Source organism: Clostridium sp. (assembly GCF_032576335.1).
Classification (GTDB): Bacteria; Bacillota; Clostridia; order Oscillospirales; family Acutalibacteraceae; genus Faecalispora.
In genome coordinates this window covers 288,358-346,028 of sequence record NZ_JAWFXC010000001.1, presented here as the reverse complement: position 1 = coordinate 346,028, position 57,671 = coordinate 288,358, and the positions used below count along the sequence as shown (strand labels likewise).

Annotated in this window: 57 protein-coding genes and 1 tRNA gene (1 of these 58 running past the window's edge); 31 read left to right on the top strand and 27 right to left on the bottom strand. The window is 44.4% G+C overall.

Annotated elements, in window-relative coordinates:
* From deoC to E7L17_RS01550, 3 genes are all read left to right on the top strand, one after another.
* Window positions 1-157 carry the final stretch of a deoxyribose-phosphate aldolase gene (gene deoC / locus E7L17_RS01560; protein ID WP_316321500.1) on the top strand. 512 nt of this gene lie to the left of the window's left edge, so only the last 157 of its 669 coding nucleotides appear in the window; the start codon falls outside the window, past its left edge; its stop codon occupies window positions 155-157.
* A complete protein-coding gene (locus E7L17_RS01555; protein WP_316321499.1) occupies window positions 63-656 on the top strand; it encodes a cytidine deaminase in 594 nt (197 codons plus the stop codon). Before deoC ends, E7L17_RS01555 begins: the two co-directional genes overlap by 95 nt.
* Before the next feature lie 117 nt (window positions 657-773).
* Window positions 774-2,096 (top strand): pyrimidine-nucleoside phosphorylase, encoded by a 1,323-nt coding sequence (locus E7L17_RS01550; protein WP_316321498.1) that lies wholly within the window; start codon window positions 774-776, stop codon window positions 2,094-2,096.
* 115 nt (window positions 2,097-2,211) lie between these two features.
* On the opposite strand, the gene E7L17_RS01545 is transcribed toward E7L17_RS01550, so the two are convergent.
* The 7 genes from E7L17_RS01545 to E7L17_RS01515 form a co-directional block, all read right to left on the bottom strand.
* A complete protein-coding gene (locus E7L17_RS01545; RefSeq protein ID WP_316321497.1) occupies window positions 2,212-3,015 on the bottom strand; it encodes an ABC transporter ATP-binding protein in 804 nt (267 codons plus the stop codon).
* Window positions 3,012-4,001: an iron ABC transporter permease gene (locus tag E7L17_RS01540; protein WP_316321496.1), complete on the bottom strand. Its 990-nt coding sequence runs from the start codon at window positions 3,999-4,001 to the stop codon at window positions 3,012-3,014. The genes E7L17_RS01545 and E7L17_RS01540 overlap by 4 nt, the downstream gene beginning before the upstream one ends.
* Window positions 4,002-4,018: 17 nt before the next feature.
* Entirely contained in the window at window positions 4,019-5,179 is a 1,161-nt protein-coding gene (locus E7L17_RS01535; RefSeq protein WP_316321495.1) for an ABC transporter substrate-binding protein, read from the bottom strand.
* Between the two features lie 107 nt (window positions 5,180-5,286).
* On the bottom strand, window positions 5,287-6,459 hold the full coding sequence (locus E7L17_RS01530) for a nitrogenase component 1 (protein WP_316321494.1): 1,173 nt from the start codon (window positions 6,457-6,459) through the stop codon (window positions 5,287-5,289).
* A gap of 5 nt (window positions 6,460-6,464) precedes the next feature.
* Window positions 6,465-7,727 carry a nitrogenase component 1 gene (locus E7L17_RS01525; protein WP_316321493.1) on the bottom strand — a complete coding sequence of 421 codons (1,263 nt, stop codon included), beginning with the start codon at window positions 7,725-7,727 and terminating at the stop codon, window positions 6,465-6,467.
* Window positions 7,720-8,475: a nitrogenase iron protein NifH gene (locus E7L17_RS01520; protein WP_316321604.1), complete on the bottom strand. Its 756-nt coding sequence runs from the start codon at window positions 8,473-8,475 to the stop codon at window positions 7,720-7,722. The genes E7L17_RS01525 and E7L17_RS01520 overlap by 8 nt, the downstream gene beginning before the upstream one ends.
* A 243-nt stretch (window positions 8,476-8,718) precedes the next feature.
* Window positions 8,719-9,339, bottom strand: coding sequence for a TetR/AcrR family transcriptional regulator (locus E7L17_RS01515; protein ID WP_316321492.1), 621 nt, complete (start codon window positions 9,337-9,339; stop codon window positions 8,719-8,721).
* Window positions 9,340-9,486: 147 nt separating this feature from the next.
* On the opposite strand from E7L17_RS01515, the gene E7L17_RS01510 reads away from it, so the two are divergent.
* Window positions 9,487-9,948 (top strand): DUF6790 family protein, encoded by a 462-nt coding sequence (locus E7L17_RS01510; RefSeq protein WP_316321491.1) that lies wholly within the window; start codon window positions 9,487-9,489, stop codon window positions 9,946-9,948.
* 35 nt (window positions 9,949-9,983) lie between these two features.
* Here E7L17_RS01510 and E7L17_RS01505 read toward each other — a convergent pair whose 3' ends face one another.
* Together E7L17_RS01505 and E7L17_RS01500 are read right to left on the bottom strand one after the other, a co-directional pair.
* On the bottom strand, window positions 9,984-10,508 hold the full coding sequence (locus E7L17_RS01505) for a methylated-DNA--[protein]-cysteine S-methyltransferase (protein WP_316321490.1): 525 nt from the start codon (window positions 10,506-10,508) through the stop codon (window positions 9,984-9,986).
* 70 nt (window positions 10,509-10,578) lie between these two features.
* A complete protein-coding gene (locus E7L17_RS01500; RefSeq protein ID WP_316321489.1) occupies window positions 10,579-11,562 on the bottom strand; it encodes a DUF2971 domain-containing protein in 984 nt (327 codons plus the stop codon).
* A gap of 378 nt (window positions 11,563-11,940) precedes the next feature.
* On the opposite strand from E7L17_RS01500, the gene E7L17_RS01495 reads away from it, so the two are divergent.
* The 3 genes from E7L17_RS01495 (at window position 11,941) to E7L17_RS01485 (ending at window position 15,563) form a co-directional block, all read left to right on the top strand.
* The gene (locus E7L17_RS01495) at window positions 11,941-12,495 is read left to right on the top strand and encodes a TetR/AcrR family transcriptional regulator (RefSeq protein WP_316321488.1); all 555 of its coding nucleotides are present in this window, start codon (window positions 11,941-11,943) and stop codon (window positions 12,493-12,495) included.
* Window positions 12,496-12,650: 155 nt separating this feature from the next.
* Window positions 12,651-14,426, top strand: coding sequence for an oleate hydratase (locus E7L17_RS01490; protein WP_316321487.1), 1,776 nt, complete (start codon window positions 12,651-12,653; stop codon window positions 14,424-14,426).
* Between the two features lie 618 nt (window positions 14,427-15,044).
* A complete protein-coding gene (locus E7L17_RS01485; protein WP_316321486.1) occupies window positions 15,045-15,563 on the top strand; it encodes a hypothetical protein in 519 nt (172 codons plus the stop codon).
* 464 nt (window positions 15,564-16,027) lie between these two features.
* Here E7L17_RS01485 and E7L17_RS01480 read toward each other — a convergent pair whose 3' ends face one another.
* The 5 genes from E7L17_RS01480 to E7L17_RS01460 all read right to left on the bottom strand — a co-directional run bounded on the left by E7L17_RS01480 (window position 16,028) and on the right by E7L17_RS01460 (window position 18,871).
* Window positions 16,028-16,315, bottom strand: a complete 288-nt coding sequence (locus E7L17_RS01480; RefSeq protein WP_316321485.1) for a YciI family protein — start codon at window positions 16,313-16,315, stop codon at window positions 16,028-16,030.
* 107 nt (window positions 16,316-16,422) lie between these two features.
* Window positions 16,423-16,863, bottom strand: coding sequence for a GyrI-like domain-containing protein (locus tag E7L17_RS01475; protein WP_316321484.1), 441 nt, complete (start codon window positions 16,861-16,863; stop codon window positions 16,423-16,425).
* Window positions 16,864-17,061: 198 nt separating this feature from the next.
* On the bottom strand, window positions 17,062-17,667 hold the full coding sequence (locus E7L17_RS01470) for a class I SAM-dependent methyltransferase (protein ID WP_316321483.1): 606 nt from the start codon (window positions 17,665-17,667) through the stop codon (window positions 17,062-17,064).
* A 2-nt stretch (window positions 17,668-17,669) separates the two neighbouring features.
* Entirely contained in the window at window positions 17,670-18,221 is a 552-nt protein-coding gene (locus E7L17_RS01465; protein WP_316321482.1) for an RNA 2'-phosphotransferase, read from the bottom strand.
* A gap of 574 nt (window positions 18,222-18,795) precedes the next feature.
* Window positions 18,796-18,871: transfer RNA gene (locus E7L17_RS01460), tRNA-Pro, on the bottom strand.
* 395 nt (window positions 18,872-19,266) lie between these two features.
* Here E7L17_RS01460 and E7L17_RS01455 point away from each other — a divergent pair.
* From E7L17_RS01455 to E7L17_RS01445, 3 genes are all read left to right on the top strand, one after another.
* Complete coding sequence (locus tag E7L17_RS01455) at window positions 19,267-20,535, top strand: HAMP domain-containing methyl-accepting chemotaxis protein (protein WP_316321481.1); 1,269 nt, start codon at window positions 19,267-19,269, stop codon at window positions 20,533-20,535.
* A gap of 282 nt (window positions 20,536-20,817) precedes the next feature.
* On the top strand, window positions 20,818-22,764 hold the full coding sequence (locus tag E7L17_RS01450; protein WP_316321480.1) for a 2-dehydropantoate 2-reductase: 1,947 nt from the start codon (window positions 20,818-20,820) through the stop codon (window positions 22,762-22,764).
* A 25-nt stretch (window positions 22,765-22,789) separates the two neighbouring features.
* Window positions 22,790-24,151 (top strand): MATE family efflux transporter, encoded by a 1,362-nt coding sequence (locus E7L17_RS01445; protein ID WP_316321479.1) that lies wholly within the window; start codon window positions 22,790-22,792, stop codon window positions 24,149-24,151.
* A gap of 103 nt (window positions 24,152-24,254) precedes the next feature.
* On the opposite strand, the gene E7L17_RS01440 is transcribed toward E7L17_RS01445, so the two are convergent.
* Entirely contained in the window at window positions 24,255-25,841 is a 1,587-nt protein-coding gene (locus tag E7L17_RS01440; protein WP_316321478.1) for a peptide chain release factor 3, read from the bottom strand.
* Between the two features lie 230 nt (window positions 25,842-26,071).
* Between E7L17_RS01440 and E7L17_RS01435 the strand changes: the two genes are divergently transcribed.
* From E7L17_RS01435 to E7L17_RS01395, 9 genes are all read left to right on the top strand, one after another.
* Window positions 26,072-26,659, top strand: coding sequence for a nitroreductase family protein (locus tag E7L17_RS01435; protein ID WP_316321477.1), 588 nt, complete (start codon window positions 26,072-26,074; stop codon window positions 26,657-26,659).
* A gap of 190 nt (window positions 26,660-26,849) precedes the next feature.
* Complete coding sequence (locus tag E7L17_RS01430; RefSeq protein ID WP_316321476.1) at window positions 26,850-27,203, top strand: GIY-YIG nuclease family protein; 354 nt, start codon at window positions 26,850-26,852, stop codon at window positions 27,201-27,203.
* The gene (locus tag E7L17_RS01425) at window positions 27,190-27,486 is read left to right on the top strand and encodes a DUF2087 domain-containing protein (RefSeq protein WP_316321475.1); all 297 of its coding nucleotides are present in this window, start codon (window positions 27,190-27,192) and stop codon (window positions 27,484-27,486) included. The genes E7L17_RS01430 and E7L17_RS01425 overlap by 14 nt, the downstream gene beginning before the upstream one ends.
* Before the next feature lie 320 nt (window positions 27,487-27,806).
* Window positions 27,807-28,679 carry a phosphate ABC transporter substrate-binding protein gene (locus tag E7L17_RS01420; protein WP_316321474.1) on the top strand — a complete coding sequence of 291 codons (873 nt, stop codon included), beginning with the start codon at window positions 27,807-27,809 and terminating at the stop codon, window positions 28,677-28,679.
* A 76-nt stretch (window positions 28,680-28,755) separates the two neighbouring features.
* A complete protein-coding gene (gene pstC / locus E7L17_RS01415) occupies window positions 28,756-30,111 on the top strand; it encodes a phosphate ABC transporter permease subunit PstC (protein WP_316321473.1) in 1,356 nt (451 codons plus the stop codon).
* Window positions 30,101-31,033 (top strand): phosphate ABC transporter permease PstA, encoded by a 933-nt coding sequence (gene pstA, locus E7L17_RS01410; protein WP_316321472.1) that lies wholly within the window; start codon window positions 30,101-30,103, stop codon window positions 31,031-31,033. The genes pstC and pstA overlap by 11 nt, the downstream gene beginning before the upstream one ends.
* A 3-nt stretch (window positions 31,034-31,036) precedes the next feature.
* Window positions 31,037-31,792, top strand: coding sequence for a phosphate ABC transporter ATP-binding protein PstB (gene pstB / locus E7L17_RS01405; RefSeq protein ID WP_316321471.1), 756 nt, complete (start codon window positions 31,037-31,039; stop codon window positions 31,790-31,792).
* Window positions 31,793-31,861: 69 nt separating this feature from the next.
* Complete coding sequence (phoU, locus tag E7L17_RS01400; protein ID WP_316321470.1) at window positions 31,862-32,524, top strand: phosphate signaling complex protein PhoU; 663 nt, start codon at window positions 31,862-31,864, stop codon at window positions 32,522-32,524.
* Between the two features lie 101 nt (window positions 32,525-32,625).
* The gene (locus E7L17_RS01395; protein ID WP_316321469.1) at window positions 32,626-33,324 is read left to right on the top strand and encodes a response regulator transcription factor; all 699 of its coding nucleotides are present in this window, start codon (window positions 32,626-32,628) and stop codon (window positions 33,322-33,324) included.
* Window positions 33,325-33,490: 166 nt separating this feature from the next.
* Here the strand turns inward: E7L17_RS01395 and E7L17_RS01390 are convergent, their stop codons facing one another.
* The gene (locus E7L17_RS01390; protein WP_316321468.1) at window positions 33,491-34,084 is read right to left on the bottom strand and encodes a hypothetical protein; all 594 of its coding nucleotides are present in this window, start codon (window positions 34,082-34,084) and stop codon (window positions 33,491-33,493) included.
* A gap of 153 nt (window positions 34,085-34,237) precedes the next feature.
* Window positions 34,238-34,762 (bottom strand): transcription repressor NadR, encoded by a 525-nt coding sequence (locus E7L17_RS01385; RefSeq protein ID WP_316321467.1) that lies wholly within the window; start codon window positions 34,760-34,762, stop codon window positions 34,238-34,240.
* A 164-nt stretch (window positions 34,763-34,926) separates the two neighbouring features.
* Between E7L17_RS01385 and E7L17_RS01380 the strand changes: the two genes are divergently transcribed.
* From E7L17_RS01380 to E7L17_RS01325, 12 genes are all read left to right on the top strand, one after another.
* A complete protein-coding gene (locus E7L17_RS01380; RefSeq protein WP_316321466.1) occupies window positions 34,927-36,732 on the top strand; it encodes an ATP-binding protein in 1,806 nt (601 codons plus the stop codon).
* A gap of 696 nt (window positions 36,733-37,428) precedes the next feature.
* Window positions 37,429-38,811: a 23S rRNA (uracil(1939)-C(5))-methyltransferase RlmD gene (gene rlmD / locus E7L17_RS01375; RefSeq protein ID WP_316321465.1), complete on the top strand. Its 1,383-nt coding sequence runs from the start codon at window positions 37,429-37,431 to the stop codon at window positions 38,809-38,811.
* A gap of 215 nt (window positions 38,812-39,026) precedes the next feature.
* Window positions 39,027-39,434, top strand: coding sequence for a hypothetical protein (locus E7L17_RS01370; RefSeq protein WP_316321464.1), 408 nt, complete (start codon window positions 39,027-39,029; stop codon window positions 39,432-39,434).
* A gap of 330 nt (window positions 39,435-39,764) precedes the next feature.
* Window positions 39,765-40,001: a hypothetical protein gene (locus E7L17_RS01365; RefSeq protein WP_316321463.1), complete on the top strand. Its 237-nt coding sequence runs from the start codon at window positions 39,765-39,767 to the stop codon at window positions 39,999-40,001.
* 160 nt (window positions 40,002-40,161) lie between these two features.
* A complete protein-coding gene (locus E7L17_RS01360) occupies window positions 40,162-41,721 on the top strand; it encodes a class I SAM-dependent DNA methyltransferase (protein ID WP_316321462.1) in 1,560 nt (519 codons plus the stop codon).
* Complete coding sequence (locus E7L17_RS01355; RefSeq protein ID WP_316321461.1) at window positions 41,711-42,898, top strand: restriction endonuclease subunit S; 1,188 nt, start codon at window positions 41,711-41,713, stop codon at window positions 42,896-42,898. Before E7L17_RS01360 ends, E7L17_RS01355 begins: the two co-directional genes overlap by 11 nt.
* A 33-nt stretch (window positions 42,899-42,931) precedes the next feature.
* On the top strand, window positions 42,932-43,975 hold the full coding sequence (locus E7L17_RS01350; RefSeq protein ID WP_316321460.1) for a PIN domain-containing protein: 1,044 nt from the start codon (window positions 42,932-42,934) through the stop codon (window positions 43,973-43,975).
* Between the two features lie 26 nt (window positions 43,976-44,001).
* Entirely contained in the window at window positions 44,002-47,070 is a 3,069-nt protein-coding gene (locus E7L17_RS01345) for a type I restriction endonuclease subunit R (protein ID WP_410470638.1), read from the top strand.
* Between the two features lie 15 nt (window positions 47,071-47,085).
* On the top strand, window positions 47,086-49,149 hold the full coding sequence (locus tag E7L17_RS01340) for a DUF262 and DUF1524 domain-containing protein (protein ID WP_316321459.1): 2,064 nt from the start codon (window positions 47,086-47,088) through the stop codon (window positions 49,147-49,149).
* A 56-nt stretch (window positions 49,150-49,205) separates the two neighbouring features.
* Window positions 49,206-49,631, top strand: coding sequence for an SMI1/KNR4 family protein (locus tag E7L17_RS01335; RefSeq protein WP_316321458.1), 426 nt, complete (start codon window positions 49,206-49,208; stop codon window positions 49,629-49,631).
* 4 nt (window positions 49,632-49,635) lie between these two features.
* Window positions 49,636-50,574: a hypothetical protein gene (locus E7L17_RS01330; RefSeq protein ID WP_316321457.1), complete on the top strand. Its 939-nt coding sequence runs from the start codon at window positions 49,636-49,638 to the stop codon at window positions 50,572-50,574.
* Window positions 50,571-50,705: a hypothetical protein gene (locus E7L17_RS01325; RefSeq protein ID WP_316321456.1), complete on the top strand. Its 135-nt coding sequence runs from the start codon at window positions 50,571-50,573 to the stop codon at window positions 50,703-50,705. The genes E7L17_RS01330 and E7L17_RS01325 overlap by 4 nt, the downstream gene beginning before the upstream one ends.
* A 254-nt stretch (window positions 50,706-50,959) precedes the next feature.
* Here E7L17_RS01325 and E7L17_RS01320 read toward each other — a convergent pair whose 3' ends face one another.
* The 10 genes from E7L17_RS01320 to E7L17_RS01275 form a co-directional block, all read right to left on the bottom strand.
* Window positions 50,960-51,259, bottom strand: coding sequence for a hypothetical protein (locus tag E7L17_RS01320; RefSeq protein WP_316321455.1), 300 nt, complete (start codon window positions 51,257-51,259; stop codon window positions 50,960-50,962).
* Window positions 51,260-51,342: 83 nt separating this feature from the next.
* Complete coding sequence (locus tag E7L17_RS01315; RefSeq protein WP_316321454.1) at window positions 51,343-51,765, bottom strand: MarR family transcriptional regulator; 423 nt, start codon at window positions 51,763-51,765, stop codon at window positions 51,343-51,345.
* A 12-nt stretch (window positions 51,766-51,777) separates the two neighbouring features.
* Window positions 51,778-54,039, bottom strand: coding sequence for an excinuclease ABC subunit UvrA (locus tag E7L17_RS01310; RefSeq protein WP_316321453.1), 2,262 nt, complete (start codon window positions 54,037-54,039; stop codon window positions 51,778-51,780).
* Between the two features lie 134 nt (window positions 54,040-54,173).
* A complete protein-coding gene (locus E7L17_RS01305; RefSeq protein ID WP_316321452.1) occupies window positions 54,174-54,416 on the bottom strand; it encodes a hypothetical protein in 243 nt (80 codons plus the stop codon).
* Window positions 54,413-54,661, bottom strand: a complete 249-nt coding sequence (locus E7L17_RS01300) for a hypothetical protein (RefSeq protein ID WP_316321451.1) — start codon at window positions 54,659-54,661, stop codon at window positions 54,413-54,415. Before E7L17_RS01300 ends, E7L17_RS01305 begins: the two co-directional genes overlap by 4 nt.
* Window positions 54,662-54,682: 21 nt before the next feature.
* Window positions 54,683-54,775 carry a hypothetical protein gene (locus E7L17_RS01295; protein WP_316321450.1) on the bottom strand — a complete coding sequence of 31 codons (93 nt, stop codon included), beginning with the start codon at window positions 54,773-54,775 and terminating at the stop codon, window positions 54,683-54,685.
* Window positions 54,776-54,978: 203 nt separating this feature from the next.
* Window positions 54,979-55,275, bottom strand: a complete 297-nt coding sequence (locus E7L17_RS01290) for a hypothetical protein (protein ID WP_316321449.1) — start codon at window positions 55,273-55,275, stop codon at window positions 54,979-54,981.
* A 6-nt stretch (window positions 55,276-55,281) separates the two neighbouring features.
* The gene (locus E7L17_RS01285; protein WP_316321448.1) at window positions 55,282-56,046 is read right to left on the bottom strand and encodes an ABC transporter permease; all 765 of its coding nucleotides are present in this window, start codon (window positions 56,044-56,046) and stop codon (window positions 55,282-55,284) included.
* A 15-nt stretch (window positions 56,047-56,061) separates the two neighbouring features.
* Complete coding sequence (locus tag E7L17_RS01280) at window positions 56,062-56,787, bottom strand: ABC transporter permease (protein WP_316321447.1); 726 nt, start codon at window positions 56,785-56,787, stop codon at window positions 56,062-56,064.
* Complete coding sequence (locus E7L17_RS01275; RefSeq protein ID WP_316321446.1) at window positions 56,784-57,548, bottom strand: ABC transporter ATP-binding protein; 765 nt, start codon at window positions 57,546-57,548, stop codon at window positions 56,784-56,786. The genes E7L17_RS01280 and E7L17_RS01275 overlap by 4 nt, the downstream gene beginning before the upstream one ends.
* Window positions 57,549-57,671 lie beyond the last annotated feature (123 nt).

Genomic DNA, 57,671 nt, shown 5'->3' with positions numbered 1-57,671 from the left:
TGCAAAGCATGTAGGCCCGAACGTTAAAATTAAGGCGGCGGGTGGAATTGCAAGTATGGAGGATGCAGAGCGGTTTATTTCGCTCGGGGCTTCTAGACTTGGCACAAGCCGTATCATTCAGATTATTAAAAACGAAGCGATTACAGAGACGTATTAATACGGTTCGGTTCGTTTCAACAGGGGAGGGCGGATTCTTGATCCGCCCTTTGCCATCAAAAAATAGAAAGAAGGAGCGAAATATGACCGATAAAGAACTGGTAAAAGCGGCAATTGAAGCGCGTGAAATGGCCTATACTCCCTATTCGGGATTCGCTGTTGGTGCGGCGCTTCTCACTGCCGAAGGCAAACTGTACCAAGGCTGTAATATTGAAAATGCTGCTTACACTCCAAGCAATTGCGCGGAACGTACCGCGTTTTTTAAAGCGGTAAGCGTTGGTGAGCGCAATTTTACTGCCATTGCCATCGTAGGCGGGAAAAAAGGAGAGCCCATTCGTGAGTATTGCGCTCCCTGCGGTGTGTGCCGCCAAGTAATGATGGAATTCGGTGACCCCGAAAGCTTCCGTATTCTTCTGGCGAAAAGCCCGGAGGAATGGCAGACATATACATTAAAAGAGTTGCTTCCGCTTGGGTTTAGCGGTAAGGATTTAGAGCAATAATACATTCAAATTCGGCAGGCAAAGCAATGGCCTGAATAAAGCCGTTGCTTTTACGATAATAAAATATTAGAACGTTTTTTTATAGAAAAATAGTATTTTTAGAAAAGGGTGACCCACATGAGAATGTTCGATATTATTGAGAAAAAAAGAGATGGCGGGGAACTGACGAAGGAAGAAATTGAGTATTTCATCCATGGCTATGTAGCAGGGGATATTCCGGATTACCAGGCTTCTGCGCTGTTGATGGCGATCTATTATAAAGGGATGACCGAGGAAGAAACCGCTACCCTTACCATGAGCATGGCAACTTCAGGGGATACGGTAGACCTATCCTCCATTCCAGGCATTAAGGTAGATAAGCACAGCACTGGCGGTGTTGGCGATAAAACCACTCTCATTATTTCTCCTATTGTGGCTTCTCTTGGCGTACCGGTTGCTAAAATGAGCGGGCGCGGCCTTGGACACACCGGCGGAACCATCGACAAAATGGAGGCCATTCCGGGTATGGAGACTTTCCTAGACCGGGAGCGCTTCTTTGAGATTGTGCGCAAGGTTGGCGTTAGTGTAATCGGGCAGTCCGGCAACCTGGTTCCCGCAGACAAAAAGCTGTATGCTCTGCGCGATGTTACCGCTACGGTGAACAGCATCCCGCTGATTGCTTCGAGCATCATGAGTAAAAAAATTGCGGCTGGCTCGGACTGTATTCTTCTGGATGTAAAAGAGGGCAGCGGTGCTTTTATGAAAACACTAGATGATTCCATCCGTCTTGCCGACGCCATGGTATCGATTGGTGAGCACGTAGGCCGCAGAACGGTGGCTTTAATTACGGATATGAGCCGCCCGCTGGGCAATGCGATTGGCAACTCTTTAGAGATTTGCGAGGTATGCGATACCCTCAAGGGCAACGGCCCTGCGGATTTAACAGCAATTTGCATTGAGCTTGCCGCCAACATGCTGTTCCTTGCAGGCAAGGGCAGTATTGAGGAATGCAAACCCATGGCAGAAAAGCAGCTCCACAATGGCGAAGCGTATGAGCGTTTGAAACAAATGGTTGCCGCACAGGGCGGCGATGTATCTGTTCTGGACGACAATAGCAAATTTGAACAGGCAAAGGTTCAAAAAGAGGTTTACGCCAAGCAGGATGGTTGGTTCTACGCAATGGATACCGCAAAGTGCGGTATGGCTTCCGTTGAGCTTGGAGCAGGGCGTGAAAAGAAAGAAGATTCCATTGATTACAGCGCTGGAATCATCCTCAAAAAGAAAGTCGGCGACCGGGTGAAAAAGGGTGAACCGCTTGCGGTATTCTACACCTCAAAGGAATCGCTTTGTGAACCGGCAGAGCGTTTGTTCCAAAGCTCTGTTACCATAAGTGATGAAGCCCCAAAAGAAATTCCTCTCGTGTATGCGCGTGTTACCGGTGACGGTGTAGAGCGCTATTAATAAATCTTCCATTAAGAAAAAAGGCAGAGAAACGAAGCTTTCGTTTCTCTGCCTTTTCATTATAGTTCATTTTGAATAGAGAAGAAAAATTATCTTTTAATTTAAAAAAAGGGAGTTAATGTACGGCTTGCTTTGAGCCAACGGGAATCACACAGTGAAAGGCTTCATTCTCCACTTCTACACTGCGAATACACACCCTTACCGAAAAAGCACGGTTTAAATTCTCTTCGCTAATCACCTCAGTGCATTTGCCATACATACAAGTTCCGTCGCGGTTGAGAATGAGCGCATCGTCTGCAATCTGTAAAGCGTGGTCGGGGTAATGGGTGTTAATAATGGCGGAAATTCCGCGCTGGCGTGCAAGCTCCTGAATGCAGTTTAGCACAGTAAGCTGATTTTTAAAATCGAGGTTCGATTCCGGTTCATCCAATACCAGCATAGAGGGATTTGAGGTGATGGCACGTGCAATGAGCACCATTTGTAGCTCTCCGCCGCTCATTTCGTTGCACTGCTTATCTTTTAAACCCAGAATTCCAATAGATTCCATGCAGGAGAGTGCCAGCTTTTCATCCTTTGCACTTGGTAATTCAAACATTTTTAGGTGGGAGGAACGCCCCAAAGTGACCATCTCTTTTGCTGTATAAGAAAATACAGAGGATTTTGCCTGCGGTACATAGGCAATTTTCTGCCATAGCTCGCGTTCTTGTATTTGGGCAAGCGGTGTGCCATCCAACAGGCTTTCCCCGCTGTTCCATTTTAGCATTCCCATCATACAGCGTAGTAGAGTGGTTTTGCCCACGCCGTTTGAGCCAAGAACACTCAGCACCTTTCCGCTTTCCACGCGCAGGCACACGTCTTTTAGAATCTGCCGTTCGGTTCCGGGGTAACGGTAACAGCCATTTTTTACTTCAAATGTCATAACTGAGTTCCTCCCGTTTTACGCAAAAGACCAATAAAGAACGGAGCGCCAATTACGGCGGTTAAAATTGAGATAGGTATTTCTGCGCCGGTTGCGCTGCGTGCCAGTGTATCGATAATCAGCAAGAAGATGGCACCAAAGCTGATGCTGACCGGAATCACATTCTTATTGTTGCTTCCATACAGCATTCTTGCCACATGGGGAACCAGCAGCCCCACCCAGCCCACTTGTCCGCACATAGAGACACAGGAGGCAGTGACAAAAGTTGAGGCAAACATAATCATAAGGCGAATTCTCTTTACGTTCACACCAAGGGAGCGGGCTTCGTCATCGCTGAGTGCCATAATGTTGAGGCGCCAGCGCAGGAAGAAGATGATGAGTATTCCGGCGATGATAAAGGGCAAGCCCAGCATCAAACTGGCATAGCTAACACCGGTCAGGCTGCCCATGAGCCAATAGGTAATGCTGGGGAGTACGTCCTGTGGGTCTGCCACGAACTTTACGAGAGACACCATCGCTTGAAACAGAGAAGAAACCACCATGCCGCTTAGAACGACCATAATAATGGTGCTTTTGCCCTTTTGCCGACTGATGATGGTGGTCATGATAATGGCACACATGCCAAATACGAGGGCAGAAAGCTGAACAGCAATTAGGTTCTTAGAAAACATAAGCGCCACCGCCGCACCAAAGGAGGCACCGCTTGCCACACCGAGGGTATCGGGAGTGGCGAGCGGATTTGTAAATAGCCCCTGGAAGGCAGCGCCAGAAACAGCCAGACCGGCTCCGATGCAAATTGCCAAAACAACGCGAGGCAAACGAACACCAAACAAGACGGAAAGCTGGGTGGAATCTACACTTGCTCCGGTAAAGGGTGAGAAAAGAACGTTTATCGTATCCGGAATACTGATAAAGTACCGGCCAATGCCAAGGCACACAATGGCGGCGGCAAAGGGAAGTACCAGTAAGACGACCTTACTTTTCATACTGAGAGATGCCCGGATCATTTCTTTAAACCGGAACCATCACTGGAAGGATTGAAAATCTGCTGAAGCTCTTCTTCCGTAAGGTCGTAGTTGTAAAAGCGCTTGTAATACTCTTTTACTTCTTTATTCATATCAACGTTTTTAAATAGCTCCGGCTGGGTTTTGGACGCTAACCACTTTAAGGAAAGGGGAGTGTCAGATGCAGGGGGGAACCAACGGTACATGCCAAGCGGGAATTTATAGACCTTTTTGTCCTGTACGGCTTTTACCTTGCTCCAGTCAAAGCCTTCAATGGAGTTGCTGTAAAGGTCTTCGGGCTGATAGGGGGTAAAGTTGGTAATAAAAATCATGTCTGGGTTCCACTGGTAAATTTGCTCCATATTAATATCGGCAATGCCTTTTAGGTCTTTGGCAACGTTTTCTGCTCCGGTTGTGTCGAGCCAAAACTGACCAAAGAAGTTACTGCCAGAGGTTTTTATCGCTCCGTTTTCGTAGCGGAAAAGTATGAGCACCCGAGGCTTTTTTATAGAATCGCCTGCCGCTTTGATAGTTGCGGTAACTTCATCTTCTACCTCATAGCCATAGTCCGCAATTTTTTTCGCAGTTTCGGTTTGGCCAAGTACCTCACCGAGCAGGGTAACCCAATTGTCAAAGGTTTTTACCGAATTGAACTCAAACTTGCTGGTACTAAAGCCCACGGCAGGGATTCCCGCTTTGGTGAGCGCCTCATAGTCTGCCTTTTTATCGGCAGAGTAGAACACTACGTCAGGCTTTAGTTTGATTACTTCTTCAATGTTAAGGTTTCCATCCTTTATAAAATCGGTGCTCGCATTCAGAATTTCTGGGTGAACCTTAGGTAGTATGGAGTTTTTTGCCGCCGCCATGGAGGAGGGGTCCATACCTACTACCTTTCCCGATGCACCGTCAAACAGAGCCACGACGGAGGGAAGAGGCAAAATAGAAGAAATCACGATACGATTGATTTGAGTGGGGAGCTCAATGCTATTCCCCGCGTGGTCAACAACGGTGTGCGTACCGCTTGCCGCTTTTGACGCATCGGAAGAAGCGGCTTCCCCGGAAGAGGACTGCCCTGCGGTTCCCGCACAGCCTGCAAGGGCAGAGGTTAGCATCAGTACGCTAACTGCCGCAGAAAGAATTCTTTTTGAAAACTTGAACATGTTCTACCTACTTTCCTGAGTATGTCCTGCCGAAAAACAATGAAATCATTCGGCAGAATAATCTATTTTTATTCTAATAAGCAGCATTACACTGCCATTATTCTGGTTTATTGCTGGTCTGTGTGATGCTCAGCACGTGAATCAAAGAAGGATTGAAACTTTTCTCCAATACAGCTTACCGGAGCCATTCCAGACATTTTACTGGAAATACAGTAAGAGGGCAGGTCAAAATATTCGACCTTTGTTTCCGGTTGCAGCAGCATACGTAGCATGGGGTCACCAATGATTCTGCGATACTTGCGTGAATTGATTGCGGCATCTATTTTCTGTTCGTCGTTCAGGTTTAAAATGTTTTCACCCACAAGCTCACTTTCAATGCCAAATAAACAGCCGCAGTCCGCAGTGATGCCATAGTCTGCTTCGAGCGCAAGCTGTAAGCTGCGGCATAAAATCTCATCGCCTAGTACCAGAGTGTCTGCTTTACCACCTGTTGCAGTTGGAATGACCGTTGTTTGCTCGCGCAGAGAATCACGGATTGCGCTCAGCCAATCCTCTTTTGCCTTATTCCCAATCGGAATCTGCACCAGATACGGAATGCCAAAGCGCTTTTCCATGTAACGTGCGGGTGGTAAGCCAGACTGCGAGACAACAAGGTTCAGCGAAGCCTGAGCAGCATTTTCAATCGCCTGCATCGTTAGACCATCGCAAAAGCTGCAAACCAGCTCGAAGCCATTTTCTTTTATGAGGGCTTTTAAGTCGTTTGTGGCATTACTGGAGAAATCCAGTGGGGTAACGCCCAAAAGGTTGACTCCGTTTGCTATCTTGCGTTCCGCTGTTTTGGTGAAGCGTTGCATCAGTGAAATACAGGTTTGTGCAATACCATCGGAGTAATATTTGGTTCCGGTTGTGTCGAACCCAAGGCAGGGGATACCGGTGCGAGACTCAATGTCTGCCGCTATGCCCACCATGTCGGTTCCGATAACCATTGGCACAGGGCTTCCGATTAAAACAATCAGCTCGGGGTTTAAACTTTCCGCCGCCTTTAATACCTTTTGAATCAGCTTTTCATCATCGCCCAAAATAGCATCAATTTCACGCAGACCGGAGCAGAAAATAGCGGCCTTGGAGCCATACCATCGGGGCTCATCGTAGCCGGTATAGTTGCCGGTACAGCCGGATGCGTCGTGCAATACCGCGACGCAGTTCAGCTCGAAAATAGCCGAGCATACCCCGGAATAATCGGGGGAAAAGGGAGGGAGTTTTACGCAAAGCTTGCCCAAATCAATTACACCACCAATCCATAATCCTCAATTAGCGCTCGCAGGTCAATCACTGTGTCTGCGGCTTTCTCCAGCAGCTCCATAAATCGGCGGATGCCGTAATAGCCGAATAGACCCTCATCGGCAAACAAATCCACCACATGCTCTGAGCCGCAAATATAGGCGGCGTTTACACCAATGGAGAGACTTTTGGGGAAACGCTTATCAAACTTTACAATGTCGTTGTGCTGAGGCTGTATGATTTCTACTGTGGGAAGATTCTGTAAAACCCAATTGTAAGCATCGCGGTCACTTGGAATAACCTCCTGCGCTACAATTTGGTGAACTGCAAAACCGTAGCTGGAAAGTGCCTTGGCTAAGCTGAATGGGCGAACAACAGCAGAAGAATCGAGTATGATTGGTAGCTTGCCAATCTTGTTTACCGCATGCTCAATGGCGGCCTGTGCGGCTAGTTTGTCTGCTGTAAAATCATAAGCCGGCGCTTTGTCTGGGAATAAAAATTCTTGCATTTGCCGGTATTGCTCTGCTACGTCGTCCATATTGTAGCTAACGGGGAAAAAGCGGTAGGGGGTGTTACAGCGTTTTTCCATTTCTTTTGCCGCCTTTACGCCCGGGGGCATAAGCACAAGGTTAAATGAGCTTTTGGCCATCTCCTGCCACTGGTCAAAGCTTTCGTATTGGCTAACATGGCGCAGCGGAGCAAATCCGTTTTGCTCAAGTAGTTTATGTAGTTCGCATTCCGGGTCAATAGAAACTAGATTCCCAATGCTGTTCACACCACCGTCATGCTCAGGTTGCTTTGCGAGCAGGCTGTACACTCGTTTTTGTATCCCAACGGGTGGTGGCTCGTCCGAACCAAGCGTGATGGGATTCATGTGCGCTAAGCGGAACTGTATGTCTGGGTAGCGAAGCTCCAGCTCGGCCTCTACTGCGTCGCAGTCGGTACCAATCAGGTCATCCAGACAGCTGACAAACACAAAAATGGCACGCGGTCGTTTTTTTAATACGTTGAGCAGTTCTTCCGCCGCTTCCAATATCAAATTGTCGTAGCCATTTATAATATCGCTTTGGTCAATGTAGTAGTAAGAAATGCGGTCTTTTAGACCCTGCTTGAGGATGCCGAGCGCACCATGCCTGCCGCAGGCAAAGGGAGAAATGAAAAGCTGGTGGCTTTCTGGCGCGAGCATGCCAATACGAACTACGCCCCAGCCGCCGTGGGCTGGTGTGGCATAGTGAAGTGTGGATTCAAAACACCCGCAGCTATTCATTGCATACCTCCATTACCTTTGAAGCGAGGTCTAAATACTCTTTAGCCATTTCACAATCTGGGAACGCTTCAATTACCGTTTTTCCCTCGTTTTCCGCACGCTGTACATAGGAGCTGCGGGGAACTACCTTTACGATATGTGTTCCAATTTCTTCTGCGGCTTTCTGTACTAGCTCCTGCTCATTTTCAATATTGCGGGAGTTCAGGATAATACCCGAGGATTTTGCGTAGCCGCGGTTTCCAAAGTTTTTAATCGCCTGCGAAATATTGCTTGCCGCATACAGCGACATCATTTCGCCCGAGGTAACAATGAAAACACGGTCAGCATACCCGCCGCGTATGGGCATGGCAAAGCCGCCGCATACCACATCTCCCAGTACATCGTAGAAAACAATGTCGGGCTGAAAAACGTCATAGGCGTGTAATTCCTCCAGCTTGTTAAAGGCGGTAATAATGCCGCGCCCAGCACACCCAATTCCCGGTGTTGGCCCGCCGGATTCCACACAAATTACGTTTGAAAACCCGGTGTATGTAATATCCTCCAGCTTTAAATCATCACCCTTATCCCGAATTTGATCGAGCACGGTTGGGATTTTGCGCCCATTCATCAAATTTTTGGTGGAGTCTGCCTTTGGGTCGCACCCAATTTGCATGACCCGGTACCCTTGCACAGCGAGTGCAGCGGAAAGGTTAGAGGTGGTTGTGGATTTTCCGATTCCGCCTTTCCCGTAAATGGCAATCTTATACAAATGGTTCACTTCCATTCCTGCATGAAGCATGAGTTAGTTAGCTTTAACTAACTGGTTGCCGGAGTTCAAAGCGACGTGTGATTCTACCCATAAGATAATAATTTGCTTTGCTTGGCATCTAGTTAGCTTAATCTAACATTTAGCTTTAGCATAGCAAAGCAATTCCTCAAAGTCAATATATAACAAAAAAGTTCTTATTTCCCTAAGAAATCTCTAAATTATAAAAAGAAGTAAAAAGAAGTTTTAGTTTGTTTGAATAAACAAATATTGGCAAACCGCATCTACGCCGGCATTTAAGATGCGCTCCTCTTCAATGGGACTCTCAAGAAATACAATCTGGTCAACAATAGAGCGTATGAATTGGTCTACCACAATCGCGCAAGCTTCCAGATCCTCCACACGCAGTAGGTGTTTCGACTCAAATAAATCGCGCGTTATTATTTCGCGAATCATATACTGCTGTTTTTTCATAACGGCAGAAACTTCAGGGATCGTAAAGCTCAAAATCTGCAATTCTTTGTTTAAAGAAATGGAAGAACGGTGCAATTCTATGAGTCTTCGAATCAATTGCTCCACCCATGCCCGAGGGGATTCGTGAAGCTCACTTGCTTGGCTGCGTAATTCGAGAACAGCAACCTGAAAAGACTGATTATATCGTTCCAGTATTTCGAAAAAGATGGTGTTTTTATCTTTGTAGTAAGAATATAAGCTCCCAATGGATAAATTGGCAACTTTGGCAATCTCGTTTGTTGTGGTGTTGTAATATCCCTTTTCACAAAAAAGGGCATAGGCAACATCAAGTATTTTTGTTTTTGTTTGAATGCTTCGGGTTTGTTTTGGGATACGAACTTTATCAGCGTTCATTTTGCCTCACCTCTATTTTATTGTAAATCATATTTTAAGGATTTGTCAAAGGAATATGAGCAAAAACTTATATTTAGTTGACGATAGAAAAAGAAAAGAATATAATATGAGCAATTACTCACGTTATATTCTTTTCAGGAGGTTTCTATGATTTTTCTGTATACATGGCTTTTGGGAATTGTGGCAGGATTCATAGCTGTTCTTTGCAGCCCAGAGGGCATAACGATTGCAGCTGCGAGCGAAACACTGCTGTTTTATCAGCTAACGATTACAGTAACCCTGAGTGGGCTCATTGGGTTTATTGGCCATGTGTTTCGCTCGGATATGGTGGCGGAATCCATTGGTTGGGAAAAGGGAAGTCCCTTTCAAAAAGAGCTGGGCTTTGCCGAGCTCGGTTATGCAATCGCTGGCTTTCTGTGCTTGTTTTTTGGCAGAGAATTTTGGTTGGCAGTCATCGTATTAATATCACCGCTCTATTTACTTGCAGCGATGAATCACTTAAAAGAGCTTATTATCTGGAAGAACAAGGCACCCAATAACATATGGGCAATCTTGCCCGATATTTTATTGCCCACCACTTGGTTTCTACTGTTTCTGTTATCAAAATAATGGGTCTTGTCCTATTGAAGTTCAAAGAAAAAGAGCTAGGAACGTGCAGCTGTGTTAGAAAGCTCTGCATGCTCATGTTTTAAAAGCCATAATTTTTTATCGGTACCGCCAGCATAACCGGTTAGCTTACCCTTAGAACCAACAACGCGGTGGCAGGGAATAATAATGGAGATGGGGTTGTGCCCCACGGCTCCGCCAACGGCCTGGGAAGACATATGCGGTAAACTTCTGCGGGCAGCCATTTTTTCGGATATTTGACCATAGGTGATTACTTCGCCATAAGGAATTTCTAAGAGAATTTCCCAAACCTCCTTGCGGAATTCACTGCCGCTTGGCGCAAGGGGAAGCGATGCCGCAGAGGGGCATTCACCTGCAAAATAACGGTTTAACCAGTCTGTTACCGTGTGGAAAACAGCTAAATCCTGATTTTCTTCCATTGGCTGTGTTACCGTGCCGCCAAAGTATTTTTGTCCTTCAAACCATAAGCCTAAGAGATGCGTGCCGTCGCTCGCAAGCGTGATTGCGCCAAGGGGAGAGGGATACTGTGCGGAATAAAACATTTTGGTTCCTCCTAACTCACAAACAGTTCTATCAATTCTTTCGGGCATTTCTGTGTTTTAAAATGAGCGTTTAATAGCGAATTGGGATTTTAGATTCATTGATTTCAATGTGGCTATCGTAACCATTGTCCTGTAAATAGCGTTGCAGGCCAGCCGTTGCAAGAGAATTTTCTACCATTGGGGCTACCGTAATTTTTTTAATCACACCGTTTTTGCGGAAAGGCACGTCGCAATGTGGGGTTACCACTCCTTGCCGAACGGTATAGGCAATTTTAAGCGAACCGCCCGGTATTTCCGTTTGCCGTTCTGGCATTCGTAGAACAAAACGATATTCTTTTTCGCTGGAAAAGGAAGCATCTTTAAAAAACAATCGGAAGTTTTCAAGGTAAGAGACTAACTCTGCGTATTTTTCTTGAATTATCAGTTCCTGTTCCTCTGAATCTGCGATGCTCTCAAGCGCAAGGTGCAGAGATTCATCCGTAACCTGTATGGCTTTTTTCAAAGTGTCAATTTTCTCTTTATTGCTGTAAATTACGGGGCCGTAAAATAGCTTGCTGTTATGTTGGGTCATACTTGAAAGAGAGCCCACGATGTCGTTTACTGATATACCAAGGTTATAGCCTTGGTATTTGTTGCCTTTTACATAATAGTTCCACATGTTGAGCAGGTCTGGGTCGGTGGAAGCACAAAAAACAAAATGTCGCATCGTTAGCAGCTTTGTTCCGCCATGCCCAAGGGATGGGTTCTCGACCACTAATTCTTGGAAATCGTACTTGTCGTTTATAAAGCCCTGAATCAGTTCGCTAAGGCCAGTATGGTAAAGGGATGAGCGAATCTCTTCGAATGCGGCTTCCAATGGAATATGAATGTGGTTGTATTCAGAGCGGTCATTAAGAAACTGGCAATCGGTAAAACGGATACTGGGTGAGGAAAGGATTGCGAGAAGACCTTCTGGGGAAGTATAGTGATAAACCGTTTTATTCCGATTTTTTGTTTCTTTTTCCGCCGTTGGGTGAAAGCAAAAGATTTTCGATGGTAAAATGGTATCTTCCAAAAGAAATCCCTCCTTCCAGAAAAGTCAATCGAGTAGTATTACTTTGATTATAGCAGGAGTGCGAATTTCTGTATACTTCCATTTTGCAAATTTTATAGTGCATTTTAATTGTTCCAAAAGAAGTTAAAACGTTGGAATAGAATGGAGTTTATATATTGTTTTTCTTTATGACATAAAAAGAAACAAGTTTCGCAAACTGTACGAGAGAGAGCGTAAAATTGCAAAGCCTTAGCAGAACGCCATCCACAAGAAGAATAAATCCCAGCATTAAAACAAAACATTGTAATGTTTTTAAATTCCCGTTTAAATGAACACGCAATTGTGATTTAATATCTTTAATCTATATTTCTATTTGAGGTGAAGAAGGGAGGCGCCCGAATGTCCCAAATAACAAAGCGAGCATTGGAGGATTCGCTCAAGCATCTTTTGCTACAAAAGCCGCTGAGCAAAATCACCGTGTCAGACATTGCAAAGGATTGCGGCATCAACCGAATGACCTTTTATTATCATTTTAAAGATATTTACGATTTAATTGAGTGGATTTGCGTAGAAGAAACGGCAAGGGCCATCAATGGCAAAAAAACATATGAAACGTGGCAACAGGGATTTTTACAAACTTTTCAACTGGTTCTTGCGAACAAGCCATTTATTACGAATGTATATCATTCCGTTAGCCGCGAAAAAATGGAAGACTATTTTTATGCGATTACGTACGATCTTCTGATTGGCGTAATTGAAGAAAAAGCAGCAGGAATGAATGTTTCGCAAGAGGATAAAGATTTTATTGCCAGCTTTTACAACTATGCCTTTGTCGGGCTGTTAATTCATTGGATTAAAAAAGACATGCGGGAAGACCCGCAGGTCATTATAGACCGCCTGAGCATCCTCATTCAAGGGGATGTAACGAGGGCATTGGAGAAATATCAAGGATAAAATTTATCAAAAATCTGAAAATGATAAAAAAATAGTCAGTTTTCGATTCATGATGGGATTCTTATCATTGCCCTCTTTTTGCTGATTGTGGAATCTGCGAAAAACTCTATACTGGTGATTGTAGTAAGAAATCAAACCATTATGGAGGTATTGCTATGTACTATTCAAAGGGTAATTATGAGTCGTTGGCACGCCCGGAAAAACCGCAGGGTGTAGAACGCAAATCTGCATATTTGATTGGTTCGGGTCTGGCATCCCTCGCCGCCGCCGCTTTTTTGGTTCGCGATGGACAGATGGACGGCAAGAGAGTGCACATTTTAGAAAAGGACCCCATTGCAGGCGGTGCTTGCGATGGATACGAATACGATAATACCGGGTTTGTCATCCGCGGTGGTCGTGAGATTGACAACCGCTACGAATGCTTGTGGGATTTATTCCATTCTGTCCCGTCGCTGGAGACGGAGGGCGCCAGTGTTTTGGATGAGTTTTATTGGCTCAATAAGCACGACCCCAACAGCTCGTTAACCCGTGCAACCGTAAACCGCGGGGAAGATGCCCACACAGACGGCAAGTTTACCTTATCCAATGAGGGCATGCAAGAGATTATGCGCCTCTTCTTTACTCCGGATGAAGCTCTGTATAACAAGCGTATTTCCGAGGTATTCAGCGATGAAGTTTTAAACTCGAATTTCTGGCTCTACTGGCGCACCATGTTTGCTTTTGAAAACTGGCACAGCGCACTCGAAATGAAGCTGTATATCAAGCGCTTCATTCACCACATTGGCGGCATGCCCGACTTTACTGCGGTGCGTTTTACAAAGTTCAACCAGTATGAATCTTTCATTTTGCCGTTAGTAAAATATTTGGAAGCAAACAATGTTCAGTTCCATTTTGACACAAAGGTAGAGAATATTCTGTTCGATACAAAAGCTGATAAAAAAGTGGCAACCCGTATTGATATTGTTCAGGATGGCCGTGAGGAGCACATTGACCTAACGGAAAACGACATGGTGTTCATCACCAATGGCGGCTGCGTTGAGAATTCTTCTATCGGCAACCAAGACACTCCCGCTTCCTTCAATAAGGAAATCAAAAAAGGCGGCGGCTGGGATATGTGGCGTAAGATTGCGGCACAAGACCCCTCCTTTGGTCACCCAGATAAATTCTGCTACGATGCAGAGCAAAGCAATTGGATGTCCGCCACAGTTACAACTCTTGATGACCGCATTCCCCCGTACATTCAGAAAATCTGCAAGCGCGACCCCTTTAGTGGCAAGGTAGTTACCGGCGGAATCGTAACCGCAAAGGATTCAAACTGGCTGCTTAGCTGGACCTTTAACCGCCAACCCCATTTCCGCAGCCAGCCCAAGGGTCAGCTCGTAGGTTGGGTATACGCCTTGTTTACAGATAAACCCGGCAACTTTGTGAAAAAGCCTATGCGTGATTGCACCGGCAAAGAAATTTGCATGGAATGGCTGTATCACATGGGTGTTCCCGAGAATGAAATTGAAGAAATGGCAGAAAAAAGCGCGAACACCGTGCCCTGCATGATGCCCTATATTACCGCTTTCTTTATGCCTCGTGAAGCAGGTGACCGCCCGAATGTAATTCCGGCTGGCAGTGTGAACTTTGCGTTCCTTGGTCAATTTGCAGAAACAACAAGGGATACCATTTTTACCATTGAATATTCTGTTCGTACCGCTATGGAGAGCGTTTACACCCTGCTCGGAATTGACCGTGGTGTGCCTGAGGTTTGGGGAAGCACCTACGATGTTCGTGATTTGCTCAATGCTACCGCAAAGCTGGGCGACGGCAAGAAGATTACGGAGATGGAGCTTGACCCCAAAATCAAAATGGTGCTCGGTGAGGTACTCAAAAAGATTGCAGGCTCCGATATAGAAAAACTGCTTAAAGAATATCAGTTAATTTAGTTTCTAAATAGCTTTAAAATGGAAACCCTCCCAAGACGAAAACTTTCGTTTCGGGAGGGTTTTATTTCTAATATCAATTTAGAATCGCGCAGTTTGGAGAATGTATCGTTCTAATAAGAAAGATAGGTTGGGTGTGTGCTTTTAAATAAACGCAACGAGGAGCTAATACTTTATATGGTTTTTTGTTTTAATGCCGAATCAAATTCTTCCTTACAGTAGCAAAATTGACATTGCTTGAAAGGACTTGCTGCGTATGGTACAATGTTCATATTGTATTTGCACTTGAGTATTTGTCGGCTTAATGATAGCGGAGACTAACTTTGCGATAGGTGCATCGCTTCGTTTCATTTTTTAGGTCATCCATCGGCTTTCTTACCTCGCGCTTGACCGCTTCTGTTTCTCAATATTTTCTTGCTCGTTATAAGTTTTAATTGTTTTAAAATATTCATCATCGAACGGAGCGGTCATTTGATGCGCCTTGGGATTGCCTGTTGGGCGACCCATCTTTTTTGTTCTCAAATTATCACATCACTTCGCGACCCCTTAATAACAATGCGTAAGGAGTCCGGAAGTCAAGGTAATGATTTATCATTTTATTAAAACGATAGGAGTATCATAATGTCACACGATGAACACTGCGGTTGTGGTTGCAGTCACGGCCATAACCATAAGCATTCCTGCGGGGCGGATGCCCCTGCCGCGCCGATTGAGGTGACGGAAAATCAAAAGAACTTTCTCCATGAACTTGCTCACAGGCATTTTCTGCCGGTAGCCCGGTTCACGATTAAGGATAGCTGGGAGGAAGATTTTGTCTCTACCGCTTTGGCTCCGGTTTTTCTAAACGCAGCAACGGACGATATGAATTCAGTCAAAGAGGCAGGCACTTTCTTACAGACGCTGGAAGACTTAGGTCTTATCACTCTGGACTACGACATTCCATTGAGCGGATATAGTTATGAGGAGTACAAGACAAGTACGCTCTACGATTATTTTTGCAAAACAGTGGCAGAAGGGGCTACCAGACCTAACTTTTTGGGTAATACCCCAGTGCTTGAGCTTGGCAGCATAGCCCTGACCGAAGAAGGGGAGCTGATTGCTGGCGCACACTGTGGCCACAGCCACCACCACCACGAGTAGAAAGATGGAAACATCGCATGGCTAGAAAGCAAAAATCTCTATCTCTATTTGGGTTTTGCTAACAGGTTTTATTCTTTCACGGCCCGTGGGTACTCCGCAAAGTTTATCACACATAATTACATGCAAAAAGCAGCCCCGAGAGGGCTGCTTTTGTTAATGTAATAGATTAAATTGTTTAAAAAGAATCATTTTTTCTTCGTAGTAAATCGATTAGTTAAAGCGTTACATAAATTCACAATGGTTTCTATACCGAATTCTTTCTAAATTTTACTCGGTTCTTACAATGCCCGGAATATCGGGGCTTCCAGAAAATTTATCTGTGTTATGAAAGAAGTTATTTCAATAGCTGCTCCGGTGATTTGGAAAATTCAGCACGTGCATGCAAATGCTTTAAAGTTATAGAAACAACAACGAAACTTTTAAGCTATCCATAATTTTTCAAATATTTTGTTTCTACTTACTTATTATTTTACAAACGCCTGAAAAACATCAGCATACTTTGTGGGATTAAACTCGATAATTTCATAATTTGCAATTTGATTTTTATGGAATGGGTCCTCTGAAATAATCTCTTTCATTTCGGTTTCGTCTTTTGCGTTAAATACAATAATACCGCCGACACGTGGATTTTTTCTGCCGGAGCAGATGAATTTGCCCGCATCATAATATTTATTTAAAAAAGCAATGTGCTCTTCAAGATGTTTTTCCACTTCCACTAACGATTTTATATAGGTCAAATTTGCAATATACATTTTTCTTCTCTCCTAAGATCAATTCTATCATTATCATAACTTCTAGGATGCTTTTTGTATATAAAGTTATATCAAATTTAGCAATAAATTGAGAAAAGACTGGTTTCTTATGTAAGAGCAATATAGATCGCAATATCACAATTTTCCACATCATTGCTGAAATATTCCTCAAAATCACCTGTGAAGCTACGATTGAGATCCATGCTCCATATTTCATTCCATGCCTCTGCAACCGCATTCTTTATGTGACCATGTACAGAGAATTTGGCATAAGTTCCTGAGCGTATTCTCTTCGTTGTAAGCTCTGGATTTTCTGCTTTAGTGACCTCGTTTCCCACGGTTACACAATAGCTGTCAGCATTATAATCGGAATAGAGGCCGATAGCGTAAGGGTTTGCCTTGTTTTTAATCGTGGCACTTATTCCACTTTGAAAGAGCTTCTCCCACAGGTCGCCGATAATATTACCCATATTAGGGTCACTGTTCCCAGTAGTCGCGCTAACGCCTACCAATATTTTCTCAGCTAGGGTTACAAGTTCATAATTCATGAAAGAGCCTCCTTGGTTTTAATAAATTCATTATACCAAGGTTTATATGACAATAAGCATGTCATGTTATGAACCGTATACCAATGTTCTTTCGAAACGATTTCAACTAGCAGAAATATAACTTTTTTTAAAACTTTCCCATTTGTCAGTAGAGAGTAAGAAATTCAAGATCTCGTTTATAAGCAGTCTTAAATTGCATTACTTTTTTGCCGAGAAGAATAGCACGGTGCCTGATATGTAGGTTTCTATACCACGAAACCCCGCCGCTTCAAAAATCCGGCACAGCTCCTGCTCGCTGTAAACCTTGACATCGCCGGACTTGGAAAACGGAAAAACCACGGTGTTGGCAAGCAACCGTATCACAGGGGTAAAAAACGGCTCAGCCATGCAAATAACTCCGTTTTTCTTTAGAACCCGAATACATTCAGATGCAAAGGCATGGGGGGTCTCAAAATGATGAAATGCACAGGATACCGTAATAACATCCATGCTTTCGTTTTCAAAGGGTAGGGGGGCACAGGTGCTTACCGCAAACGTGCATTTTGGATGGCGCCCTCTGGCGGCGGCAATCATCTTTTCTGACAAATCTATGCCAAACCCATGGATGCTTGCTTTCTTAGAAAGCGCCCCCAACAGCGTTCCATTGCCGCAGGCCACATCCAGAACGCTATCCCCATTACGGAGGATGACCTGCCTGATTAGCTCCGATTTATGGGGTTTGGTGTAATACCCCTCAGGTGAGGTGTCATACTCTGCCGCCATTTGGTCATATGTCTTTTTAGAACGCTCGGTTCGTTTTCCCATACTCACATCTCCTGCCAATCGGATTCGTTTTGAAGGTACATTGCCGGGACGGCTTTTGTGAGCCACACTCCGTTTACTGAGCGGTAAAATCTGAATCCGTTACGGTACATAGCGCCGCTTAGGACACAAAAAATAACAGGGTTACCATGCCTAGACCCAACCTTATGTGCGGTAGCTTTGTCCGCAGACAGGTGGACGTACAAGCGAGATTTGGGAATGAGCCCCTGCACCTCAATAGACTGTGTGTACTTTTCGCCCGTGCCGTGCCAAAGAAATTGCGGAGGTGCTATCTCCTCCAATTCAACATCCACAGGGATAGAATGCCCCTGATTAGCCCGGATGAGCGTCTGATCTTCATTGAAGGAATAACGTTGCTTGTCATCCATTCTTACAATTTGCTCAAGTGTTGCGGCATCCAATGGGTATCTCGTATTAACACCGGCAATCAGCTCTTTCGTATTGGCCCATCCATGCTCATCAAGTGTAATCCCGATGATTTGGGGTTTGTGCCGCAATATCAAACTGATAAATCGGCTCGTGTCAATTAAGCTCATAATACCCTCACTCAAAAAAGAAAGACGAAACCCTACCATTATTCTCAAACCGTAGTCAGTCTTTAAACTACTTTTATTATAACGAAAAACCTCTGACTCCACAATAATATTATAAAGCCAACAACAATAGTTCATTTTTATGCGCTACCCATTCCGGTTTGTATAATGCTATTATAAACCCATTATTCTCACTTACAACATATCCGCTTTTAATGATAAGGTAGCTTCCTATTGGCAAATCCAATGAGAAGCAAATCATTGAAATCGTCTGATTGAATTTAAATTTTAGGATAACCGGAATTTGCAGTTTCCCCTTTCCCTTGAACTGATTGCGAAGGAAAAGAGGACTCGTGCGATACTTATAATTTTCTTCTGTTATCTTGTTGTCTCCTTAAAATAGAAAACATCCTTTCACTTTACCTGCTAAGACAAGTGAAAGTTTCCCTCGAGAAGTCAAATATTTAAAAACGTTTGAAAACTACATAGCATTGGACTTGGCCGCTTAAAGACCCTTTCAAAGTCGTGAAAAAAACAATTGCATAAGAAATGGGCAAGTCCTATAAGGACTTGCCCATGGTCGGAGTGACAGGGTTCGAACCTGCGGCCTGATGGTCCCAAACCACCCGCGCTACCAACTGCGCCACACCCCGATATTCAGTTTTATACTATTTTCGCGCCAGTTTCCAAACCACCCGCGTATACCATTGTATGTTTCTGCTTTGATTTTGGCGAAAGCGGTAAAAACACTTGCTTGGAAATTATAGCGGAAAAATTGGAATTCGTCAAGTTGTTCGACAAAACACTTTAGAAAATTAGTAACATAAATAAAAAATTATAATCGGAAGTGTTTTTATAAAGTATTTTTTTTATTTCTTTAGTAAAGCGCTAAATTTTTTTGAGTTCATGACGAAATTACTAAATGAGGTCTTATTTTCTTATATCCTTTTGTCGACTTATTATGTAAAGCCAATAAATTAGGATACGAAAAAACAGATTTACATATGGAGTTTTTACCCCAAACATAGGTTAAGGGAGCTGGTTTAAAATGAAAAGTATCCGTTTCAGAATCGCCTCAATTTTATTAACTGTGATTGTCTTTTTGAGTGTTTCTTTTGGCGTTGTCAGTTCTTTTGTAATCAAATCTGGGGCAGACGAGGTTTTTTGGATTGTTATTTTAACTTTGGTCTACTGTCTCGTTGGTGTTGTAGTATCCTTTTGGATCGGGGGTAAAATCGCAAAGCCAATCTCCACTTGTGCGGATCGTTTGTATGCCCTTTCGGAGGGAGATCTCAATTCACCCGTACCAAAAATTAGTGCAAGAGATGAAACAGGCCGCTTAGCAGATGCAACAGATGTGATTGTTACAAACCTGCGTGCTATTATTTTAGATTTAAATTCTCTTCTGGAAGCTCTTTCACACTCGAATTTTAATGTAAAATCACAATCAAGGGATGCGTACCGTGGTGATTTTCAACCGTTGTGCGACCATTTTGAAAGGATTGTATTTTCTTTAAATGATACCTTTGGCCAAATTAGTCATTCTGCCACAATGGTATCCAACGAATCGGAACAGGTGTCTTATGGTGCACAGAATCTGGCGCAGGGAGCTTCCGAGCAAACTGCTTCCATTGAAGAGTTGGCGGCGGCAATACACCATTTGTCTGACAAGGTAAAAGAAAATGCCCTCAACGCAGTTCAGGCTGGTGAATGGGCTTCACAAACCATGGATGAAGTGGGCTTGTGTAACGATAAAATGCAGGGTATGGTTAAGGCCATGAAGCGCATCGATCAAACCTCCTCCCAGATTAGCAATATTGTAAAGGCAATTGAAGACATTGCGTTCCAAACAAACATATTGGCTTTGAATGCAGCTGTTGAGGCCTCTCGTGCAGGGGAAGCCGGAAAAGGCTTTGCCGTTGTAGCAGATGAAGTTCGTAACTTAGCATCCAAAAGTGCGGAATCTGCAAAGAGTACCTCTGCACTGATTACCGATTCTCTCAGCGCGGTCTCCGAAGGCTCCCGCATGGTAGACGCTGCACTCGATGCACTGCAGGCGGTAACAAAGAGCATGGCAGAAACACAGCGTGAGCACCGTGAAATTGCAGAGGTTACCGAAGAGCAGTCTACCGCGGTTGACCACCTTACAACGGTAATGGATCAAATCTCTGCGGTGGTACAGACAAACTCGGCTACGGCGGAAGAAAGTGCGGCGGCAAGCGAGGAGCTTTCTGGCCAGGCACAAATGATGAAATCACTGGTGTCCCAATTCCAGCTTCGCCAATCTTCCGCTTCGGCCAGGAATACCAGAACATAAATCTGCCTAAGATAATAATACATTTAAGCGGAGCGGGGGTTTCTCGCCCCGCTTTCTTTTGAGTGTTTTTATTACCGCTCATTTTATAATTTGATTTATAAACACCAATGAAAGAATAATGCCAGAGCCTCGAAAAAAGTAAAACCGGGTTTATTACGGCATATTTTTATTACTGAGTGCATTCTTTGCATTGTGTCGAAAAAGGTGTTATTATAAGGGAAAAATTGCCATGCATCCGGCTTGTCGGAGAGCCGGCGTCATTTTATCACCGGAGGGATTTTCATGAAGTACTTAATTGTTGGCACAGGAGGAACAGGCGGGGCCATAGGTGGCTTCCTTGCCGCAAGTGGGAAGGATGTCTCTTTTATTGCAAGGGGCAGCCATTTGCAGGCTATTCGTGAAAATGGCTTGGTTGTTGAGTCGGAGCTGCGCGGCAGATTGCATATTGAAAATGCGCAGGCGTTTGATATGGAAAGCTACGAAGGCAGACCAGATGTTATTTTTGTCTGTGTAAAAGGGTTTTCAATGGAAGATGTATATCCGTTCCTGCGCCGTATAGCTCGGGAAGATACCATGATTATTCCGATTTTAAATGTATATGGCACAGGGGGGAAAATGGCGGTTCGAATGCCCGGCCTTACAGTGGCAGACGGCTGTGTTTATATTATCTCGTATCAATCTGCATCAGGTGAAATTACGCAGAAAGGCCCTCTGTTTCGAGTGGTATACGGTAATCGGGATACGAGTTGCCCGCCCATTTTTTACGAGATAGAAAAAGACCTGCGTGAGAGCGGAATCGATGTAATTGTTTCAACCAATATCATTCGAGATGCGTTTCAAAAGTTTTCCTGCGTTTCGCCGATGGCGGCAGCAGGTGTATTCTTCCAAAATACGATGGGAGAGATTCGCAGCAATCCCAGAAAAAGAGAAGTGTTTGCCAGCCTTGTCGGTGAAATTGGGCAGTTGGCACAGGCAATGGGTATTCCTTTTTCGACGGATGTAGTACAGGAAAATTTAGAGATACTCGACAATACCGCACCGGACAGTACAACCTCCATGCAAAGAGATTTACTTAAAGGCGGCCCATCTGAAATGAACGAGCTGCTGTTTGAAGTGGTGCGTTTGGGGAAACGCTATCAGGTAGAATTGCCAACCTACGAGATGATTGCACGCAGTAAAGGGTATTCCGAAGCATTTGAACCCATGTGGCTGGGGAACCTGCAATTACGCAACCGTTTGGTGCGTTCCGCAACGCGTGACGGCGTTGAAAACGAAGACGGAACCGTGAGTGGGCGCCAGCTTGAAATTATGCACACGCTCGCTTCTCACGAGGTAGGCATGATTATCAGCGGCCATTTTTATATTCACCCACAGGGACAAGCCTCTGCCTCTCAAAACGGCATCTACGATGGTCGCTTTCTGCCCGGTATACGGCGGATGGTGGAGGCTGTTCACGCGGAAGAGGGCTGTATTATCGCTCAGATTAACCATGCTGGCGGCAATGCGGATGTAGAAGTGCCGGTTGCGCCGTCGGAACGGGTGTACTCCAAAGGGCGCCTTGCCCGCGAGTTGACACACGAAGAAATGAATGAAATTTGTGAGTGTTTTGCAGAGGGAGCTTCCCGTGCTTATCAGGCGGGGTTTGACGGAGTGCAGATTCACATGGCGCACGATTATCTTCTCAGCGAGTTTTTAACGCCGATGATGAATCTGCGAACCGACGAATACGGCGGCTCGGCGGAAAATCGGTTCCGTTTTTGCGGCGAGATTATCGAGGCGGTACGGCGAGCTACCTCGGAATCCTTTCCAATCCTTGTAAAGGTAAACAGTAACGTGCAGGCAAATGACCACCAGTATGAAGAAGATTTGCTATATTATCTAAAGCAAATGGAAGCACTTGGTGTTGCCGCGGTGGAACTATCTGGCTGTGATTTTACGAAAAAAACAGCAAGCCAACGGACATACTATTTGGAAAGAGCGGCGCGAATGCAGAAAGAAACGGAAATGCCGCTGATTTTGGTTGGTGGGGTACGTTCCCTGCAAGACATCGCCAAGGTGTTGGATTCCGGAATTCGTATGGTGGCACTTAGTCGGCCGCTTATTTGCCAAGGGGATTTAATTTCACGTTTACTTTCCGGCGAACGGGCGCGCTGTACGGGCTGCAACCAATGCTTTACTCTGCCGCGGACCAGAGGGATTCGCTGCATGTTCCATGGAATGGGTGGTTAATATACCCGCTTGGAAAGGATAAAAAATGAACCGAAGACTTGATATTATGGAAAATGCGCCGGTCAGTAAGGCTCTGGCTTATTTGGGCTTGCCTACTATTATTGGGCTTTCCGTAACAGGTTTTTATCAGTTAGCCGTCAGCTTTTTTGTAGCGCAAATGGGTACGCAGGCCATGGGCGCAATCTCCATTGTGTACCCGTTAATACTAATTATGCCGGGGATTGGTTTGCTGTTTGGAAATGGTGGAGCGGCTTATATGGCGGAGCTTCTCGGTGCAGGAGAAAAGGAGCGGGCAGAAACGGTACTTGCCTCCACTGCCTTTTACTGTATTTTGTTGAGTGTGCTTACACAGCTATTGCTGCCGTTCATGCCCAGTTTGCTAGTATTTATGGGTGCCTCGGCATCCGTTCTGCCGCTTGCTGTGCAGTATGGTCAAATACTGGTCATTTCTTTTCTGTTTCATATTCCATCGGTCTGCATGAATAACTTAGTGCGGGCTGAGGGAAATGCCTCCCTTAGCATGATTTCACAATCTACCGGCGCGGTGCTGAACGTGGCGCTTACGCCTTTATTTTTGTTCTACTTTGATTGGGGAATCCGAGGGGCGGCAGCATCGGCCGCAGTGGCGCAGTTTGTAGCATTCTGCATTTTGGCACAGTATTATTTGCGTGGTAAAAGCTATTTAAAGCTTGATTTTCGCAAGGTTCGTTTTCAGTGGTGGATATTAGAGCCAGTATTAAAAATTGGAGTACCGCTGTTGTGTATCAGCTTATTCCAGAGCATATCTATGACGGCAGCCAATATTGCCGCTGCCCCGCATGGAGATGCGGTAGTAGCAGGGCTTGGCATTGCCAACCGCGTGATTGGAATGACAACGCTTGCGGTAACCGGCTTTTCAAGAGGCTACCAAACCTTTATCTCTTATTGCTATGGTGCCGGTCAGCCAGAGCGGATTCGCTTGGCCACCAAAACGGCATACCTATGGGGTATGCTGGGCGGTTTGGGAATCTCAGCCATACAAATTGGGTTTGCAGGCAGTATTGTATCTGCCTTTTCAGACGATGCAAAGGTAATTTCGATTGGCATACAGGCATTAATCGCGGGAAGCTTGCTGTTTTTCACGTATGGCTACCAGTCGATGGCAACCGTGTATTTACTTTGCATTCGTTATAGTAAAGCGGGGTTCGTGTTTAGCATTCTGCGGCAGGGGCTGGCATATCTTCCTCTTCTGCTTGTATTTGACCGCTTGTTTGCGGTTACGGGAATACTGTATACACAGGCCGTGGCAGATCTGGTAACCACAGGACTGCTGGTGCTGTTCCTCACGATTACCAAACGCAGCCGTAAAACAGCATTGGACATGGCATTTGAAAAATCAGATAAATAAAAAAGCCCCGCTTCGGTTTCCTTTAAAAAGAGGAAAGAAAAGCGGGACTTTTCATATATGCGGCTTCTTTTAGAGAAGCACAGTTTCTAGAAATAAAATAGGTTTACCCACGGCTGAAGTCAGTTAGCTCCAAGCCTTCGTTGCGTTCGAGCGCCCAACGGATATTCCATTCGCTGGTGAACAACAGCAGGTGGTGACCCTTGAGGTCCTGAATCTTCTTTGTATCGGAGGTAACCGTAATCTTTTTGGGGTCGATTTCATCGTTTGAAATCCAGCGGATGTACTGGTACGGCAGCGCCTCCAGCCGAATATCAACATTGTATTCGTGCTTTAAACGGTATTCCAGCACCTCAAATTGCAGAACGCCCACAACACCAACGATGACCTCTTCCATGCCAGATTCCAGCTCTTGGAAAATCTGAATCGCGCCTTCCTGTGCAATTTGCGACATACCCTTTACAAATTGCTTGCGCTTCATGGTGTCCATTTGGCGCACACGTGCAAAATGCTCTGGCGCAAAGGTTGGGATTCCCTCAAAGAGGATTTTTTTGCCGGGTGAACACAGGGTATCACCAATGGAGAAAATACCTGGGTCGAACACACCAATGATGTCTCCGGCGTAAGCTTCCTCAATGATTTCGCGCTCCTGCGCCATAATCTGCTGCGGCTGCGACAGCTTAATTTTCTTACCCTCTTGCTGGTGCAAAACTTCCATGTTCTTTTCAAACTTACCGGAGCAAATTCGCATAAATGCGATGCGGTCACGGTGAGCCTTGTTCATGTTGGCCTGTATTTTAAATACAAAGGCAGAAAAATCGGAATCGAATGGGTCTACCTCGCCCTCAATGGTCTTGCGGGGTAGGGGGGAGCTTGTCATGCGCAAGAATTCCTCCAAGAACGGCTCAACACCAAAGTTTGTGAGAGCAGAACCAAAGAATACGGGGGAGAGACGCCCGTGGCGAACGGCATCCATATCAAACTCATAGCCTGCTCCATCTAGCAGCTCAATATCGTCGCAGAGCTGTTCGTGCAGGTACGGGCCTATTAGAGTTTTCAGGTTGGGGTCATCCAAACCTGAAACGGTGGCTTCAGCTTCGTGCTTACCACTATCCCCTTTAAAGGAAATAATCTGATTGCTATTTCGGTCGTAAACACCCTTAAAGTCTTTACCACAACCAATCGGCCAGTTCATGGGGTAGGTCTTAATGCCGAGCTCCAGCTCGATTTCTTCTAGCAGGTCAAAAGGATTGCGCGCTTCACGGTCCATCTTATTAATAAAGGTGAAGATGGGGATGTCACGCAGCAGGCAAACCTTAAATAGCTTTCTGGTTTGCGCTTCCACACCCTTTGAAGCATCAATTACCATTACAGCGGAATCCGCCGCCATCAGCGTACGGTACGTATCCTCTGAGAAGTCTTGGTGCCCGGGGGTGTCCAAAATATTAATGCAGTAGCCTTCATATTGAAATTGCAGAACGGAGGAGGTAACAGAAATTCCTCTCTGCTTCTCGATTTCCATCCAGTCAGAAACTGCATGGCGGGAGTTCTTTTTCCCCTTAACCGAGCCAGCCAGAGCAATGGCTCCGCCGTACAGCAGAAATTTTTCGGTCAGCGTTGTTTTACCTGCGTCAGGATGCGAAATAATCGCAAAGGTTCTGCGCTTTTGAATCAAAGATCGATAGTCACTCAAGTTAGGTTCCTCCGTCTATCCAGTAGTATCGAAAACACTTTGACAGTATACCACGAGCCGTGCTAAATTTCAATTTATCCGATACAGAAAAGGAAAAAATATGGTAAGATATAGGCAAAGCGGTTACACTGCCACTGCCGTGCGGAACGGCACAAAGCTATTCTGCCCGCATTTCGGGATTGTAAGCCCTGTTTTGCGTGTAAAATGAACGATAAAGGAGAGGATTTTTTATGGAGCTGAACGATTGGAAAAACCTGCTGAAAAGCAGCCGTAGTACACGCGGGTACGACGAAAGCCGTAAGGTTCGCCGCGAGGAACTAGAGCAGCTGGTGGATTGCGCACGTTTTACACCCTCTACCATGAACATGCAGCCCTTGCGTTACCGTTTGGTGCATGAACCAGAGGAACTGCAAAAATTACAGCCGCTCACCAAATGGGCGGGTGCCCTCAAGGGAATGCACCTGCCAAAGGAAGGGCATTGCCCACAAGCATTTGTCGTAATCTGCCACGATACCAACATAGCAGCGGCAGGCCCTGGTTTTGCGCGGGACGTAGGCATCGTAAGCCAAACAATAATGCTTACCGCAAACGTGATGGGGCTAGGTGGTTGTATTCTGGGAGCTTTTTCTGCCGAAGCGGTGCAGAAAGCGCTTAATTTGGAAGAGCACCTGATCCCCATGGCGATGGTTGCCGTTGGCAAGCCAGATGAAACCATTATGCTTACCGAGGTGGAGAGCGGAGAGAGCGTTGTTTACTACCGCGATGAGAACGGAGTGCATTATGTTCCAAAGCGTAAGCTGGAGGATGTGCTTATTTAATTCTAAATGAAATATAATAAAAACGGCTTCTTTTCATGTAGAAAGGAGGCCGTTATTTTTTTATGTGATGTGTAACTCTACGGAGCGTTGATTGTGCTGCTGGATGTGGCGGGTTACAATATTCTTGTGCCTAGCAGTTGATGTATTAACCTGCTGTAAATGCATAATGCAAGTGAAAGGAGAGAGAAAGATGAACGATGCAGCGAAAAAGGCTTTGAAGAATCAATATAAAAACAGCAAGCAGGTGGGCGGCGTGTACCGTATTTGCTGTGTTCCATCCGGCGAATGCTGGGTGCGTTGCAGCGCAGATTTAAAAGGGGTAAAAAACCGTTTTGCATTTTATTGCTCAACAAACCAGTCCCCAGAACCAGCAATGGCACAGGTATGGAAACAATATGGTGCAAGTAAGTTTTCTTTTGAAGTTTTGGAAGAGCTGGAAAAAACAGAAACGCAAACATCACAGGAGTTTGCTATAGATATAGCCGCACTGCTGGAGCTTTGGAACGAAAAGCAGTGCGAGGGGGATCACAATGGAGCAGAATAAAAAAATTGCCCGATTTTTAAGTCCGGAGGGTAAAATCACACAACTACCGCAGAAGCAGAGTGTTCGGTTAGCTCTGCTAAGTTATTTATCACAGCAGTTTGAAGAGAACCGCTTTTACACCGAGCAGGAGGTTAATGCCTTGTGTGAGGAATGGCACACCTTTGGTGATTACTTTTTGCTTCGGCGTGAGCTGATTGACCAGCACTTTTTGTGCCGCAAAGCGGACGGCTCTCTTTATTGGAAAGTGAAAGAAGAAGCCGAGCCAGACCCTGTGGTAACCTAATATGAAAAATCAATACAAAAACCTCTCTTTGCCCCCCAAAACGGCCATAAACCGTTCGTTGGCAAAGAGAGGTTTTCTATTTGAATATAAGAAATTAAAAATCTTTTAATGGTGCTCGGCTGAATTCCATGGATGAGATTGGTGTAATATAACCACAGTGGTTCCCGCGCATATTGTTTGCGCAAGTTTCACCTCTAAGTTCGCAATTTTATACTTTCTTTTAACCACTTCTAAAATGCGTTTAACTTAAACTTAACATTGCGGGATTAAGATAAGAGCATGTAAATAAGAAATTGAGAATTTCAGGAGGAAATGAGAATATGAAAAAACAGATGATGGCATTGGTTGCAATGCTTTTGGTGGGGGCTACTGCGGCAACTGGTTGCTCTTCCACAGTTGAGGGGAAAAGCGACACACCTTCCTCGGCAGTGCCCTCTCAATCCGTAGCATCTACCGCGGCGTTGAGTGGCAAATTAACGTTAAATGGTTCTACCTCCATGGCGAAGGTTTGCCAGGCGCTTGGCGAAGGGTTTATGGAAAAATACCCGCAGGTAACGGTAGAAAAGGGTGGTACGGGCTCTGGTGATGCGGTAAAGGCGGTCAATAACGGAACGGCATTGATTGGTGACCTTTCCCGTAATTTAAAGGATGAGGAAAAACCGGCTGAATTTGAAATCAACGAAATTGCAATTGATGGCATCGCCATTGCAGTGAGCCCCAAGAATAAGGTTGACGGTCTTACCAGTGAGCAGGTGGCGAAGATTTACACCGGCGAATATACCAACTGGAAGCAGGTTGGCGGGGAAGACAAAAAAATTACCGTAATCGGCCGTGAGGCTACCTCCGGCACACGCGATGGCTTTGAGTCCATTTTTAAAGTGAAAGAGAAAACCAAGCTTTCCGCCGAGCTTTCTTCCACGGGAGAGGTAGTCTCCAAAGTAAGCAGTGATTCCGCGGCAATTGGCTATGTATCGCTCGATTCCGTAAACTCCTCTGTAAAAGCGTTAAAAATAGATGGAGTAGAGGCCAGCGAGGCAACGGTTGCAAATGGTACTTATAAAGTACAAAGACCGTTTATTGAGATCTATAAAAAGGGCAGCGATAACGAGCTGATAAAAGCATGGTTTGCGTTTATCAAATCGGATGATGGTAAGAAAATTATAAAAGAAGCCGGATTAGTAACAAAAGGCTGAACCTAATAAAAAAGCTTACCCGGTGTATCGAAATGATACACCGGGGCGCTTTGGTATTCGGTGAAGGAGGGCATAAATGGAACACACGATGGACGGCCAAAAGGGCCGAGAACGAGAAAAAAAGAGGAATGCGGTATACCGTTTGGTAGCGGCTGCACTGGGTGCGGCAAGCATACTATCTTTTTTACTCCCTTACATTACATTTGTTTTTCGTGGATTAAATTACACCGTGAGCGGTGTTCAGCTTGCGTTTATCAAAGGCTTTTGGGTTATTGGCCCACAGCAAAGCGGCCTTGTTACCATACCCCTTGCCGTGCGCGCCAGTATTCTGCTGGGGCTGCTTTGTGCTGCCGGTGGGTTTCTATTGATGGTGTTAAGGAGAAAGCCAGTGATAGCGGGGTTGTTATTCTTGCTTTCCGGCATTTCACCGCTGCTGGTGATGGCAGCCTCCGGGGCTATTCAAACTGCCGTGACGCAGCTTAATATCAGCCAAGTGGAAATTCGTTTTTTATGGCCGTTTGTATGTACATTACTGGGTGGATTGATTGCCTCGGTGTTGGCATTGCGTACACAGGGGGTGGAGCGGCTTGCGGAATCGGTATTTCAGGTGTTTGCCTGTGTCTCCATCGGTTCAGTTATCTTGCTTACCATTTATATTGTTTCTGCCGGTTTGCCTGCAATCTCAAAAATCGGGTTGGTTTCTTTCCTGTTTGGAGAAAGCTGGAGGCCGGGAGCTGATGTGTTTGGGATTCTACCGATGATTCTATCTTCCATTGCTGGTACAATTGGTGCCATTATCATTGGTGTTCCGGTTGGGATTTTAACGGCAGTGTTCTTGTCTGAAACAGCAAATCCGCGCCTAGCCATGCTGGTGCGCCCCGCTGTGGAGCTGCTTGCCGGTATCCCATCTGTTATTTATGGTTTTTTTGGAATGCTCGTGATTGTTCCTGCCATTCGTGGAGTGTTCCCAGAACACACCATCGGCGACAGCCTCCTTGCGGTTATTTTAATATTGTCAGTCATGATTTTGCCTACCATTGTCAGCGTAACAGAAACCTCTCTACGAGCTGTACCAAGCACATTCCGTGAGGCTTCTTTGGCACTGGGAGCCACCCAAACGGAAACCATTTTCAAGGTGACCCTGCCCGCTGCAAAATCAGGTATTCTAGCTGGGGTGATTCTTGGTGTAGGACGTGCCATCGGTGAAACCATGGCAGTGATTATGGTGGCGGGTAACGTGGCAAATATGCCGTCGCTGCTCGGCACCGTTCGTCTGCTCACAACGGGCATTGCGATGGAGATGTCGTACGCCTCTGGTCTGCACCGTGAAGCATTGTTTGCAATTGGACTGGTACTGTTTGTGTTTATTATGATTGTAAATCTGATGTTCAACTATATTTCAAAGAAGGGAGTGCAGATTCATGCCGAATAAATCCGGAGTGTTAGAACCGAGCGCTTCCAATTCCAATCTTGCAGTGCAAGGGAAATCCCTTTACAACCGCAGAGCAAAGCCAATGGACGTATTTTTAAAGCTGTTGATTAACGGTGCAGCCTTTTTGTGTGTCGTGGTATTGGTGGGTATTTTGGGGTATATCTTGGTAAATGGCATCGGTTATATTAGCTGGCAGTTTCTATCTACTCCTTATTCCGAAACAAAAGCGGAGCTAAAGGGAATTCTGCCCATGATTATTAACACCATGTACATTGTGGTGATTACGTTGTTCATCGCAGCACCCATCGGTATTTGCACTGCGATTTACCTCACCCAGTATGCCAAACAGGGCAAGCTGGTAAAGGCGATACGCTTTACGACTGAAATACTCTCCGGTATCCCCTCCATTTTATTTGGATTGTTTGGTTATACCGTATTTTGCATTCTGTTCCGCCTTCAAATCTCAATTTTAGCGGGCTGCCTTACGATGACGCTCTGCATTCTGCCTACCATAGTGCGTACCACGGAGGAATCGCTTCTTTCGGTTCCCGCCACTTACAAAGAAGGCGCGTTTGCCTTGGGTGCAGGTAAGCTGCGCGTGGTTCTTGGCATTGTTCTGCCATGTGCAATGCCCGGTGTGCTTACTGCCGTTATTCTTGCCATGGGGCGCATTGTGGGGGAATCTGCCGCATTGCTGTTTACCTCTGGCCTTGCCTACCAAATGCCCAAGGGCTTTTTTCAGCAGATTTTCAGCAGTGGACGCACGCTAACGCTGCACCTGTACCAAACTGCTCGTGAAGCTACTACGCCCGATGCAATGAACATCGCCTTTGCAACCGCATCGGTTCTTCTCATTCTGGTATTTCTGCTCAATCGCTTGGCAGGCGCGCTTTCAAAAGCCCTGCGGAAAGGAACCGACTAACTTATGGAAACCAAAATATCCATTCAAAACTTGAATTTATTCTATAAGGATTTTCAGGCGCTCCACAATATTTCTCTGGATATTCCCGAAAGCCAGGTAACAGCGTTTATAGGGCCGTCCGGCTGTGGTAAATCCACCTGCCTAAAAACACTCAATCGCATGAACGATATGGTGCCCGGCTGCCGAATTGAGGGCAAAATCACCATAGACGGAGAAGATATTTACGACCCGAAAACGGATGTAAACCTTCTTCGCCGCCGTGCGGGCATGGTGTTCCAGAAGCCGAACCCGTTCCCGATGAGTATATACGATAACATTGCTTATGGTCCGCGTGTACACGGAATGAAAAGCAAAAGTCAGCTCGATGAAATAGTGGAACAATCACTTCGAAGTGCTGCTCTGTGGGATGAAGTGAAAGACCGCCTGAAAAAATCGGCGCTTGGTATTTCCGGCGGGCAGCAGCAGCGCCTTTGTATTGCCCGTGCACTTGCGGTTGAGCCAGACATTCTGCTTATGGATGAGCCAACCAGTGCGCTTGACCCAATCTCCACGCAAAAAATTGAAGATTTACTCGATGAGCTACGCGGCCAATATACGGTGATTATCGTTACTCATAACATGCAGCAGGCCGCTCGTATTTCAGATAAAACGGCATTTTTTCTATTGGGTGAGGTTGTGGAATTTACAGAAACTAAGGTGATGTTCGAACAACCGAAAGACGAACGTACAGAGCGCTATATTACCGGTCGTTTCGGTTGATTTTTCCAGGCCTGTCTGATATCATCAAAGAGAGAACGCCGGCGGCCTGCGGCGGAAAGAGAGGAAACTATGGCTAGAAAAATGTTTGAGCGTGAGCTCGAAGAGCTTGCGCAAGAAATGATTTCAATGGGCAACGACGTGGACGGCCGCCTGCTCGAAACTATTGATGCTTTGCGTACGCTGAATTTAGATAAAGCTCGTGAGGTGGCAGAAAGCGACGAGGAGATTGATCGCCAAGAGCACCAAATTGAAAAAATGTGCCTGAACTTGATTGCATTGCAGCAGCCGATTGCCGGCGATTTACGTATGATTGCGGCTTGCCTGAAAATTTTAACAGACATGGAGCGTGTAGCAGACCAGTGCGCCGATATTTGTGAAATTGTTGCGGGCGGCGATTTTAACGGCAACAGCTTGGCGCTTTCACACGTGGTAAGCATGCTGGAGGAAGCACGGGGAATGTTCCGGCGCTCCATTGATGTGTTTATTTCGCACGATGTGGAAGAAGCAAAAGCAATCTGCCAGTATGATGATGTGGTAGATATGATGTTCTCCAAAATTATTTTAGAAATGTGCGACATCATCACCCAAAACCCGCGCAATGTGATGTGCGAGGTAGACCTTATTTTCATCACGAAATATATTGAACGCACGGCAGACCATGCCACCAATATTGCGGAATGGGTCATTTATATGGAGAATGGCGTTCACCCTGAGCTGAATGAAAAGATTTGAAGCAGATATAATTTACAATTGTTGCAAGTCGTCTTTCTATACGGATGTCGTAACATGAAATGAAAATGTTAAGTGCAATGACCGAGAGGAGCAATAAAAGAATGGCGTTGGTTTATATTGCCGATGATGAACCAAATATCCGCAAGCTGGTGGCGTTTGGACTAAAGGACGCCGGATACGAGACTGCAGAATTTGCAGACGGAACAACTCTGTTGGCAGCAGTGCGTCAAAAAAGACCCGACGCTGTGATATTAGACTGGATGATGCCGCCGCCGGACGGACTTGCCGTATGCCGAATTTTACGGGAAAGCCCAGAGGGGAAAAATCTGCCCATTTTAATGCTGACTGCTCGTAGCGAAGAATTTGACCGTGTTTTGGGTTTGGAAATTGGAGCAGATGATTATATTGTAAAGCCTTTCAGCGTAAAAGAACTTACTGCGCGTGTACGCGCGGTTCTGCGCCGCAGTGAGCGCGGTGCACAAGAGTTGGAAGCTGAGGTGCTAAAGAGTGGCGATTTGAGTGTAGACATCGCACGGCATACCGTGAGCAAAAACGGGGAACTGCGAGAGTTGACTGCAAAGGAGTTTGACCTGTTGGTCATGCTGATGAAGCACCGCGGTCGGGTTATGACGCGTGACACTTTGCTGGATAAGGTATGGGGTGTGGAGTACTACGGAGACACCCGTACCGTAGATGTTCATGTGCGATATCTTCGCCAAAAAATAGAGGAAGACCCCGAGGCGCCCTGCTTGGTGCAAACCGTGCGCGGTGTGGGCTATAAGTTTACGGAGCAGGAATAACCTGCAAAAGAGACGGACGGGGTATTTGCAATAGATAATTGTTTGGAGTGGCGGCGTGTAATAGTAAAAAACGCCGCTTCTCCAAATAATCAAATAGATGCAAAAAGCCCGGTAAATCCTTTGGAATCAGATTTACCGGGCAAGCTATTCTGTTTTTTGAGACTTATTATAAAACAGCGCCACTTTTTTGAGAAGCTTTGATAGGAGCACTCACCGGAATTTGAATCACACGGCTTACGGGCTTCCACACAGCCAGAGCAATGCCAAAATCAATCATGCTGTGCACAATGGTGCCTACGCCGACCATGAGCAGTACCGAGAATGCGAAGCCTTTATTGTAAAATCCGCTGTTTAGCATTCCGCCAAAATAGAACATGGTTACCACGAGTGCCTCGCAAATAGCATGAACCAAAGCCAGAACAAAGCTGAACAGTACACTGGAAGACGGCTTTAAAAGTACATTCGGGTACTTCTTTAAAATCAGGCAGCCAGCCGCCACAAAGCCAAGGTGGCTAAGTGCACGCAAGGCGACTACCGGCGGAAGCCCCGCAAAAAAGAAGCCAATACTGCTACCTAGTGTAACAGCAAAAGCTACTGGAGGAGAAATGAACATGGCAATAAAAATGGCAACATGGCTTGCGAGAGTAAAGCTCATGGGCTCAAGTACAATTTTGGGAGCAAACATGGGAATAACAATACCAACTGCACAAAGCAGAGCGGCAATTACCATGGTTACTATTTTTTGATTTGTCTGTTTCATCTCGTCACCTCAAGCATCACTTAAAAATAAGCGTTTAATTTTTTGTTTTTCAGTTGCTAATAGACTTTACATGTGTCTTGACAGCATTATAAAACAAAAAAGCAGAGGTGTCAAGACACCTCTGCGCAAATATTCTTTGGTAGATTAGATATCTCATTCACGTTGCTCTAACAAATAGCCTTTTTGGGTAAGTGCAGCAAGAGCTCGCTCCTGATCCTCCCGGCTGGTAAATGCGACGGTATGCAGGTGAATTCCTCCCGTTAAATCGGAAAGAGGCGCGGAGTGACTGTTACTCAAGCGTGCCAGAAAATCCGTAACGTCGTAACGTGAACCTATGCGGAGCTGGCCGCTGATTTGCCCGTAAACCGCATGTTCCACGGTTACATCCCATATTTTGCCACCGTTGTCTACTATGGTAGTAAGCTCATCTTCCATTTGGCTTCCATTGTGTTGGCAGGCAATAATCACGCGGTATTCGCCCTCCGGTAAGTCAGATTCCAATACATATCCGCGTGGGGTAGCGGCAATTTTCTCATTTGCGGCACGCAGCAAAGCAATGTCTCCCACGATGACTTGCCGGCTTACCTCAAACTGCCGGGCAATGGCACTGGCACTTACCGGATGGCGGCTTTGTTGCAATAATGCTAAGATTTTTTCACGTCGTTCGGCAGAGGTCATCGGTAATCGGCTTCCTTTCCGGTTTATTATTTATCCGGATACGCACTCCGGAAAACAGTTTTTATATAAATGCTTTACTCAAAAAGACTTACACTTCATTTTATCATCATAGCATATTTTCAGGAAAAGTGGTATTGTTTTCAATTGATATGGAGGGATTACAGGTGTTAAAGAAAAATCATGTTTTAAGGTCGTTTCGTAACGGTTCGGTAAAGCAGCGCCTAATGCTGATTAGCTCGATTATTCTTTGCGCCGGGTTTTGCCTCGCCTTTGCGCTCGTGGCAGTTCTGGTGCAAAAGCAATACCGCGAAGAATTTACGAAGAGACTTGACGCATCCCTCGCCATCATGGAAACACAAAGCAATGAGATCTGGGCAAATCCCCAAAAGTATACTCGTGAGGAAAGTAAACGGCTGGAATCTGTCGGACAGCAAATGCGCATTACAGTACTCGATTCCAAAGGCAACGTAGTGGGCGACAGTGAACAGCCAGGAGATGTAGATGACGATACCGTAAGGGGCAATCATCTCTCTCGACCAGAGATTATAGCGGCGGGAAAGGCCGGACGTGGTTACGACGTACGACTTTCCGCAAATCGCGGAGAGCGTTTTTATTATGCGGCAGTACGGCTTTCAGACCAAGGGTATTTGCGTGCGGCACTTTCCATGGCAGACTTAGACCGCGTTACCCAAAAGTTTTGGGCTGGTTCTCTCATCAGCCTGCTGTTAGGCCTCATTTTAATCTGTACGGTGACTTGGTTTATGGCAGACCGTTTTACCCTTCCTATTCGAAATCTAAGCAAGGTGGCGCGCCGAATTTCAGAGGGTGACCTCTCAGGGCGTATGAAAGGGAATTTTACCGGTGAGATTGGCGAACTGACGCATTCATTCAATGTGATGGCGGAGAGCACCGAGCAGGCGGTTCTGCAAACCCACAAGAAACAAGAGCAGCTCGAAGGGGTTCTTCAGGGAATGGATGATGGTGTGTTGTGTGTAGACAAACACAATCGGGTGGTTTTCTTAAACCAGCGTGCAAGAGAGCTTCTTCATGCAAAGGATTTAAAGGAAGGGGGCGTGCTTGACGGCAGCCTGCTTATCCGCCAGCTTGCCGAGCGTATGCACAGCGCGGGAGAAATTGGCGAGCAGGAAACAGTGTACCGCGAAACACTAACCGCTGGTGGACCTAAGGAAAAGCAGTTTAATGTGTACATTGCACCAATCCCCGGTAAGAGGGAGGACGGCGAGGTTCTCGCGGTAATAGCAGACGTTACCCGCATGCGCCAGCTAGAGCAGCTGCGCAGTGAATTTGTTGCCAATGTAACCCACGAGCTGAAAACACCGCTTACCTCCATTCGTGGCAGTATTGAACTGCTGCGCAGTGGTGACCGTGATGAAGAAACGCGGCGTTATTTTTACGATGTGTTAGACATTGAAGCCGAGCGCCTTCACCACCTAATAGACGATATGCTGGTGCTATCTCAAATTGAGAACGCAAAGGATGACCCCTCAGCACGCCGCTGTAATCTAAAAGAGGAATTGGAGGATACTCTGGAGCGGCTGCGCCCAGTTGCCGAAAAATCTTCGGTTGCACTGGAGTTGGATGCCGATGCCTCGTTGTTCTGCGATTGTTCGCCTACCCGCATTGGGCAGCTATTTGGCAACTTGATTGAAAACGCAATTAAGTACAATGTGCCGCACGGTTCTGTAACAGTAACAGCTCAAAAGCAGAGGAACATGGCAATGATACGGGTACGTGATACAGGAATTGGCATTGAGCCGGAGCACCTGGATCGCTTGTTTGAACGTTTTTACCGGGTAGACACTAGCCGTTCACGAGAGATTGGCGGTACCGGTCTCGGGCTTTCCATCGTAAAACATTTAGCCGCTTTGTACCACGGGGAAGTGAGTGTAGAAAGCCAAATAGGCAAAGGCAGCACATTTACCGTTCGTCTCCCGCTCTCTATGGAGTAAGCTTTGGCATTGTGTATAGTGCATTTTTTCGGAATCTGTTATATTTTTTTAAATCTATTGCATTAAAAATGTTTCTTCTTGCAAGTTAGGTTGTGCAATAGGGGATGAAATTTGGATTTAACTCCTGATTTTATAAGATTTTGCAGGATTGCTGCATAGTATCATGCAAAAAAATGACCAATAAATTTATAGTGATAACATAAATAGAAATACAAGATACAGTTTGTTGCATTTATACAAATTAAGCAAACGTCAGTTGAGGTATCGGGTATGATAAAAAGGCTGAAACCGGTAAAAACTTACCGGTTCCAGCCTTTTTGGGGAGGAGTTGTATTGAAAAAGGTACGGCATCCGCCGCGGTCTTATTAACAAGTAAAAATAGATATATCACAATTTTTATTTCTTTTACCATAGTATAAACTACTATATACAGTAAAGTCAAGAATTTAACAAAAGCTTAATAATGAATCTGCTTTTTTCCTAAATTGCATAGCAAAGCAATATAATATTTATTATGATTGACACAAATTCCACCATTATTCAAAATAGGAAAAATATTTTACATTTTTTTCTTGTCTTGTGTTTATAGAAGTAAAATGCTACACTTTTAGTAATTCATTCACTTATCATTCTCTTGCTTAAGGGATTTGAATTATAGAATTTTAATAGAGTGCGCTGCACGAACGGAGAGTTTAAATGTTAAAAAAGAACGAGTTACATGAAGTAGAGATAACCGGGATGACCGCAGAAGGCAATGGCGTAGGTCGAGTTGAGGGCATAGCTGTTTTTGTACCGGGGGCGGCCGCCGGTGATCGGCTGCGCATTCGCATTTTAAAAACAGCCAAAACCTATGCAGTTGGTAAAATAGAAGAGATACTAACGCCTTCCAAAGATCGTATAGAATCGGACTGTCCAGTGTCACTTCAATGCGGAGGGTGCGCTTATCGTCATATAACGTATTCCGAAGAACTGCACGCAAAGAAGACGCGTGTTCAAGATGCGATGGTGCGAATCGGGGGATTCCAGAATCCGGAGATTCAGCCAATCGTTGGCTCACAAAATGTAAATGGATATCGCAACAAAGCACAAATTCCGCTCGGTAAGGACAAGCAAGGGAAGTTGATTGCCGGTTTCTTTGCAAATCATAGTCATCGCATTGTTCCGTGTACTCATTGTGCTTTACAGCCCAAACCATTTGAGCAAGCGCTTTTGGCATTTTTGGAATGGGCAAACCAAAGCGGAGAAAGTGTTTACGATGAGACCACTCACAAAGGGAAGCTTCGCCACCTTTATTTGCGTGTTGCGCAGGGAACCGGTGAGGTTATGGTTTGTGTGGTTGTTAATGGGAATGGCCTAAAAGGGGAAGATTCCCTTGCTGCGCTGCTGCGTGAGCGGGTAGACGGCCTAAAAAGTGTGTTGATTAATAATAACCGAGAAGATACAAACGTGGTTTTGGGCAGGCGGTTTCGTACTGTTTGGGGGCAAGATTTCATAACAGACAAGATGTGTGGAATGCAATTTCATCTTTCTCCAATGTCGTTCTATCAAGTAAACCATAGCCAGGCAGAAAAGCTTTATGGCCTTGCCAATGAATACGCAGGTCTTACAGGAAAAGAAACGGTGCTCGATTTGTACTGCGGTACAGGTACCATTGGTCTTTCTATGGCAAGCCGCGCTGGTCGAGTCATTGGGGTTGAGGTGGTAGAGCAGGCAGTTGAAAACGCACGGGAGAATGCGAAGTTAAATCACATTGAGAACGCAGAATTTTTATGTATGGATGCCAACGAGGCTGCACAGCAGTTAGCACAGCGAGGTGAAAAGCCAGATGTTGTGGTGCTAGATCCCCCCAGAAAGGGTTGTTCACCAGAACTAATTCATACAGTAGCTGGTATGACTCCGGCTCGTATTGTTTATGTTTCCTGCGACCCCGCCACATTGGCCCGCGACTTAAAGCTCTTTCAAGAGCTTGGCTATACAAGCGGCTCAATCACTCCGGTAGATTTATTCCCAAGAACAAAGCACGTAGAAGCAGTGATAATGATGACGCATTGTGGTTCGGATAAGAAAAACAGGGGTTAGACTACAAGATATTGTGGTTCTTGACTCAAAAATGACCGGTTTCAGAGCTCGAAAAAGCGATTTTTGACCCCGTTTTTTTGCCCCTTCCTCAGATGACATGGGTATTTAGAAGAAAAATTAATAATGAAAGGGCTAAGAATGAGGTCGGTCGTTGACCCGCAACTTAGCCCTTATACATATCTAGCAACGTATATTGTTTTATAAGGAGGTCGGCTATGTACAGAAAAAACATGTTTGTAATTCCCCCGTCATCAAGTTTTGAAAAAATACTTGGCATACAAGGCAATAGAATTAAAAAAGCCGTATTCATTCCAAACAGATCCAGTTATCCAAACTTAGCTTCTTTGGAATCAATACTAAGACAATTAAAGTTTTCAGATATCGTTGATTGGTTTACTGATGAAAAGGGGTTTCAAAGAGGCGGTCATCGATTAAGCAAACTGTTTGACCTTTATAGGAAAGGCGAGATAGATATAGTTATTTGCTATTCAAGCGAAGATTTAGAAAGCTATGAAAATAGTTTGGATAACGCAGAGAAATCCATTCAAAAGACTGGTATTCCTATTTACTGTATTAGAGACAGTATTCTTATAAGAAATTATGAGAATATCGATTTATCATAATCTTTAGTTAAGTCTCAAGTTTTTCTAGCGTCGTTGTGTCGGCATGGTGCTAGTGATAGCTAGAAATACTCTTATAATAAAAATTTAAAGAGGCGCAGGAAAAGAGCTTATTGCCAAGCTTCATAGCAACAAGCTGACAATATCTGCAGTCAAGCATAAAGTAGCTTATATTATATACTATATATTGGAATATAGACAAATTTATTGTATAATTAAGGCTATAGATTGTAGCAACCATGCAAAGCTATTGTATACGTCAAATATTTCGATATATTCTAGAAGTAGAAATGGCGAAAATAATTTTAAATGGATAAAAAGGAGAATGATTTTATGTCAAAGATAATTATTGCAGATGTTTTATACACAGTAACGGATGAAACGTATTATGTTCTGAATAAGGAGCATGAAAATGCTGCGAAATATCAAGCGGCAACAATAGATGCAGTTTATGAAAATATAGTAGCTGACGGGTGGACCAGATGTGGAAAAGTTAATAAAAGCGACTATTCATTGGCAGATATGTTTTCAAACTCTCATAATGACTACATTGCTGTTTGGGAAGAGTAAAACCTACTACATTTAACAATCTTATTTTTTAGTAAAGCATACTTCTTAAACGATGATATAATATTTTATGAGCAGGCTGAATAGGTTATAGCTTTTTTTAAAAACGCGTTATGGATAAAGTATGTAATCATCGTCAGTAGAAGAAAAGAGGAAAAGAAAGATGGCAGAAAAGAATACAGCCAATATCGGCTTTGAACAGCAAATTTGGGCGGCGGCAGACATTTTACGAGGGAATATGGATGCTGCTGAATACAAGCATGTTGTTCTCGGACTTATATTTTTAAAATACATCTCGGACAAGTTTGATGAGCGTTATAATGAGCTCAAGTCCGATGATGATGACGTAGAAGATAAAGATGCTTACACCGAGGCAAATGTATTTTATGTACCCCCCGTTGCCCGTTGGAATGTCATTTCCGAATGGGCACATAAGACCGGAAAAATAACAGATGAAAACGGGAAAGAAGAATTTTTTGATATAGGCGGCATCATTGACCGTGCAATGCGTGCAATTGAAAAAGAGAACAAACGCTTAAAAGATATTTTGCCTAAAAACTATGCCCGTGGCGAATTGGACAAGCGCCGTCTTGGAAATGTGGTAGATTTGTTTACCAATATTCAAATGATTGAGCACGGAACAGATAAGGATATTCTTGGTCGCGCTTATGAATACTGCTTAAAAAAATTCGCCGAACAAGAAGGTAAACGCGCAGGCGAATTCTATACGCCTTCTTGTGTGGTGCGAACACTTGTTGAGGTATTGCAGCCATTCAAAGGGCGAGTGTATGACCCATGCTGTGGTTCAGGTGGGATGTTTGTGCAATCGGCAGAATTCGTAGGGCACCATTCCGGTAATATTGATAATCTTTCCATTTACGGACAGGATGCTAACCCAACCACTCGCAAAATGGCATTGATGAACCTCGCTATTCGCGGCATCGAAGCCGACCTTGGCGCATACAACGCTGATACTTTCCATAATGACCTACATCCGACGCTGAAAGCTGATTATATTATGGCGAACCCACCCTTCAACCTTTCAGATTGGAACGACGGCAGCCTGAATGATGATCCTCGCTGGAAATTTGGTGTACCACCCAACGGAAACGCTAACTTTGCATGGCTTCAACACATGATTTATCACCTTGCTCCAAATGGCAAAATCGGCATGGTTCTTGCCAATGGTTCTCTCTCCAGCCAAAGCGGCGGTGAGGGTGAAATTCGCCGAAAAATCATCGAGGCCGATCTGGTAGAGGGCATTGTCGCCATGCCTCCCCAGTTGTTCTATACCACGCAGATTCCCGTGTCCCTGTGGTTCATTAATCGCAATAAGAAGCAAAAAGGCAAAACTCTGTTTATAGACGCCCGCAATATGGGAATCATGATCAGCCGCAGCCTGCGGGAACTGACCTATCAAAACGAGGACGGAAGCCCCGGTGATATTTTAAAGATTGCTGCTACCTTTGAAGCTTTCGACAATGGGACACTGGAGGAGGTAAAAGGCTTTAGTGCCGTAGCCAGCATAGACGAAATTGCCAAGAAGGATTATATTCTCACGCCTGGTCGTTATGTTGGAATTGAGGCGCAGGAGGATGACGGCATACCCTTTGAGCAAAAAATGATGAAGCTTACCGGCGAACTGAATACCTTATTTGAGCGCTCTCATGAATTAGAAGATGAAATTCGCAGCAGATTGGGGGCGATAGGGTATGAGGTCTGATTGGGATATTGCGCCTTTAGGAGAATTAATATCCTTTATGTCCAAAGGTATTGCCCCTTACTATACAGAAAACGAAAGCCAAAACACCATCAGAGTATTAAACCAAAAATGCAATCGCAATTTTGCAATTTCTTATGATGATTCAAGATTAAATGATATTACTAAAAAAGCAGTATCTGCTGAACGATATCTTCATGTTGGTGATATCCTCATTAATTCTACTGGTACAGGTACAGCTGGAAGGGTTGCCCAAGTCGATGAAGTGCCTGTTCCAACAACTGTTGATGGGCATATGATAATACTTCGAGCAAATAAAAAAATTGATGCAATGTATCTTGGCTACGCCTTAAAATCAAAACAACAGCTAATCGAATCATTAGCTGAAGGCTCAACCGGACAAACCGAATTGAATAGAAAGCGCTTAAATGCGGAAGTGATGGTCACATATCCCAGTTGCATAGGTGTGCAGGAAGAAATTGCCCGCACATTGCGGGCTCTCGATGACAAAATTGCGAACAACACGAAAATTAATCTACGCTTTGAGAAAATGACACAGGCTATTTTTAAATCGTGGTTTGTGGACTTTAAGCCGTCGAAGCCCTTTACTGAAATTGTTCAGGTTTTGGGTGGCGGAACACCTAAAACAGGAACAATTGAGTTTTGGAACGGTGTCGTCCCTTTCTTTACGCCCAAGGATGCTTCTGGCATCTATACGCTGACCACGGAAAAAACGCTTACAGAAGCAGGCCTTTCCAACTGCAACAGTCAGCTATATCCCGTCAACACAGTCTTTGTGACTGCCAGAGGTACGGTCGGAAAGCTTTCTCTTGCTGGTTGTCCTATGGCAATGAACCAGTCATGCTATGCCCTTATCGGGACTGAAGGTTATGGTCAGCATTATGTTTATCATCTCGCTCAATACGTCGTGGAAAGTCTTAAGCACAAAGCCAGTGGAGCAGTTTTCGACGCAATCGTCACAAGGGATTTTGAAAGTGAGATTGTACCGGATATAACTACCGCTGAAGCCTGCTTATTTGAGGAAAAGGTCGCTCCTATTTATGAAGCCATCCTCAATAATTCAAATGAGAACCTACGTCTTGCCGCTCTCCGCGATGCTCTGTTACCCCGCCTTATGTCTGGCGAGTTGTCCGTCGCAGACCTCAGAGACTCGAAATAATGATTTACTGCTACGAAAGGAGAATACATAGAATTGTCAAAAAATGATTACTACATAATTTTTGATACAAATACGTTGTATGTCAATCATAAAACTTATGGGGATTTTACTGGTTTCTCCTTTAATTCCACTTTCGATAATGTAGTGGGGATATTGGAAGAACTAGATATATATGAACATATAACCGTTTTGGTGCCGACCGTTGTTTATGAAGAAATGAAAAAGCAAAAAATCAGTGCACATGATGATAAAAAAGAAACGTTGCAAAAAGCTATTGGAAAATCAAAATTCCCGGAATTTGAGTATTCCTTTAGTGAGATCGATTATGAAAAATACGTTTCTGATAAAATAATTGAATACAAAAAACAATTAGCATCTGGTCAAACGTCCATTGCTGAATTACCTTTACCGACTGAGAAAAGATTCTCAAGTATAGTGCATAGGGCTTTTACAAAGCTTCCGCCATTTTATGGAGTTGAAAAAGAATCAGATAAAGGCTTTAAAGATGCTTTATTATGGGAAAGTATTCTTGAGCTTAAGGAAAACACTCCACAGGCAAAAATTGTTTTTTACAGCAAAGACAATGGTTTTTGTGATGTCTTGATAGATGAATTTCAATCATTATTTAATGACCAAATTTTTATATGTAAGAACGAATTTGAAGTAAAAAATCAATTAATAGTTTGGGCTAAAATCATCGATGAATATACTCATATACCTGAAGATATTTCGGAAGAAGAAAGAGAGTCGGAAAGATTACTAAAATGGTTTGACTCGGATGAATTCTTCCATCAGCTTCTTAATTTCTCCAAAGAATTTAGAGAGTTCCATGAAAATATATTTTTATCTGAATTTTCAGTTTATAGTATTGAAAGTATTGATAAGACTATTGAATCAGAATTAATCCATAATTATGACATTGTTGTAAATGCACATATAACCTTCACAGTTAAAGACAAAGAACGTGTTATCGGAAATTTCACGCATGACCATGTTGTTACTATTGGTGTAAAAGAAATTGACAAATGTATATTATCTATAGATTATATTGACGTTTATAGTGATGAAGATGAATAAATCTCAGAAGTAAGGAAGTAATCATTTTGGCTTACACCGAAGCAAATTTTGAAAATGCTGTAATTGAGCTTTTCCATAGCACTTTGGGGTACCGTTATGTCTATGCCCCTGACCAGACACGCGATTATACCGATCCTCTTTTTGCAGATGAACTGATATCATCCATAGGAAAGATTAACCCCAAGCTGCCAGAAGTCGCCCTGGCTGAGGCGGTTTATAAGCTGCGAAATTTTGAAGGCGGTACAATTTTGCAAAAGAATATGCAGTTAATGGACTATTTGCAAAATGGAGTGTCCGTGAATTATTTTGATGCCGGGGAGCAGCGCTCTGCTTTGGTGCAGTTGGTGGATTACGACAATCCGGATAAGAACAGCTTTATCATTGCAAACCAGTGGACTATTATCGAAAACAGTGAGAAACGCCCTGATGTACTAATTTTTTTGAATGGATTACCTGTAGTTGTATTTGAACTTAAGTCGCCTTCTCGAGAAGAAACTGATGCCTCTGAAGCATACCTCCAATTACGAAATTACATGCACGAAATTCCATCTTTATTTATTTATAATGCCTTTCTTGTTATGAGTGATCTTGCCACATCAAAAGCAGGAACCATTACGGCAGGCGAAGATCGATTCATGGAGTGGAAGACAAAAGATGGTAGCTACGAGAATACGCAGTACGCCCAGTTCGATACCTTCATTGAGGGTATGTTCGATAAGGCACGACTGCTTGATATAATAAAGAACTTTATCTGCTTTTCTGGTGACGCGAAGATTCTAGGGGCGTATCACCAATATTTTGCTGTGCGGAAAGCTATTACTTCAACTGCTAAGGCAACTGAAACCGACGGACGCGGCGGTGTTTTTTGGCATACACAAGGTAGTGGTAAGTCCCTGTCAATGGTATTTTACGCTCATCTTTTGCAGGAGGTTTTGAAATCTCCTACAATCGTTGTACTTACTGACCGCAATGATCTTGATGATCAGTTGTTCGGACAGTTTGCGAAGTGCGCGCACTTTCTGCACCAAACGCCAGTACAAGCAACTTGTCGTAAGTTAAGCGAAGAGTATAAAGAAGCTCTCCGAAAAGGTGAAAAACGCAAAACAGAAATCGGACTCAAAGATTATTTGCAAGATCGAGCAGCTAATGGCATTATCTTTACTACTGCACAGAAATTTGAAGAAAGTTCCGAATTTCTGTCTGACCGTCGAAATGTGATCGTAATGGCAGATGAGGCTCACCGCAGTCAGTTCATTGATGAAAAGATTGACAGCAAAACAGGGCGAATACAAAAATCCTTCGGGCTTATTATCAGAGAAAGCTTACCCAACGCTACATATATTGGATTTACGGGCACACCAATATCAAGTAAAGACCGATCCACCATCGAAGTATTCGGTAACTATATTGACATCTACGACATGACACAAGCTGTTGAGGACGGAGCGACACGACCTGTTTATTACGAGAGTCGTGTTATTCACCTGAAACTGGACGAAAACGTCCTGCGACTCATCGATGCTGAGTATGATATTATGGCGCAGAACGCAGAAGATTACGCGATAGAAAAGAGTAAAAAAGAACTCGGTAAGATGGAAAGTATCCTCGGCGCGGAACAGACGATTACCGCTCTATGCGAAGATATCATAAAGCATTACGAGGAAAACCGCCAGTATGAACTCACCGGCAAAGCTATGATTGTTGCCTATTCCCGTGCCATTGCTATGGAAATTTACAATAGGTTGCTTGAGCTCCGTCCCGAATGGACAGAAAAGGTTGGGGTGGTCATGACCGAGAGTAATAAAGACCCCGAGGCATGGCGTGGCATCATTGGTAACAAACACCACCGAGATGAGATGGCAAAGAGGTTCAAAGACGACAGCGACCCACTGAAAATTGCCATTGTGGTGGATATGTGGCTGACAGGCTTTGACGTGCCATCCCTTGCAACAATGTATGTGTACAAACCAATGGCGGGTCACAACCTCATGCAGGCAATTGCCCGTGTCAATCGAGTTTACAAGGACAAAGAAGGCGGTTTGGTAGTTGATTATGTTGGTATCGCTTCGGCGTTGAAGCAGGCAATGAACGAATACACGAATCGAGACAAGAATAACTATGGCGATACGGATATTGCCAAAACCGCCCTGCCGAAGTTTATTGAAAAATTGGAGGTCTGCCGGAACCTCTTCCATGGATTTGACTATTCTGGCTTCATGAAAGAGACGGCTACCGACCTCTCCCGCGCCAGAGCGATCAGCGGAGGGGTTAACTACCTTTCCGGAGTTGACAGAGAAAAGCAACGCGAAGCGTTCATAAAGGAAGCAATGCTTTTGCGTCAGGCGCTCTCCCTCTGTCGTTCGCTCCTTTCTCCAGAGCAGCGGTATGAAGCGGCTTATTTTGAATCAGTGCGGACATTGCTTACGCGTATTACCGGCGAAGGTAAGCCATTATCCTTAAAAGAAATAAATGCCCGTGTCAACGAATTGTTGAAGGCAAGCATACAAAGCGAAGGCGTTATTAATCTGTTTTCGGACATTGACACTGGCTTTTCCCTATTCGATCAGAAATTTCTTGACGAAATCGCCAAGCTGAAGGAAAAAAACTTGGCTGTTGAAATTTTGAAGAAACTGCTTGCTGAGCAAGTGTCGCTGTACCGTAGGACAAACCTCGTTAAGAGTGAGAAATTCTCGGAAATGCTCTCCCGTGCTATGAAAGCATATCTTAACGGTATGCTCTCGAATGAGGAAGTTATCGCTGAGCTAATGAAGATGGCTAAGGACATGGCGAATGCCCAAGCTGAAGGCGATGCACTCGGACTAACAGATGAAGAATTGGCGTTCTATGACGCGATAACACGCCCGCAAGCAGTAAAGGATTTTTACGAAAGTAAAGAACTGGTGGCAATGGCCCATGAACTTACTGAAATGCTCCGCAAAAGTCGAACCATAGATTGGCAAAAGAAAGAATCCGCACGTGCCGGCATGCGCAGAATGGTAAAAAAGCTGCTGAAAAAATACAAGTATCCGCCAGAGGGTATAGAAGATGCAATCGCCACTGTCATCGGACAGTGCGAGATGTGGACGGATAATTAACGGAGGGCATTGATAATGAATGCTTTTAAAAGCAACATCTACAAATACCTTGGTGGGACGTGCCAATATTTGATACCGTTGTATCAGAGAACTTACAGTTGGGAGCGCGATCAATGCGCTCGCCTTTGGAGCGACATTGTCAACCTTCACAATACACATCGGGAGGGGCATTTTGTAGGCTCTATCGTCCGCATTGACGAGGACTCGGCGGCGGGATCAACTCTTGCGATGATTATCGACGGTCAGCAACGGCTCACTACGCTGACCTTGCTTCTCGTTGCCCTTCGGGACTACGCCAAGGCAAACGCCGACTGCGGCGTGAACCCCAACAAAATCACGGACACCCTCCTTTTGAATCAGTACGAGACGGGCAACGCCAAGTACAAACTGCTCCTTACTCAGTCCGATAGAGACGCCCTCATTAAGAAAATCGAGGGTGCTCCGATACCCGAAAGCCTTAAATCCCGTGTGCTTGATAACTACGGCTTCTTTGCCGGGCAAATTGCCAAGTTGGAGATTTCACCCTCCGACCTCTACGACGCTATCGGCAAACTGCAAATCGTGGATATCGTCCTCGACCGCCAGTACGACGACCCACAGGCAATTTTTGAGAGTTTGAACTCGACGGGTATGGACTTGAAGGATTCCGATCTTATTCGCAATCATTTACTGATGGGCTTAGATTCCATAACACAGGCAGACGTTTACAACAATATCTGGCGGCCGACGGAACTGCTCTTTGACTACGAACACCAGAGTGAGTTATTAGATAACTTTTTCCGTGATTACCTAACGATGAAACTAGGCAGGATACCAAAAAAGAATGAGGTTTATAAAGAGTTCAGGGCTTACAATAACGGCAGCGGCTTAACTATCCGTGATCTTTGCCTAGATATTTACAGTTATGCGAAGCACTACACCGATATGTACTTTGTAAGGAGTGCCGATGCCATCCTGAAATCGCTGTATGGTGACATGAAGGCAATCCGAATGGAGGTAGCCTATCCGTTCTTGTTGAAAGTTCACGACGACTGTGATAAGGGATTGATTACCGTCGAGGAATTGCAAGAGATCGTTCGGCTTTGCGTTAGTTATGTGCTGCGTCGTGCCGTCTGTGATATCCCAACAAATTCCCTAAATAAGACCTTCGCTACCATGAAGAATGATATTAAGTCGGACGATTACCTAAATTCGGTCAAAGCAGTCTTTATCCTGCTCGATTCTTATAAGGAGTTTCCAAATAATGAGCGCTTTCTTTCGGCTCTCCTGACAAGGGATATTTATAATATGAACCGTTGCCGGTACATCCTTGGGAGGATCGAGAATTGGGACAATAAATCGGTCGTATCATTAGATAATTTGACCATCGAACACATTATTCCTCAAAATCCGCATTTATCAGCTGATTGGATTGCCGCTCTCGGTAACGACTGGAGAGAGATTCAAAAGAAATATCTACATTCTATTGGCAATTTGACACTAACGGCATATAACTCCGAGATGAGCGATTCATCATTTGCTGACAAACTCGATATGGAGGGTGGTTTCAAAGAGAGTGCACTCCGTCTGAATAAGTACGTTGTCACTCAGACTTCTTGGGGCGAATCACAAGTCAACGAACGCGCTTTTCTGCTCGGTGAAGTGGCGAAAAAAGCGTGGCCTTATCCGAATCTTACTGATGCCGAACTGGCCCCCTATCGCAAGCAGGATGATGCCGCACCGCAATACACGCTTGAGAGCTATCAATACCTCAATGCTTTCAACCGGATGCTCTTCGAAAAGCTGAACACCCGCATTCTCAATCTTGGTACTTTTGTAAAACGTGAGTTTAAGAAACTGTATATCGCTTATAAAGCCGATACCAACTTTGTGGATGTTGTCTTTCAAAGTTCGCGGCTTCGCTTGGCTGTGAACATGAAGTTCGCCGATGTCATTGATCCGAAAGGAATATGCAAGGATGTTACGGGCGTAGGCAGATGGGGCAACGGCGATGTGGAGATCGGGCTGGACAGCCTGGATATGCTTGACGACGTGATGGCGATTATCGAGCAGGCGTTCCGTTCGCAGGATGTGGAGTAATAATAAAAGAAGTCCGTTTATAACCAAAAATCTCTATTTGCAAAGGAGCCATCCATATGTTGTCTGATGAATTGAATAACATTGTTGGTCAGTTAAACACACAAGGGGAAATGAACTTTTTTGCAGGGGCAACGGAAGAGCAGATTAAACTTTTAGAAAAAAAACATGAAATCAAGCTCCCTTTGAAATTCAAAGAGTGGCTCCTGTTCTCCGATGGCGGTGAGTTTTTCTTGCCTGCCGGAATTCAATTATACGGCGTAGCGCATAAGCCGCTAATAGATGTGAATGACAACGACCGACCTGATGAAAACTATATTGTTATTGGTGCCTTGTCTTCCGGCGACCCGATTGTATGTGAAAAAGCAGGAGAAAAAATCTCAATCTTTAATCATGAAGCCGGTAGAATTGAGGATGACGAAATATATACTGACTTTTTTGCTTTTTTAAATGACCTATATGATCTGCTTGGAATAAGGGGTTGATCTTATGTCAAGACGAACCTCCGAAGCAAGCAAGTCAATAAGAGAAGCATGGGAGAATGAGTATCAGCTCGTGCTTGAAGGTAAAGGAACGCGAGACTGGACATCCGAGCAGCAACAGTCCATCCTTGACAAAGGCAAGGTATATGATGACGACGGAAAGGCGTTTGAAGGCCATCATATGAAGAGTGCGGAGACCTACCCAGAACATCAAGGTGATGCTGGAAACATACAATTTCTTTCAAGATCAGAACATCAGAATGCTCATGGTGGTAATTATCGTAATCCTACGAACGGCTACTATGATCCGATTACCTGTGCGACAAGAGAATTTGACGAGAATAAATATGTACTATGTGAAATCATCGAACTAAGTGACCCAATAGCAAGCACAAACAATATAGTGCAGGACGCGGTTGAGAATACTGAAGCCGCTTCAAGCAAAAATGCAGATACTTCTGAGACAGAAGCGGAAAGCGCAGAGCGGGTTGATACAACTCCGCCGAGAGATGATTTATCGAAAAAAGCCACAGATGCCCATAAACCATCAAATGTAAAGCCTTCACCAAAGGCAGTTAGCAGCTTTGGCGACAAGATTTTACATGCTGTAGAAGCTGTTAAAGAATTCGGCGTTAAACATCCTGTCCTAACCGAAATAGGAAAGTGGGCAGGAGCGGCAGTTTTAACCATAGCTGCTGCGGCATCGAACAGTGGAAAATCAAAAGGCGGCAGCTCTGATTATTTCCCTTTTTCTGATTCAAGTGACGATAATAGTAGCTCACCTGCTTCGGAAGAATATAGTGAGTCTTCTATCCAGCGTGATTATCCTGATGAACGTTCGTCGCCATGTGAGCACGAGGTGTCAGGGCATTACCAACACTACGGAAAAAACAAAGATTTGAAATGGGTGGATTCATATCCACGAGGTGGAGATAAGGATGAATGATTGGGAAGGTTGAGACGATTGCGCCGCCGGGTATGGCGATGACTACTACGACAACTATGGTGTTTTACTTGCTCCCTGCGACAGCGACGATGCGGCGAGAGCGGCAATCATTAACACAGAATGCAAACTGATTGATAACGTGAAGTCTGGAGGAGAAGCCCGAAATCTTCATTGCAGTGCGAGTGGTGGCAGCGAAATGGATATTATAACTTTGCCTAATGGCGGGACTTTAACTCTATCAAATATTGACTTGTTTCCTATAACAGGAAAAATCACAAAATATTGTGGACATATTCCCTTGTACAGCTGTTACCTATAAAAACCCTCTCGACCTATTCCCTCGCACGGAAAATCAACAAAACACATACCAGACATTAATCTGATGCTATCGTTCCACGTTGAGACGTGCGTACTTTTGTCCCACAAAAAAACCACAAACATCTCCAACGTCCTTATAATCAGGAAAATTGAATAAAATAGACTTCAAAGGCAATTCAGCCTCGTCACATGGAAAAATCTCTATTTCTTTGATTAGCGAAGAAATTAGAGATTTTTTCTTTTCATCGCTGATTTTATCATACACTTTATCAAAGTTAGCCAGTAGGGTGTAGATGTTTTTCAATGTGATGGCATCTTGCTCCACAGCTTTGCGGCGCAGCTTTACATCTTCAATCTTTTTTTTCAAGCACAACGATACCTCCTAATACCGTCGTGTCCTTTTTTTATTTTCCGTAGGGCAGATAATTTCTTGTATTCGACTAAGTATGTCTATTGTTTTTCTGCGTATAAGTTCGTAATCCTTTTGCACATCATTGAAAAAGCATATACTTCTTCCTCTGTTAATGCTTCGCCAATTAGGTTCATAATTTCATTTCCAAAATCCTCAACACGATTTAAAAAATCTTTTCCCTCTTTGGTAAGAACAATATTGTAAGAGCGGCGGTCATTCGTCTGTCTTTCCTGAATAATATACTTTTTTTCCAGCAAACGTTTTGTTAATTTTGAAATACCAGATTGTGAGATACCTCTCATTTCAGCAAGTTCTTTCGTGGTTTTCGCCCCTTGCTTATTCAATGTATCGAGTATATAGTATTGTGCCGTTGAAACACCCTCAACATTGAACCGATTTGAATCTGATACAATCATGCATTGAAAGGGAACATAACTTTCCTCTAATTCTTTTATAGCCATTAAGTAAACCTCCTATTTTTCATTAATATACTTTTTCAAGTGCTGTCCAGTTAAAGAATCTGGACAGTTGATTAAATCTTTCGGTAATCCTGTAAACATAATCTTACCACCATTTTGTCCTGCATAGGGGCCTATGTCAATAATCCAATCTGCTTGACAGATAATATCCAAATTGTGTTCTATAACAATAAGAGTGGAATTTCGTTCTACAAGGCGATTCATTACACGAATCAACTGTTTTATATCAGCCATATGCAAACCTGTTGACGGTTCGTCCAAAACATAAATCTGACCACCGTTTTCAAGTTCGGAAGCAAGTTTAATCCGCTGTAATTCACCACCCGAAAGCGTGCTTAATGGTTGTCCCAAAGAAACATAAGTGATACCAACGTCTGAAAGCCGTTTTAGTACCGTTACGATTTCTTTTTCGTGAAAAAATTCTAAGGCTTCTGTGACCGTCATTTTAAGAACATCGGCAATATTTTTTCCTCTTAGCTGATAGGCAAGCACTTTGTCCGTATAACGGTTTCCGTGACATTCCTCACATACCGTAACGATGGTATCCATAAATGCCAAATCTGTATAAGTAACGCCTAGACCTTTGCAGGCAGGACAAGCACCTTGTGAATTGAAACTGAATAGGGAGGCGCTTACGCCGTTCCTTTTCGCAAATAATTTTCTGATAATGTCAAAGATACCTGTAAAGGTGGCAATGTTGGAACGCTTTGACGCTTGAATGCCTTTTTGGTCAATAAAAACAGTTTCAGGATACAGCCGTGGTAATACCCCATTAATAAGCGTACTTTTTCCTGAACCGGCAACCCCGGTTACAACAGTCATTATCCCTTTTGGTATATTAACTGAAAGGTTTTTTAAATTATGCATGGTTGCATTTTGAATAGAAAGCCAGCCTTTCGGGGTACGGGTGTCAGGCTTTAGCTTGGGGCAATAAGATAAATACTTTGCCGTGAGCGTACACGCTGTTTTCAGCCCATCTAAAGTTCCTTGATATACAATTTCCCCTCCGTGGGTTCCAGCACCTGGTCCCATATCAATAATATGGTCTGCAATTTTTATCATGTCAGGGTCATGTTCGACGATCAAAACAGTATTCCCTTTATCACGCAACAATCGCATAAGCTCATTAATTTTGCTTATGTCATGAGGGTGTAGCCCTATACTTGGTTCGTCAAAAATGTAAGTAAGGTCAGTCAAGCTGCTGCCAAGTTGGCTAACCATTTTAATTCTTTGCGACTCTCCTCCTGAAAGTGTAGTGGTTTCTCTGCCTAAGTTTAAATAGCCTAGCCCAATGGATACCATGTGCTGAATTCGATTCACAAGTTCCGAAACGATTGTAGCGGCTACGGGAGCATGAATAGATTGAACAAAATCCAAAAGCTCATTTATTTGCATATCTGCGCATTCCGCAATATTTTTACCGTTCACTTTGCAAGATAGTACCTTATCATTTAAACGTGTTCCGTGGCAGTGGGGACATTCCTGTTTCACAACAAATCGTTCGATTTCTTTTCCATATCTGACTTTTTCACCATCTTCTTTTTTTAAAAAACTCCGCTCAATGCGTGGAATTAGTCCCTCATACAAGGAGGTTTTATGCCATTCGGGTGTTGGATTTTTAACCTTGATTCCATCAGCGTAAAGTAACAGCTCCAATTCCTCGACAGAATAGTCTTTCAATATTTTATTATTATCAAAAAAGCCTGAATGAATATAGCGGGTTAATCGCCAACCACCGGGTTCAAAAGTTGGAAAACGAATAGCTCCCTCATTTAAGGATTTATTTTTATCTAACATTCTTTCAATATCGATGGTTTCAATTTTTCCTAAGCCCTCGCAATGTTCGCACATTCCAGCTGGGTTGTTGAATGAAAATACATCGGAATAACCTACAAATGGTTCCCCAATTCGGGAAAACAATAAACGTAATACAGAATAAATATCTGTAATTGTCCCGACCGTTGACCGGGCATTGCCCCCTAATCGTCTTTGATTGATAATAAAGGCTACGGACAAATTTTCAATGGTGTCCACATCGGGTTTTCCGTAATGTGGCATACGGTGGCGGATAAAACTGGTGTAGGTTTCATTTAATTGTCTTTGCGATTCTGCCGCTATTGTATCAAATACCAAAGATGATTTTCCTGAACCGGAAACACCTGTAAAAACCGTAATTTCTTTTTTGGGTATCAGAACATTTATGTTTTTTAGATTTCGTTCCCTTGCACCTGATACCTGAATATAATTATCAGACATACTTTTTCCTCGCTGTTATTTATGTGATATAGTTAATAAATGAGTAGGTTAACTATATTTTATCACCATTTTTATTTCTTTGCAATGACTAGAAAAGAATTTTGCGAAAAGTATAATAATTAGATTTAATGACATCAAAGGCAGCTCAGCCTCGTCACATGGGAAAATCTCGATTTCTTTGATTCGCAAAGAAATCGAGATTTTTTCTTTTCATCTTTGATTTTATCATACACTTTATCAAAGTTAGCCAGTAGGGTATAGATGTTTTTCAATGTGATGGCATCTTGCTCCACAGCTTTACGGCGCAGCTTTACATCCTCAATCTTTTCTTCCAGTTCTACGATGATGTCATACAGTCCATCAAGGCGAAGGGTCATATCGTGGGCTTGCGTTCTCTAAAACGCATATCTTCCGACAGACTATCAATTTCATTTTCAAGACGGGTTTTATTAAGCTCTATCAACCGCAGTTTGGACTCATAATTGCTTAGCTCTCTGTTTAACGTCGAAGTGCCAATTTCCTTGGCTATCCTTGATTTGATTTCTGTTGCAAAATCCTGATTTTTAATCAGCTCTCTGATTGCTTTAATGACAAGCGGCTCAATGTCGGTTTTCTTGAGCATAGCTTTATAGTCACAGCTTCTTCAACGTGCTGTTCGGGCTTTACTGCACATATAATAGTAAATTTCTTTATATGTACCATCTTTGTTTGTCCAAGCGTGTTTATTGGTGTACATCGGGCCACCACATTTCGGGCATTTTAAAATACCACTTAATAAGTGCGCCCTGTCCCGGCCAATTTTAGATGGAGATTTTACGCCTGTTACATACAGATGCTTGCCGCAGGACTGCCAACGTCCGTTTGACGCAAGTTTGCCCCAAACTTAAATATTATTAAGATTCAATTGATACCACAATAATGGTTCTTTGAATTGCCTCCCTATTGCAGGAAGTTCAGAAACAATGCCAGAACGACAATTCCAACCATTAGCAGCACCCAGAAGATGCTGATTATCGTAGAAGCTATATTCACAACACTCCGGCTCTCGCGATTGCGTACACAGACGATGGAAAGGCAAAGGCCCACAAGGACAAAAACAATGTTGGCACCGGCCCAAATGCTGCGTACTGAGTCCGGCAAAGTGATTTCCAACAGAACAGGGATAAGCGTGGCTAGCGGCAGGACGCTGACAATGAGCGCAGCCACGCTTACTGTTTGCAGTTTTCTATTCTCCATAAGATTTTACCTCATTTCTTTTTTCCCAAATTGGGTAACAGCCAGCGCCAAAACCAGCACGAATGCCAAAACGGCGCAGGGCAGGAAGGGCATCAGCGAAAAAGCGGTTTCGGCAGATGCGGTTGTAAACTCATGCAGGGAGCAAGACACCAGATATCCGCTGTAACAGTACGGGTAAGCAATCCAGAGCGGCGTATTGGCAACCAGCACGCCGGGAATCACAAGCAGCAGGTTCAAGCCTACGGAAAGCAGCGGCTTTTCAAACAACACTGTAATGGCCCACATCATTGCCACGCTGGGAAGCATAGTAAGGAAAAGCCCAACGCACCATTTGAGCAAATATAGGACAGGTAGCGTTTCCGTAATCCCCATCGTACTTGTGGCAATCAGTCCGGCGACAACAAACACCGCCAAAAAGACTACCATTTCCATAAAAAGATAAAACATCAGCATACAGAATTTCGCCAGCGATAGCGCATACCGGCTGACAGGCAGGGCGAGCATTTTTAAGACGCCGTTGTTCTGCGTTTCCCGTCCAGCAATCATAACACAGACTACGATCATGCTGAGTGGAAGGAGGTAGTAGGCATATACCAATGCGCTTTGAATGAACATGGCTGGCCACGCATTCGTATATTCCGGTGTGAAATAGCTGCTCAAGTTCGCAATCCCGGATGCTACCACCAATAACGGGGCAACGAAAATCAAAGGGACAATTTTTGAACGCTTCACTTTCATAAATTCAATTTTAAGCAGTTCTTTAAAACTCATTTCAATCCCCCCTCCTTATTCATAACGCAGATGTTTTGCCATCCATAGTCCGGCAATCAGTAAAATGATCATTTCTACCATGGAAATGATGATCACCGCGCTGTCCGGCTGTGCGGTCATGGCAACGGCGGGTTTCAGCATCACGACAAATGGATGAATCATCAACAGAGCCGACTTGGACGTGGCCAAGGCCATTCCGCTTAAAAACCCGGCAACGCCTACCCCAAGCGGAACCCACATATTCTCAAACCGGGACGAAATCAGCAGAATAAAGGACAACACCGGCATGGAAGTTATAAAGGAATATGCCGCAAAGGCTGCCAGCGTGTTCATTTCAAAGGTTCCCTGCGGTAAATCGGACATGCCGATCCGCGCAAGCTCCAGGTTTTGAATCGCAATCGCAATGAGCAGAAGAATGGTTAATATCAGAAATTTGCAGAAGTACATCCCCGGGACACTCGTCGGCAGCATATAGATTTTTTTGACTGCGTTCCCCTTGAACTCCATGTTGTAAATCATGCAGGCGGCTACTACGATGCTGAACATATTTAAAATCATGATCATGCCGTAGAGTTGGGTTAACAGAACATCCATCGGGGACAATGGCAGGTTCAGCAGTGTGTCTTTTCGCACGTGGAAATTGACAAAAGCGTATGCTGCCCCTAAAACGCCAGCCGCCAGCAGTACAGGGATGACTCCGTTCCGCTTCTCCTTCCGAAGTTCGATTGCAAGCGTGCTCATGGCTGCGACCTCTGCTTTCTGGCTGCATTGTCCTTTTCAACCATAGAGAGAAACATATCTTCCAGATTGTCGGCGGCGAAGCCGGATTGTAGCGCACTTTGGCGAAGATCGTCCAAGCTCCCCTCAAACAGCAGGCGGCCATGATTAAGAATGCCGATATCGTCTGCCATCAGCTCGATTTCCGACAGCATGTGGGAGGAAATCAATACTGTGCAATCGTAGAGACTAGGCAGAGACTTTACCAGATTGCGGATCTCATGGATACCGGAGGGGTCGAGACCATTGGTCGGTTCATCTAAAATGAGGATGGGCGGTCTGCCCAGGAGCGCCCCGGCAAGCCCTAACCGCTGCTTCATGCCCAGCGAATACTTTCTTGCTAGCCGGTCGCCATACTCGGTAAGGCTGACCAGCTCCAGAGCATCTTCCACAGAGCTTTTCGGCAGCTTTAGAATCCGGCGGATGATGTCAAGGTTCTCCCGACCAGTCAGGTTCGCATAGAATGAGGGCGATTCGATGAAAGAACCGATCTCCTTCAGAATTTCCAGCCGATCATTGGGAAAGTGTTTCCCGTCAATAGTAAAACTGCCTTTTGTGGGCGCGGTCAGCCCCAGAAGCATTTTCATGGTAGTGGATTTTCCCGCCCCGTTGGGACCGAGGAGACAGTAAATACTGCCTTTGCGGATATGAAGTGAAACGTTGTTGACGGAAATGAAATTCTTGTATTTCTTCGTCAGCTTTTCGGTTGTAATGATATAGTCCATAAAAGCATCTCCTTTCGACGCTTTTATGGTACAGCACCATCCTGACATCTGCATTCCCGCGCCCTTACTTTTACCTTACTTTTTCGTGGGAACAGCCTCAATATTGATACACCATGTTATAAT

Bases quoted from the DNA above. Each gene is read 5' to 3' on its own strand.
- E7L17_RS01510 (WP_316321491.1), top strand. From the start codon at position 9,487: ATGATTTTTCTGTATACATGGCTTTTGGGAATTGTGGCAGGATTCATA.
- E7L17_RS01545 (WP_316321497.1), bottom strand. From the start codon at position 3,015: ATGACATTTGAAGTAAAAAATGGCTGTTACCGTTACCCCGGAACCGAA.
- E7L17_RS01535 (WP_316321495.1), bottom strand. From the start codon at position 5,179: ATGTTCAAGTTTTCAAAAAGAATTCTTTCTGCGGCAGTTAGCGTACTG.
- E7L17_RS01505 (WP_316321490.1), bottom strand. From the start codon at position 10,508: ATGTTTTATTCCGCACAGTATCCCTCTCCCCTTGGCGCAATCACGCTT.
- E7L17_RS01335 (WP_316321458.1), top strand. From the start codon at position 49,206: ATGTTGTCTGATGAATTGAATAACATTGTTGGTCAGTTAAACACACAA.
- E7L17_RS01365 (WP_316321463.1), top strand. From the start codon at position 39,765: ATGTCAAAGATAATTATTGCAGATGTTTTATACACAGTAACGGATGAA.
- E7L17_RS01455 (WP_316321481.1), top strand. From the start codon at position 19,267: ATGAAAAGTATCCGTTTCAGAATCGCCTCAATTTTATTAACTGTGATT.
- E7L17_RS01280 (WP_316321447.1), bottom strand. From the start codon at position 56,787: ATGAGCACGCTTGCAATCGAACTTCGGAAGGAGAAGCGGAACGGAGTC.
- pstB (WP_316321471.1), top strand. From the start codon at position 31,037: ATGGAAACCAAAATATCCATTCAAAACTTGAATTTATTCTATAAGGAT.
- E7L17_RS01355 (WP_316321461.1), top strand. From the start codon at position 41,711: ATGAGGTCTGATTGGGATATTGCGCCTTTAGGAGAATTAATATCCTTT.
- E7L17_RS01430 (WP_316321476.1), top strand. From the start codon at position 26,850: ATGAACGATGCAGCGAAAAAGGCTTTGAAGAATCAATATAAAAACAGC.
- E7L17_RS01490 (WP_316321487.1), top strand. From the start codon at position 12,651: ATGTACTATTCAAAGGGTAATTATGAGTCGTTGGCACGCCCGGAAAAA.
- E7L17_RS01370 (WP_316321464.1), top strand. From the start codon at position 39,027: ATGTACAGAAAAAACATGTTTGTAATTCCCCCGTCATCAAGTTTTGAA.
- E7L17_RS01385 (WP_316321467.1), bottom strand. From the start codon at position 34,762: ATGACCTCTGCCGAACGACGTGAAAAAATCTTAGCATTATTGCAACAA.
- E7L17_RS01475 (WP_316321484.1), bottom strand. From the start codon at position 16,863: ATGAATTATGAACTTGTAACCCTAGCTGAGAAAATATTGGTAGGCGTT.
- E7L17_RS01310 (WP_316321453.1), bottom strand. From the start codon at position 54,039: ATGTCTGATAATTATATTCAGGTATCAGGTGCAAGGGAACGAAATCTA.
- E7L17_RS01305 (WP_316321452.1), bottom strand. From the start codon at position 54,416: ATGACCCTTCGCCTTGATGGACTGTATGACATCATCGTAGAACTGGAA.
- E7L17_RS01285 (WP_316321448.1), bottom strand. From the start codon at position 56,046: ATGAGTTTTAAAGAACTGCTTAAAATTGAATTTATGAAAGTGAAGCGT.
- E7L17_RS01275 (WP_316321446.1), bottom strand. From the start codon at position 57,548: ATGGACTATATCATTACAACCGAAAAGCTGACGAAGAAATACAAGAAT.
- E7L17_RS01420 (WP_316321474.1), top strand. From the start codon at position 27,807: ATGAAAAAACAGATGATGGCATTGGTTGCAATGCTTTTGGTGGGGGCT.
- E7L17_RS01550 (WP_316321498.1), top strand. From the start codon at position 774: ATGAGAATGTTCGATATTATTGAGAAAAAAAGAGATGGCGGGGAACTG.
- E7L17_RS01435 (WP_316321477.1), top strand. From the start codon at position 26,072: ATGGAGCTGAACGATTGGAAAAACCTGCTGAAAAGCAGCCGTAGTACA.
- pstA (WP_316321472.1), top strand. From the start codon at position 30,101: ATGCCGAATAAATCCGGAGTGTTAGAACCGAGCGCTTCCAATTCCAAT.
- E7L17_RS01485 (WP_316321486.1), top strand. From the start codon at position 15,045: ATGTCACACGATGAACACTGCGGTTGTGGTTGCAGTCACGGCCATAAC.
- E7L17_RS01450 (WP_316321480.1), top strand. From the start codon at position 20,818: ATGAAGTACTTAATTGTTGGCACAGGAGGAACAGGCGGGGCCATAGGT.
- E7L17_RS01445 (WP_316321479.1), top strand. From the start codon at position 22,790: ATGAACCGAAGACTTGATATTATGGAAAATGCGCCGGTCAGTAAGGCT.
- E7L17_RS01465 (WP_316321482.1), bottom strand. From the start codon at position 18,221: ATGAGCTTAATTGACACGAGCCGATTTATCAGTTTGATATTGCGGCAC.
- E7L17_RS01340 (WP_316321459.1), top strand. From the start codon at position 47,086: ATGAATGCTTTTAAAAGCAACATCTACAAATACCTTGGTGGGACGTGC.
- E7L17_RS01480 (WP_316321485.1), bottom strand. From the start codon at position 16,315: ATGTATATTGCAAATTTGACCTATATAAAATCGTTAGTGGAAGTGGAA.
- E7L17_RS01470 (WP_316321483.1), bottom strand. From the start codon at position 17,667: ATGGGAAAACGAACCGAGCGTTCTAAAAAGACATATGACCAAATGGCG.
- E7L17_RS01315 (WP_316321454.1), bottom strand. From the start codon at position 51,765: ATGGCTATAAAAGAATTAGAGGAAAGTTATGTTCCCTTTCAATGCATG.
- E7L17_RS01540 (WP_316321496.1), bottom strand. From the start codon at position 4,001: ATGAAAAGTAAGGTCGTCTTACTGGTACTTCCCTTTGCCGCCGCCATT.
- phoU (WP_316321470.1), top strand. From the start codon at position 31,862: ATGGCTAGAAAAATGTTTGAGCGTGAGCTCGAAGAGCTTGCGCAAGAA.
- E7L17_RS01295 (WP_316321450.1), bottom strand. From the start codon at position 54,775: ATGTACACCAATAAACACGCTTGGACAAACAAAGATGGTACATATAAA.
- E7L17_RS01495 (WP_316321488.1), top strand. From the start codon at position 11,941: ATGTCCCAAATAACAAAGCGAGCATTGGAGGATTCGCTCAAGCATCTT.
- E7L17_RS01515 (WP_316321492.1), bottom strand. From the start codon at position 9,339: ATGAACGCTGATAAAGTTCGTATCCCAAAACAAACCCGAAGCATTCAA.
- E7L17_RS01360 (WP_316321462.1), top strand. From the start codon at position 40,162: ATGGCAGAAAAGAATACAGCCAATATCGGCTTTGAACAGCAAATTTGG.
- E7L17_RS01555 (WP_316321499.1), top strand. From the start codon at position 63: ATGCAGAGCGGTTTATTTCGCTCGGGGCTTCTAGACTTGGCACAAGCC.
- pstC (WP_316321473.1), top strand. From the start codon at position 28,756: ATGGAACACACGATGGACGGCCAAAAGGGCCGAGAACGAGAAAAAAAG.
- E7L17_RS01290 (WP_316321449.1), bottom strand. From the start codon at position 55,275: ATGGAGAATAGAAAACTGCAAACAGTAAGCGTGGCTGCGCTCATTGTC.
- E7L17_RS01300 (WP_316321451.1), bottom strand. From the start codon at position 54,661: ATGCTCAAGAAAACCGACATTGAGCCGCTTGTCATTAAAGCAATCAGA.
- E7L17_RS01525 (WP_316321493.1), bottom strand. From the start codon at position 7,727: ATGAATAGCTGCGGGTGTTTTGAATCCACACTTCACTATGCCACACCA.
- E7L17_RS01395 (WP_316321469.1), top strand. From the start codon at position 32,626: ATGGCGTTGGTTTATATTGCCGATGATGAACCAAATATCCGCAAGCTG.
- rlmD (WP_316321465.1), top strand. From the start codon at position 37,429: ATGTTAAAAAAGAACGAGTTACATGAAGTAGAGATAACCGGGATGACC.
- E7L17_RS01390 (WP_316321468.1), bottom strand. From the start codon at position 34,084: ATGAAACAGACAAATCAAAAAATAGTAACCATGGTAATTGCCGCTCTG.
- E7L17_RS01425 (WP_316321475.1), top strand. From the start codon at position 27,190: ATGGAGCAGAATAAAAAAATTGCCCGATTTTTAAGTCCGGAGGGTAAA.
- E7L17_RS01330 (WP_316321457.1), top strand. From the start codon at position 49,636: ATGTCAAGACGAACCTCCGAAGCAAGCAAGTCAATAAGAGAAGCATGG.
- E7L17_RS01325 (WP_316321456.1), top strand. From the start codon at position 50,571: ATGATTGGGAAGGTTGAGACGATTGCGCCGCCGGGTATGGCGATGACT.